54 protein-coding genes and 2 pseudogenes (2 of these 56 running past the window's edge) are annotated in these 56,102 nt (G+C 68.0%); 34 read left to right on the forward strand and 22 right to left on the reverse strand.

Annotated elements, in window-relative coordinates; all coding sequences use genetic code 11:
• The 5 genes in view from ACN9M6_RS03495 to ACN9M6_RS03515 are tightly spaced (at most 42 nt apart) and all read left to right on the forward strand, a layout consistent with a single transcriptional unit that may run on beyond the window.
• Positions 1–656: the 3' portion of a tetratricopeptide repeat protein gene (locus tag ACN9M6_RS03495; protein WP_419161597.1), read on the forward strand. 73 nt of this gene lie to the left of the window's left edge; the window shows 656 of its 729 coding nt (coding positions 74–729); the start codon falls outside the window, past its left edge; its stop codon occupies positions 654–656.
• On the forward strand, positions 656–2,512 hold the full coding sequence (locus tag ACN9M6_RS03500; protein ID WP_419161519.1) for a BatD family protein: 1,857 nt from the start codon (positions 656–658) through the stop codon (positions 2,510–2,512). The genes ACN9M6_RS03495 and ACN9M6_RS03500 overlap by 1 nt, the downstream gene beginning before the upstream one ends.
• Positions 2,509–3,312, forward strand: coding sequence for a tetratricopeptide repeat protein (locus ACN9M6_RS03505; protein WP_419161520.1), 804 nt, complete (start codon positions 2,509–2,511; stop codon positions 3,310–3,312). The genes ACN9M6_RS03500 and ACN9M6_RS03505 overlap by 4 nt, the downstream gene beginning before the upstream one ends.
• A gap of 6 nt (positions 3,313–3,318) precedes the next feature.
• A complete protein-coding gene (locus ACN9M6_RS03510) occupies positions 3,319–3,588 on the forward strand; it encodes a phosphotransferase (RefSeq protein ID WP_419161521.1) in 270 nt (89 codons plus the stop codon).
• A gap of 42 nt (positions 3,589–3,630) precedes the next feature.
• Positions 3,631–4,905, forward strand: coding sequence for an FAD-dependent oxidoreductase (locus ACN9M6_RS03515; protein ID WP_419161522.1), 1,275 nt, complete (start codon positions 3,631–3,633; stop codon positions 4,903–4,905).
• On the opposite strand, the gene ACN9M6_RS03520 is transcribed toward ACN9M6_RS03515, so the two are convergent.
• Complete coding sequence (locus ACN9M6_RS03520) at positions 4,887–5,654, reverse strand: MerR family transcriptional regulator (RefSeq protein ID WP_419161523.1); 768 nt, start codon at positions 5,652–5,654, stop codon at positions 4,887–4,889. The genes ACN9M6_RS03515 and ACN9M6_RS03520 overlap by 19 nt on opposite strands.
• Positions 5,655–5,750: 96 nt before the next feature.
• Here ACN9M6_RS03520 and ACN9M6_RS03525 point away from each other — a divergent pair, with 96 nt between their 5' ends.
• A complete protein-coding gene (locus ACN9M6_RS03525; RefSeq protein WP_419161524.1) occupies positions 5,751–6,782 on the forward strand; it encodes an ARPP-1 family domain-containing protein in 1,032 nt (343 codons plus the stop codon).
• A 22-nt stretch (positions 6,783–6,804) separates the two neighbouring features.
• Here ACN9M6_RS03525 and ACN9M6_RS03530 read toward each other — a convergent pair whose 3' ends face one another.
• The 3 genes from ACN9M6_RS03530 to ACN9M6_RS03540 form a co-directional block, all read right to left on the reverse strand.
• The gene (locus tag ACN9M6_RS03530) at positions 6,805–7,233 is read right to left on the reverse strand and encodes a type II toxin-antitoxin system VapC family toxin (RefSeq protein WP_419161525.1); all 429 of its coding nucleotides are present in this window, start codon (positions 7,231–7,233) and stop codon (positions 6,805–6,807) included.
• Complete coding sequence (locus ACN9M6_RS03535; RefSeq protein WP_419161526.1) at positions 7,230–7,472, reverse strand: FitA-like ribbon-helix-helix domain-containing protein; 243 nt, start codon at positions 7,470–7,472, stop codon at positions 7,230–7,232. Before ACN9M6_RS03535 ends, ACN9M6_RS03530 begins: the two co-directional genes overlap by 4 nt.
• Positions 7,473–7,806: 334 nt before the next feature.
• Positions 7,807–8,373, reverse strand: coding sequence for a plasmid pRiA4b ORF-3 family protein (locus tag ACN9M6_RS03540; protein WP_419161527.1), 567 nt, complete (start codon positions 8,371–8,373; stop codon positions 7,807–7,809).
• Positions 8,374–8,513: 140 nt separating this feature from the next.
• On the opposite strand from ACN9M6_RS03540, the gene ACN9M6_RS03545 reads away from it, so the two are divergent.
• Positions 8,514–8,807, forward strand: coding sequence for a ribbon-helix-helix protein, CopG family (locus ACN9M6_RS03545; RefSeq protein WP_419161598.1), 294 nt, complete (start codon positions 8,514–8,516; stop codon positions 8,805–8,807).
• The gene (locus ACN9M6_RS03550; RefSeq protein ID WP_419161528.1) at positions 8,804–9,178 is read left to right on the forward strand and encodes a type II toxin-antitoxin system VapC family toxin; all 375 of its coding nucleotides are present in this window, start codon (positions 8,804–8,806) and stop codon (positions 9,176–9,178) included. The genes ACN9M6_RS03545 and ACN9M6_RS03550 overlap by 4 nt, the downstream gene beginning before the upstream one ends.
• 3 nt (positions 9,179–9,181) lie before the next feature.
• Here the strand turns inward: ACN9M6_RS03550 and ACN9M6_RS03555 are convergent, their stop codons facing one another.
• The 3 genes from ACN9M6_RS03555 to ACN9M6_RS03565 are packed head-to-tail and all read right to left on the reverse strand — an operon-like array spanning position 9,182 to position 13,606.
• Positions 9,182–11,347, reverse strand: coding sequence for a prolyl oligopeptidase family serine peptidase (locus ACN9M6_RS03555; RefSeq protein ID WP_419161529.1), 2,166 nt, complete (start codon positions 11,345–11,347; stop codon positions 9,182–9,184).
• A gap of 31 nt (positions 11,348–11,378) precedes the next feature.
• Positions 11,379–12,227 carry a hypothetical protein gene (locus ACN9M6_RS03560; RefSeq protein WP_419161530.1) on the reverse strand — a complete coding sequence of 283 codons (849 nt, stop codon included), beginning with the start codon at positions 12,225–12,227 and terminating at the stop codon, positions 11,379–11,381.
• Between the two features lie 8 nt (positions 12,228–12,235).
• Positions 12,236–13,606, reverse strand: a complete 1,371-nt coding sequence (locus ACN9M6_RS03565; RefSeq protein ID WP_419161531.1) for a c-type cytochrome — start codon at positions 13,604–13,606, stop codon at positions 12,236–12,238.
• A gap of 199 nt (positions 13,607–13,805) precedes the next feature.
• Between ACN9M6_RS03565 and ACN9M6_RS03570 the strand changes: the two genes are divergently transcribed.
• From ACN9M6_RS03570 to ACN9M6_RS03595, 6 genes are all read left to right on the forward strand, one after another.
• Entirely contained in the window at positions 13,806–15,878 is a 2,073-nt protein-coding gene (locus ACN9M6_RS03570; protein ID WP_419161532.1) for a PQQ-binding-like beta-propeller repeat protein, read from the forward strand.
• 64 nt (positions 15,879–15,942) lie between these two features.
• The gene (locus ACN9M6_RS03575; protein ID WP_419161599.1) at positions 15,943–16,578 is read left to right on the forward strand and encodes an Ig-like domain-containing protein; all 636 of its coding nucleotides are present in this window, start codon (positions 15,943–15,945) and stop codon (positions 16,576–16,578) included.
• 111 nt (positions 16,579–16,689) lie between these two features.
• A complete protein-coding gene (locus ACN9M6_RS03580) occupies positions 16,690–17,436 on the forward strand; it encodes a hypothetical protein (RefSeq protein WP_419161533.1) in 747 nt (248 codons plus the stop codon).
• Between the two features lie 18 nt (positions 17,437–17,454).
• Positions 17,455–18,624 carry a hypothetical protein gene (locus tag ACN9M6_RS03585; RefSeq protein ID WP_419161534.1) on the forward strand — a complete coding sequence of 390 codons (1,170 nt, stop codon included), beginning with the start codon at positions 17,455–17,457 and terminating at the stop codon, positions 18,622–18,624.
• Between the two features lie 138 nt (positions 18,625–18,762).
• Positions 18,763–19,827: a hypothetical protein gene (locus ACN9M6_RS03590; protein WP_419161535.1), complete on the forward strand. Its 1,065-nt coding sequence runs from the start codon at positions 18,763–18,765 to the stop codon at positions 19,825–19,827.
• A 173-nt stretch (positions 19,828–20,000) separates the two neighbouring features.
• Positions 20,001–20,981, forward strand: a complete 981-nt coding sequence (locus tag ACN9M6_RS03595; protein ID WP_419161536.1) for a D-2-hydroxyacid dehydrogenase — start codon at positions 20,001–20,003, stop codon at positions 20,979–20,981.
• Between the two features lie 27 nt (positions 20,982–21,008).
• Here the strand turns inward: ACN9M6_RS03595 and ACN9M6_RS03600 are convergent, their stop codons facing one another.
• Positions 21,009–21,872, reverse strand: a complete 864-nt coding sequence (locus ACN9M6_RS03600) for a DUF4198 domain-containing protein (protein WP_419161537.1) — start codon at positions 21,870–21,872, stop codon at positions 21,009–21,011.
• Between the two features lie 182 nt (positions 21,873–22,054).
• Between ACN9M6_RS03600 and ACN9M6_RS03605 the strand changes: the two genes are divergently transcribed.
• The 6 genes from ACN9M6_RS03605 to ACN9M6_RS03630 all read left to right on the forward strand — a co-directional run bounded on the left by ACN9M6_RS03605 (position 22,055) and on the right by ACN9M6_RS03630 (position 28,416).
• Entirely contained in the window at positions 22,055–22,672 is a 618-nt protein-coding gene (locus ACN9M6_RS03605; protein ID WP_419161538.1) for a hypothetical protein, read from the forward strand.
• Positions 22,669–22,998 carry a winged helix-turn-helix domain-containing protein gene (locus ACN9M6_RS03610; protein WP_419161539.1) on the forward strand — a complete coding sequence of 110 codons (330 nt, stop codon included), beginning with the start codon at positions 22,669–22,671 and terminating at the stop codon, positions 22,996–22,998. The genes ACN9M6_RS03605 and ACN9M6_RS03610 overlap by 4 nt, the downstream gene beginning before the upstream one ends.
• Before the next feature lie 4 nt (positions 22,999–23,002).
• Positions 23,003–25,207, forward strand: coding sequence for a TonB-dependent receptor (locus tag ACN9M6_RS03615; RefSeq protein ID WP_419161540.1), 2,205 nt, complete (start codon positions 23,003–23,005; stop codon positions 25,205–25,207).
• A gap of 39 nt (positions 25,208–25,246) precedes the next feature.
• Positions 25,247–26,026 carry a tetratricopeptide repeat protein gene (locus tag ACN9M6_RS03620; protein WP_419161541.1) on the forward strand — a complete coding sequence of 260 codons (780 nt, stop codon included), beginning with the start codon at positions 25,247–25,249 and terminating at the stop codon, positions 26,024–26,026.
• Positions 26,027–26,084: 58 nt separating this feature from the next.
• The gene (locus tag ACN9M6_RS03625; RefSeq protein ID WP_419161542.1) at positions 26,085–26,750 is read left to right on the forward strand and encodes a peroxiredoxin; all 666 of its coding nucleotides are present in this window, start codon (positions 26,085–26,087) and stop codon (positions 26,748–26,750) included.
• A 211-nt stretch (positions 26,751–26,961) separates the two neighbouring features.
• Positions 26,962–28,416, forward strand: a complete 1,455-nt coding sequence (locus ACN9M6_RS03630) for an amidohydrolase family protein (RefSeq protein WP_419161543.1) — start codon at positions 26,962–26,964, stop codon at positions 28,414–28,416.
• Here the strand turns inward: ACN9M6_RS03630 and ACN9M6_RS03635 are convergent.
• On the reverse strand, positions 28,413–29,033 hold the full coding sequence (locus tag ACN9M6_RS03635; protein WP_419161544.1) for a thiamine pyrophosphate-dependent enzyme: 621 nt from the start codon (positions 29,031–29,033) through the stop codon (positions 28,413–28,415). The two genes, ACN9M6_RS03630 and ACN9M6_RS03635, sit on opposite strands and share 4 nt — an antisense overlap.
• Positions 29,033–29,566 (reverse strand): thiamine pyrophosphate-binding protein, encoded by a 534-nt coding sequence (locus tag ACN9M6_RS03640; protein WP_419161545.1) that lies wholly within the window; start codon positions 29,564–29,566, stop codon positions 29,033–29,035. Before ACN9M6_RS03640 ends, ACN9M6_RS03635 begins: the two co-directional genes overlap by 1 nt.
• 239 nt (positions 29,567–29,805) lie before the next feature.
• On the opposite strand from ACN9M6_RS03640, the gene nthA reads away from it, so the two are divergent.
• The 6 genes from nthA to ACN9M6_RS03670 all read left to right on the forward strand — a co-directional run bounded on the left by nthA (position 29,806) and on the right by ACN9M6_RS03670 (position 35,772).
• Complete coding sequence (gene nthA / locus ACN9M6_RS03645; protein WP_419161600.1) at positions 29,806–30,471, forward strand: nitrile hydratase subunit alpha; 666 nt, start codon at positions 29,806–29,808, stop codon at positions 30,469–30,471.
• On the forward strand, positions 30,468–31,124 hold the full coding sequence (gene nthB, locus ACN9M6_RS03650) for a nitrile hydratase subunit beta (RefSeq protein ID WP_419161546.1): 657 nt from the start codon (positions 30,468–30,470) through the stop codon (positions 31,122–31,124). Before nthA ends, nthB begins: the two co-directional genes overlap by 4 nt.
• Positions 31,121–31,501, forward strand: a complete 381-nt coding sequence (locus tag ACN9M6_RS03655) for a nitrile hydratase accessory protein (protein ID WP_419161547.1) — start codon at positions 31,121–31,123, stop codon at positions 31,499–31,501. Before nthB ends, ACN9M6_RS03655 begins: the two co-directional genes overlap by 4 nt.
• 96 nt (positions 31,502–31,597) lie before the next feature.
• A complete protein-coding gene (locus ACN9M6_RS03660) occupies positions 31,598–31,879 on the forward strand; it encodes a type II toxin-antitoxin system Phd/YefM family antitoxin (protein WP_419161548.1) in 282 nt (93 codons plus the stop codon).
• A 56-nt stretch (positions 31,880–31,935) separates the two neighbouring features.
• Positions 31,936–32,307: a type II toxin-antitoxin system VapC family toxin gene (locus ACN9M6_RS03665; RefSeq protein ID WP_419161549.1), complete on the forward strand. Its 372-nt coding sequence runs from the start codon at positions 31,936–31,938 to the stop codon at positions 32,305–32,307.
• 132 nt (positions 32,308–32,439) lie between these two features.
• Complete coding sequence (locus tag ACN9M6_RS03670; protein ID WP_419161550.1) at positions 32,440–35,772, forward strand: VPS10 domain-containing protein; 3,333 nt, start codon at positions 32,440–32,442, stop codon at positions 35,770–35,772.
• A gap of 24 nt (positions 35,773–35,796) precedes the next feature.
• On the opposite strand, the gene ACN9M6_RS03675 is transcribed toward ACN9M6_RS03670, so the two are convergent.
• Positions 35,797–37,194 carry a CapA family protein gene (locus ACN9M6_RS03675; protein WP_419161551.1) on the reverse strand — a complete coding sequence of 466 codons (1,398 nt, stop codon included), beginning with the start codon at positions 37,192–37,194 and terminating at the stop codon, positions 35,797–35,799.
• A 353-nt stretch (positions 37,195–37,547) separates the two neighbouring features.
• Between ACN9M6_RS03675 and ACN9M6_RS03680 the strand changes: the two genes are divergently transcribed.
• Positions 37,548–37,877, forward strand: a complete 330-nt coding sequence (locus ACN9M6_RS03680; protein WP_419161552.1) for a helix-turn-helix domain-containing protein — start codon at positions 37,548–37,550, stop codon at positions 37,875–37,877.
• The gene (locus ACN9M6_RS03685) at positions 37,874–39,199 is read left to right on the forward strand and encodes a type II toxin-antitoxin system HipA family toxin (protein WP_419161553.1); all 1,326 of its coding nucleotides are present in this window, start codon (positions 37,874–37,876) and stop codon (positions 39,197–39,199) included. Before ACN9M6_RS03680 ends, ACN9M6_RS03685 begins: the two co-directional genes overlap by 4 nt.
• 266 nt (positions 39,200–39,465) lie before the next feature.
• Here ACN9M6_RS03685 and ACN9M6_RS03690 read toward each other — a convergent pair.
• From ACN9M6_RS03690 to ACN9M6_RS03700, 3 genes and pseudogenes are all read right to left on the reverse strand, one after another.
• A pseudogene (locus ACN9M6_RS03690) lies at positions 39,466–41,379 on the reverse strand (CehA/McbA family metallohydrolase); the annotation flags it as partial.
• Complete coding sequence (locus tag ACN9M6_RS03695; protein WP_419161554.1) at positions 41,316–42,989, reverse strand: amidohydrolase; 1,674 nt, start codon at positions 42,987–42,989, stop codon at positions 41,316–41,318. The pseudogene ACN9M6_RS03690 and the gene ACN9M6_RS03695, both read right to left, overlap by 64 nt.
• A complete protein-coding gene (locus ACN9M6_RS03700) occupies positions 42,986–43,297 on the reverse strand; it encodes a hypothetical protein (protein WP_419161555.1) in 312 nt (103 codons plus the stop codon). The genes ACN9M6_RS03695 and ACN9M6_RS03700 overlap by 4 nt, the downstream gene beginning before the upstream one ends.
• Positions 43,298–43,689: 392 nt before the next feature.
• On the opposite strand from ACN9M6_RS03700, the gene ACN9M6_RS03705 reads away from it, so the two are divergent.
• The 4 genes and pseudogenes from ACN9M6_RS03705 to ACN9M6_RS03720 all read left to right on the forward strand — a co-directional run bounded on the left by ACN9M6_RS03705 (position 43,690) and on the right by ACN9M6_RS03720 (position 47,573).
• Positions 43,690–45,060 (forward strand): Ig-like domain-containing protein, encoded by a 1,371-nt coding sequence (locus ACN9M6_RS03705; RefSeq protein WP_419161556.1) that lies wholly within the window; start codon positions 43,690–43,692, stop codon positions 45,058–45,060.
• The gene (locus ACN9M6_RS03710) at positions 45,012–45,290 is read left to right on the forward strand and encodes a hypothetical protein (RefSeq protein WP_419161557.1); all 279 of its coding nucleotides are present in this window, start codon (positions 45,012–45,014) and stop codon (positions 45,288–45,290) included. Before ACN9M6_RS03705 ends, ACN9M6_RS03710 begins: the two co-directional genes overlap by 49 nt.
• Before the next feature lie 127 nt (positions 45,291–45,417).
• Positions 45,418–45,519 (forward strand): annotated as a pseudogene (locus tag ACN9M6_RS03715) (hypothetical protein); the annotation flags it as partial.
• Positions 45,520–45,545: 26 nt separating this feature from the next.
• A complete protein-coding gene (locus tag ACN9M6_RS03720; RefSeq protein ID WP_419161558.1) occupies positions 45,546–47,573 on the forward strand; it encodes a hypothetical protein in 2,028 nt (675 codons plus the stop codon).
• Positions 47,574–48,535: 962 nt separating this feature from the next.
• Here ACN9M6_RS03720 and ACN9M6_RS03725 read toward each other — a convergent pair.
• From ACN9M6_RS03725 to ACN9M6_RS03735, 3 genes are read right to left on the reverse strand one after another with little or no spacing between them, the layout of a single operon-like run.
• A complete protein-coding gene (locus tag ACN9M6_RS03725; protein WP_419161559.1) occupies positions 48,536–50,224 on the reverse strand; it encodes an N-acyl-D-amino-acid deacylase family protein in 1,689 nt (562 codons plus the stop codon).
• A complete protein-coding gene (locus ACN9M6_RS03730) occupies positions 50,221–50,655 on the reverse strand; it encodes a type II toxin-antitoxin system VapC family toxin (RefSeq protein WP_419161560.1) in 435 nt (144 codons plus the stop codon). Before ACN9M6_RS03730 ends, ACN9M6_RS03725 begins: the two co-directional genes overlap by 4 nt.
• Positions 50,652–50,891, reverse strand: coding sequence for a type II toxin-antitoxin system Phd/YefM family antitoxin (locus ACN9M6_RS03735; RefSeq protein WP_419161561.1), 240 nt, complete (start codon positions 50,889–50,891; stop codon positions 50,652–50,654). The genes ACN9M6_RS03730 and ACN9M6_RS03735 overlap by 4 nt, the downstream gene beginning before the upstream one ends.
• Before the next feature lie 194 nt (positions 50,892–51,085).
• Between ACN9M6_RS03735 and ACN9M6_RS03740 the strand changes: the two genes are divergently transcribed.
• A complete protein-coding gene (locus ACN9M6_RS03740; protein WP_419161562.1) occupies positions 51,086–52,189 on the forward strand; it encodes a hypothetical protein in 1,104 nt (367 codons plus the stop codon).
• Complete coding sequence (locus ACN9M6_RS03745) at positions 52,080–53,669, forward strand: CehA/McbA family metallohydrolase (protein ID WP_419161563.1); 1,590 nt, start codon at positions 52,080–52,082, stop codon at positions 53,667–53,669. Before ACN9M6_RS03740 ends, ACN9M6_RS03745 begins: the two co-directional genes overlap by 110 nt.
• 3 nt (positions 53,670–53,672) lie before the next feature.
• On the opposite strand, the gene ACN9M6_RS03750 is transcribed toward ACN9M6_RS03745, so the two are convergent.
• The 5 genes in view from ACN9M6_RS03750 to ACN9M6_RS03770 are tightly spaced (at most 10 nt apart) and all read right to left on the reverse strand, a layout consistent with a single transcriptional unit that may run on beyond the window.
• Positions 53,673–54,458, reverse strand: a complete 786-nt coding sequence (locus ACN9M6_RS03750; RefSeq protein ID WP_419161564.1) for an enoyl-CoA hydratase-related protein — start codon at positions 54,456–54,458, stop codon at positions 53,673–53,675.
• A 2-nt stretch (positions 54,459–54,460) separates the two neighbouring features.
• Positions 54,461–55,336 carry a deoxyribonuclease IV gene (locus tag ACN9M6_RS03755; RefSeq protein ID WP_419161565.1) on the reverse strand — a complete coding sequence of 292 codons (876 nt, stop codon included), beginning with the start codon at positions 55,334–55,336 and terminating at the stop codon, positions 54,461–54,463.
• A complete protein-coding gene (locus tag ACN9M6_RS03760; RefSeq protein ID WP_419161566.1) occupies positions 55,333–55,644 on the reverse strand; it encodes an SDR family NAD(P)-dependent oxidoreductase in 312 nt (103 codons plus the stop codon). Before ACN9M6_RS03760 ends, ACN9M6_RS03755 begins: the two co-directional genes overlap by 4 nt.
• A 10-nt stretch (positions 55,645–55,654) precedes the next feature.
• On the reverse strand, positions 55,655–56,056 hold the full coding sequence (locus tag ACN9M6_RS03765; RefSeq protein ID WP_419161567.1) for an SDR family NAD(P)-dependent oxidoreductase: 402 nt from the start codon (positions 56,054–56,056) through the stop codon (positions 55,655–55,657).
• A protein-coding gene (locus tag ACN9M6_RS03770; RefSeq protein ID WP_419161568.1) for a DUF5916 domain-containing protein crosses the window boundary here: on the reverse strand, positions 56,053–56,102 show its 3' end. 2,623 nt of this gene lie beyond the right edge of the window; the window shows 50 of its 2,673 coding nt (coding positions 2,624–2,673); its start codon lies beyond the right edge, outside the window; its stop codon occupies positions 56,053–56,055. Before ACN9M6_RS03770 ends, ACN9M6_RS03765 begins: the two co-directional genes overlap by 4 nt.

Genomic DNA, 56,102 nt, shown 5'->3' on the forward strand with positions numbered 1-56,102 from the left:
CCGTCGAGGGACAGGCGGGTCGGGCCGGGACGCGCGAGGGAAATCGTCTCTACGAGGAAGGGCGGTTCGCCGAGGCGCACGAGAAATACCTCGAGGCACTGCTCGAAGCTCCGGCTTCACCCATCATCCGGTTCAACGACGGGAACGCGCTGTACCAGGGAGAGAACTACGAATCCGCGCTGGAGTCCTTCCGCTCCGCGGTCGAGAGTGGAGACCCGCAGTTGGCCGCCGCCGCGTGGTACAACCTCGGGAACACGCTCTACCGCCAGGACGCCCTGCCGGAGAGTCTCGAAGCGTTCAAGCAGGCGCTGCGCGCGGCCCCGGGAGACCTCGACGCCAAACACAATCTCGAGCGTGTGCTCGAACAGATGCAGGAGCAGGAGCAACAGCAACAACAACAGGGTGACGGCGAGGACGACCCGCAGGACCAGGAGTCGGACCCAGAGCAGCCCGAGCAGGATCCGGGCCGGAATCCGCAGGATCAGCCGAACCCGGAAGATTCGGAGCAGCCACCCGAGACGGACACCCCGCCGCCGGGTCAGATGACGAGGGAGGAGGCGGAGCGTCTGCTGAGCGCGATCCAGGAGGATCAGGACGAGGTGAACCGGAAGCCCCGGACGCCGGTACGCGGCACCCGGCCGCGCCGAGACTGGTGATGAGGATGCTCCCCTTCCGGCTGTCGAACGCCCCCGCCGCGGCGCTGTGGCTGGTGGCCTGCGCGCTGACTCCGACCTCGCTGGCGGGGCAGGACGTCACGGCCTCGGCACACCTCGACCGCGGGGAAGTCGGCGTCGGACAGGCGTTCACGCTCAACGTAGTGCTCGAGGGAGTTCAACGGTTCGACCAGGATCCGCAGCTCCCGGATATGAGCCCGTTCGCCGCCTACCTGAGCAGCGGGACGCAGTCCTCGGTCCGGATCGTGAACGGGCGGACGACCGTCTCTCTTACCGTGCAGTACCGCTTTCAGGCCACGGCGGAGGGGACGTTCGAGATCGGACCGGTGACGGTGGAGGTGGGGGGAAGGACGCTCACGACCGACCCTCTCAGTCTCCGGGTGTCCGCGGCCGCACAGCCTCAGCCTCGGGCGGGGGGCGTCGTGCCACGACCGTCCGATCCCGGGACGGTCGGCCCCGATGACCTCTTCATCGTCGCCGAACCCAACAAGCGGCAGGTGCGCGAGAACGAGCCCGTCATCGTCGAGTACAGGCTCTATACGCGCGTCAATGTGAGTTCGTACGGCGTGACGCGGCTCCCGGCCACGGCGGGTTTCTGGGTGGAGGAATTCGAACTGCCGCAGCAGCCGCAGGTTGAACAGGTGGTCCGGGACGGCGAGGCGTACGCCACCGCGATCGTCCGCAAGGTGGCGCTGTACCCGACCGGACCCGGCCCGAAGACGCTCGAGCCACTGGCGATCGAGGCGCAGGTCCGGGTGCGGCGCCCTTCGCGCGACAGCTTCGACGACATCTTCGGCAACTTCTTCAACCGGGGGTCCCTGTTCGGCGATGTCGTATCGGCGGGGGCCGCTTCCTCTCCGGTGGAGATCGAAGTGCTTCCACTCCCGGCCGATGGCCGACCCGCCGGGTTCACCGGACTCGTGGGCGACCTCGCGGTCGAGAGTGCGGTCGACCGCGACAGTCTGGCCGCGAACGAGGCCGTGACTCTGCGCGTGGAAGTGTCGGGCGCCGGCAACCTCAAGGCGCTGCCGCCGCCGGAACTCGCCTTTCCGCCCACGGTCGAGGCCTTTCCGCCCGAGGTGACGGACCGGTTGCGCACGTCGGACGCGGGCGTATCGGGCACCCGGACGTGGGAGTACGTCCTGATCCCGCGCGCGCCGGGGACGCTGACGATTCCGGGCGTCGACCTGGGCTACTTCGACGCCGCAGCAGGCCGATACGAGACCGCTTCGGCGTCGCCGCTCGACCTGAGGGTCACCGGCCGGGCCATCGAGGACGCGCTCCCGGGGGCTCGCGCGCGAGGCTCGGTCGAGGCCCTGCGCTCTGACATCCGCTTCATCCGGATCGACACGCCGCAGTTCCGCCGCCGCGGCGAGACGCTGTTCGACCAGGCGTGGTTCTGGATCGTCGCGCTGGCGCCGGTCGGCATGATCGGGGGCGCGGCCGGGCTGCGCCGCCGGCGCGACCGGCTCTCCGGCGACCAGGCCTACGCGCGGGACCGCCGGGCCGCTCGCGTGGCGAAGAAGCGGCTCGCCCGGGCGGCCGGTCTGGCGGGCGGAGACGACGCCCGGGCCTTTTACGCCGAGGCGGCGCTGGCGCTGGAGGGGTTCGCAGCCGACAAGCTCGACACCTCGGCGGCCGGGATCATCCGCGATGACCTGCGCGACGACCTGGCTTGCCGGGGCGCGGCGAGCGCGACCGTCGACGAGTACTTCGCGGTGCTCGAAGCCTGCGACCGTCAGCGCTTCGCTCCGACCGGCACCGAGATCGAGGAGCGAAGAGCCTTCCTCGCCCGGGCAGAAGCGGTGCTTTCCGCGCTGGGCCGGGAGCTCCGATGAGAGCGCGCCGAACCGCCCGCCACCGACCCGGGCTCCTGGCCGCCGCGGTCCCGCTGGCCCTCGCGACCGGCTTGGCCGCGCTGCAGGATGCCCCTTCGGCCATGGCCCCCGCCGACCGATTCCAGGCGGGGAATCAGCTATATCAGGCGGGAGACTACCAGGGCGCCCTCGACGCCTATCTCGGGCTGTTCGACGACGGGCTGGAGAGCGGCGAACTCCATTACAACATCGGCAACGCCTACTTCAAGCTCGGAGAGCTGGGTCGAGCGATCCTCTTCTACGAGCGGGCGCGCATCGCACTTCCCCGCGACGAGAACGTGCGCGTGAATCTGGAACTCGCGCGATCGCTCACCGCCGACCAGATTACGCCGCTCCCCGGTTTCTGGGTGCCGCGGGTCGTCAGTTGGGCGGTGCGACTCGTGCCTCGGGCCTGGCTGATCGCGATCGTGGCGCTGGCGTACCTCGTGCTGGTCTCCACGCTGCTGTACAGACTGGTCTCCGCCGCCGGGCCGCGGCCGTGGACGGCGCGGGTCGCAATTGCGGCCGCCGTACTCACCGTCGTGTCGGGCGCCAACCTCGCCATCCGCGAGTTCGGCATCGGACGGGCCGGGCGCGGCGTGATCCTCCGGACCGAGGCCGCGGTTCAGAGTGCGCCTTCCGACGATCCGTCGCTGCAGTTGTTCACGATCCACGAAGGCACCGTCGTCCGCATCGACCGGCGCTCCAGCGAGTGGCTCGAGATCGTGCTCGAGGACGGGAAGGTCGGGTGGGTGCGCGCCGGAGACCTGGAAACGATGTAGCAGTCCGTGATCCTCGTCCGCAACGGAGTTCTCTCGGGGGTCATCGACTGGGGCGACCTGGGCGCGGGCGATGTGGCGACCGACCTCGGCTCCGTCTGGATGCTGTTCGACGACGGCACCGCGCGCACCGCCTGCCTCGAATCCTACGGTGCGTCGGAGGCCCTCGTCGTACGAGCAATCGGCTGGGCCATCACCTTCGGCACCGTACTCGCGGACGACGAGCGGCTCGACACCGTCGCCTCCGCCACGCTCCGCCGCCTCGCCGAAGACCTGTAGCGACATCTGGCCGATTCGGGTGGTTCGCGCCAGTTTCGGCGAGTGAACCGTCGAACGCTGATCCGAACCGTGGGGACGGCCGCTCTGGGCGCGGGAGTCAGCGGCTGCAGCGGTGCCTGGCGCCGCTACCCGCCGGGTGCGGGCGCTCCGAGCCTCCCCCTCCTCCGCGTCTCCCCGGACCGCGTCATCCGAACCACCGTGGGGCTGAGACCCTTCCGCCCGGCGGGCTTCCGCGTGGCGAGCGAGCGGCTGGACGAGAAGACGGTGATCCACAATTACGGCCACGGCGGGGCGGGCATCTCTCTGTCATGGGGAACGGGCCTGCTCGTCGCCGAACTGGCCGAGCGTCATCCGTCCCGGCAGGCGGCCGTCATCGGAGCTGGCGCCGTCGGCCTCGCCACCGCGCGACAGCTTCAGCGGCGCGGATTCGACGTGACGATCTACGCGCGCGCCCTCCCGCCCGACACGACGTCCAACATGGCCTACGCGGGATTTTCTCCGCTCTCCAACCTTGTGTCGGCCCCGGAACGGACCCCGGCCTTCGACGCGCAGTTCGACCGCGCCGTCCGTGCCTCGTACCGGCAGCTCCAGTTGCTCGCCGGGGCGGGACGCGGGGTATCGTGGATGACGACCTACACGTGGAGGAACCGCCTGTCGGGTCCCGAACGAGAAGAATCGGGCCTGGCGGAGGTCGAGAGCGGCCTCGACCCCGGGCTCGACGTGGGTGCGACCGTGCTGCAGCCGGGAGAACACCCCTTCCCCGGCACCTACGCGCTCCGCCGACCGACCCTGCGCATCGAGCCCTCGATCTACCTCGACCGACTGATGGAGGAGTTCCTCCTGTTCGGCGGCCGCGTGCGGATCCGCGACTTCGGCACGCCCCGCGACCTCACGTCGCTCGACGAAGCGCTCATCGCCAACTGTACGGGCCTCGGCTCCCGTGCCCTGTTCGGCGACGAGACGATGACGCCCATCAAGGGCCAGCTCACCTTCCTCGCCCCCCAACCCGAACTCGACTACAGCCTCGAGGGCAGCCCGCCGGGCGGCGGCCGGATCGGGATCCTCCCCCGCTCGGACGGCATCGCCCTCGGGCACGTGATGGAGCGAGACGACTGGAGTCTCGAACCGATCGAGGAGGAGATCACCGAACGCCTCGACCGTGCGACCCGGCTCGTCGCGGCCATGGCAGACCGCAGCGCCGGTCTTCGCCGGGTCGCCGCCGCCCCGTGGCGTCCGGCGCCGGGCGACCGGCTCGCATCCGATCCCGTCCCCGCGACGCCGCCGCCGGTCGAGAGCTTCTACGACATCGAGTCCTGAGCGCGCCGGACCAGTCGGCGGAGCTTCCGTCCCAGAGTCTCGAGCAACTCCTCGTCCCCCTCCGCGAGCCCGCGGACCGAGAGCGCGATGTCCGGAGTGATCTCGATCCGGGACCAGGTGTCCACCGAAGACAGCGAAATCTCGCCGCGTGAACCCGCCAGGTCCTCCAGCTCCGCGAGCAGTTCCGAGAGCTCGCGATCGTCGCCGCGGTCCGCCTCGCGCAGGGGACTGTACGCGCGCGGTTCGCCCTCACCAAACGCGTCCGAGCGGGGCGCGGACTGGGGCACGGGCTCCGCGCCGTACCGCTGGAGTCCCTGCCGAATCGATTCACGCACGTAGGCCTCCGGCTCCCTGACCTCCAGACGATCCTTCAGCGCGGCGAGACGGCGCCACGGAGAGGACAGGCCGGAGTGGCGCAGGAAAAAGATCTCCCCGGTCACAGCGATCCGTCCGTCCGCGACGCCGGAAATCAGCCCCGGTGACACGCGCTCGAACGCTTCGCGGATGTCGCTGAGAGAGACGGGCGGCAGCTCCCCGGCTTCCTGCGCCTCCCGCACCCGGCGGATGAAGCGCAGACGGTCCAGGACCTGCTCGGGATAGCGCGTCTTCGGCCCCAGCCGGCCAACTCTGGGCAGCAGCCCCAGCTGCACATAGTAGGCGATGGTCCTGCGGCTGAACCCCGTGTCCCGCTCCAGTTCTCCGACCGTGTAGCCGCCCATGGTGTCGGTCCCCTCGCTGTCGCGTGACATTTCATGTCGTGTACAGGTGACTACTGTTGACTTCCTTGAAGAGCCGCGCTACTGTCAACAGAGTATCAACACTGACAACATACGAGGAGTCGACAGATGGACCAAGTGAGGACCGCAATTTCGAGTCTCGGCATCGGAGAGCCGACCTTCCACGGGGGACTGACCGTCTTCCCCCTCACCGCGGAGGATCGCCCTTCCCTGAGCTACCTCATGCTCGCGGAGGGACTGGAGAAGGGGCTCGTGTCTGTGACCGAGGTCTCCGAGGGCGGGAGCGTGCCCGACCTCGCGGTCGAGAACCGCGCGGACCGTCCGCTGCTCATCGTCGACGGCGAGGAGCTTGTGGGCGCCAAGCAGAACCGGGTCGCCAACCTCACGCTGCTGGCTGCGGCAGGGAAGACGACGATCATCCCCGTCTCGTGCGTGGAAGCCGGCCGCTGGTCCTACGACCGCCCCGACTTCGAGGTGTCCGAGCGCATGCACTACGCGAGCGGGCGGGCGGAGCGATACCGGAGCGTACAGGAGTCGATGCGCACGACGGGTACGCGGCATTCCGATCAGGGCCGGGTCTGGAGTTCCATCGATGAGACGGCCGACGCCATGGCCGCGCCCTCCGAGACCGGAGCGATGAGCGCGATCTTCGACCGCCACGAGAAGACGCTGGACGACTATGTGCGGGGTGTGGCCCCCGCCCCGGAGCAGGTCGGCGCCATCTTCGCCGTGGGTGAGCGGCGCTACGGCCTGGACGTGTTCGACCGGCCGGGGACGCTCGCCGCCTTCCTCCCCAGGCTGGTGCGCAGCTACGCCGTCGACGCGCTGGCACGGCGGGCCGAGGCCGTCAAAGCGGCACCTCTCTCCGGAGCCCGCGGCTTCCTCGACCGACTGCGAGAGGGCTCGTTCGACGACTACCCGGCCGTCGGCCTCGGCCGCGACGTGGGGATCGTCGCCGACGGTGCGATCGGGGGCGCCCTTGTGGCGGATGACGTCACCGTGCACCTGACGGGGTTCTCCGACCCTCGCGACGACCGTGGCGGCCGTGACGAACGGCCGGACCACGCGAACTACCGACAGAGGCGCGACTCTCTCCGCCGCCGGCACGGGCGTCCAGAGTCGGCGGAGACTGGGCCGTGACCACCGGATCTGCGGTAGTTGCCTACCCTCCGGGGGATGTGTCGTCCCGTGAACCTGCCAGCCGTGACAAGAGAACGGCCACATCGGGTGCGCCCCGCAGGATCTTCCGGTCCAGAGACGCAAGACGGACACCGAGCCTCCGCGCTACGGCCACGAACTCGGCGTCGTAGGCGGTGAGGCCGCACTCGAGGGCAACGTCGATGACCTGTGTGCCCGACACGGTGGCCAGGCGGTCGCCCAGAACCGAGGACGCATCGTCCAACATCGCCTTGCTCTGCTCGGGGGTCATGGCGCCTTCCCGCACGAAGCCGACAAGGACGTTTCTCAGCTCACTCATCAGGAGGGCCGGCGCCGCCCATTCCGGGTCCCTCCGGAGGAGCCTGACCGCGTCCGTGCCGTCCGTCCCGCCAACAACCAGATGCACCATGACGTTGGTGTCGACGACGATCATTGCCGCCCGGCGTTCCGGAGCCGTTGAAGCTTGTCTTCGCTCAGGTCGAGAGTCCCAAGCATCTCATGTCGGAGTTGTATTCGATGAAGGAGGGCTTTGACATCGACCGGCGCGGGGCGCACCGAGGCGCTCAGCCGCGCCACGATTTCCCCGTTGAGGCTGCGGTGGTTGCGGATCGCTGCCTCCTTGAGCTCTCGATGCAGGTCTGCGGGAATCCCTCGCAGCGCCAGGTTCGGCATGGGTCGATTCTCTCGCGATGAATGATATCGATCAGATATCATCAAGATATCAAACGAGAACGATCCGGGCCACGTTGCGGCTGAACGTGCGGCCCCCCGCGTGGCCGGCCCGCGGGTCGTAGTCGAGGATCTCTGTAGTGATCAGGGTGTCCGCCGGGCTGGCATCGGAGCGTCCGGTGGCGCGCCATCGCCACCGGGTCGTTTGGCGCGAACGGCCCGGCGAGCCGGGAGCAGCTGGATCCCAGCACAGGGCACAAGGATGGCTGCGGCCCTCAGCGCGTCCCTTCCGCCCCGAGGTCTGGCAGGCTTCTGCCACGGCCTGCTAGTTGCCCGACTACTTCCAGCGGGCGCGCAGTTGGGCGTTGACGTCGTCGATGCTGAAATCGTCGGGGTCGAAGCTGCCGATCCAGTCCACCATGTCCTCGTGCCGTTCATGACCGGGGGCACCCAGCGCCTCCAGCATCTCGTAATAGCCCCACAGTCCGCCGCAGTCCTCCGGCGGGCAACTCCGCTTGCCCGCGATGCACACTGGGAGGCGGACCGCCGGGTCGTAAGGCAGGATCTTTTGCAGCGTGACCCGGTGCCTCCAGCTGTCGCCGAAGTCGTACAGGTACGCGATCCAGTCCTTCGGCTTACCCAAAAGCTGGCCAAGGCGGATCTTCCGCGCGTCCAGGCCCAGCGTCCCGAAATCGTCATCGAAGGGACTCGGCACGACGTAGCGCCGCTCTCCCTTCCGGAACATATGCAGGTGGCTGTTCTCCCAGCCCATGACGACCTGCAGCGCCTCGTGCAGTTCGGACAACGCCACCGTCGGCGACACGAGAAAACGGCGCCAAATAGGTGGCTTGGCACCGCTGAGCGCAACTCTGAGTTGGTAGGTCCTGCGCCGGGCTGTGGCCATCAGGGTTCCCTTGCCGAAGTCTCGGAGGATGATCGAAGGGGATCGCGTGTGACGAGAAGGATGCGCCTTCCTCGGCTCAAGCGGAACTCAGGCTTTGAAGCGGCTTGACGCATGGAGAGTATGGCCATATCCTCGGCGTTATGGCCACTACAACCATCAAATCAACGTACTCGCTCGATGTGGAAACCGTGCGGATGCTCGAAGAGCTGGCGTCGCGCTGGAACACTTCCAAGTCGGAAGTGGTGCGCCGCGCGATCAGAGCGGCCGCCGCAAGGGATGAGAGCGTCGCCGATGGGCCGCTGGCGGCGCTTCGGCAGCTTCAGGACAGCGTTCGGAGCCGGGGAGTGGATCTTGACCAGTGGGTGCGAGAGGTCCGGGCGGAACGCCGGGCCTGGACGATGTCCCCTCCGGCGCACGAGGCGCGCGGCGAATGATCCATCTCGATACTGGTTTCTTGATCCGGGCGCTGAGTGCCGGATCATCAGAGGATCACGCCTTGTCGGCTTGGGTTGCCGCGAATCAAAATGTCGGCATGAGCGCGGTCGCGTGGGCGGAGTTCCTGTGCGGCCCGCTCACCGCATCCGAGCAGCGAGTGGCCGATGGTATCGTGGGTCCCCGTATCGATTTCACCGGGAGCGATGCCGCCGTAGCCGCACGTCTCTTCAACGAGTCCGGGCGGCGGCGTGGATCTCTGCCCGACTGCATGATTGCGGCGGCGGCGCTTGGCCGGAGGGCGCGGCTGGCCACGACCGACGAGGGAGATTTCCGCCGCTTCGAGGCCCGCGGCCTGAAACTCGCTCGATAAGGCTCAGCTTCCGGAAGCGTCCAGCTGCTGTAGCAGGAAAGCGAGCTCCATCGCCGTGTTCCGCACGTTGCGGCTGAACGTGCGGCCCCCCGCGTGGCCGGCCCGCGGGTCGTAGTCGAGGATGACCGGCAGCCCCGAGGTGGAGGCCGCCTGCAGTCGCGCCGCCATCTTCCGGGCCTGGAGCGGGGGCACCCGCGTGTCGAGATCTCCCTGCGTGAGCATGACCGCGGGGTAGTCGACGCCGTCCCGCACGTTCTGGTAGGGCGAGAACGTGCGCAGCACCCCGAACTCCTCGGCGACCGCCGCATTCCCGTATTCCAGCAGGGCCGGCATGTTGTTCGCGTGCGTGAACTGGTAGAAGCGCACCATGTCCAGGTCGGGGAAGCCGCAGAAGACGGCGCGGAACAGATCCGGCCGCTTCGTGAGCGCGCTGCCGACCAGCAGCCCCCCGTTGCTGCCGCCCCGGATCGCGAGCCGCTCCGGGTCGGTGTAGCCGTTGTCGATGAGCCACTCCGCCGCCGCGATGAAGTCTGCGAACACGTTGGGCTTGTTCTCCAACATTCCGTCCCGGTGCCACTCCTCGCCGAACTCGCCGCCTCCGCGCAGGGTCGCGATCGCGTACACGCCGCCTCGCTCCATCCACACCGCGGCCCGGGCGTCGAAACGGGGCAGCAGGTTCACGTTGAAGCCGCCGTACCCGTACAGGAGCGTGGGCGTTTCTCCGTCCGGTTCCACATCTTTCCTGTGGGCGACGTACATCGGCGCCCGGGTTCCATCCTCCGAGGTATACCAGACCTGATTCAGCTCATAGTCTGAGCCCTCGAAGGGAACCTCCGAGGGCAGCCACGGCTCGTCCCCCACCATCTCGAACGTCTCGAGATCGATCTCGACGATGGTGGACGGCGTGACCAGAGAGTTGAGGGTCAGGAGCGCGCGTCCTTCACCCCACGGGCGCAGGGTCGCGACGTGATGCTCCGGCACGGGGATTTCGCCCGTCCGCGTCCCGTCCATGTCGTAGCGGACGATCCGACTGCTCACGTTGTGCAGATAGTCGGCGTAGATCTGCTCGTCGATGATCCGGTACCCGGTCAGGAGGTCCTCCCCCTCGGGCAGAACCTCGCGCCAGGTGGCCGGGTCCGGGGCGGGATCGTCGAGGTCCAGCGCGACAAGCCGGTTGTTCGGCGCGTCCAGATTCGTGAGCAGGAAGAGTTCGTCCTCGACGAAGCGGGCGCTGAAGCGGGCCGGAGCGCCGACGATCAGCGGCGTGGGCGCCGTCCCGGAGCGAAGATCGTGCAGGTAGACGTCCGTGCGCGCCCAGCCGTGCTGGACGGTGTACACGAGCCACCGGCCATCGCCGCCCTGCGAGAAGTTGACGAACCGCTCCGGCCCGTGCCCCTCCCCGAACAACACCTCGTCCTCCTCCATGTCGGTCCCCAGCCGGTGATATCGGATCCGGGCGCCCGTCTCACGCGACCGGCGACTGTAGTAGAAGCCGGTGCCATCGGAGTCGAAGGCGATGCTCCCGTACAGATAGTTGGGCAGGCGGTCCGGAAGGTCCTCACCGGTGGCGAGGTCCCGGACGCGGATTTCTCTCTCGTCCTGTCCGCCGTCGCGGATGGCGTAGATCATGAGGCCGCCATCGGACGACAGATCCTGAATGCTCACGCTGGTAGTGCCGTCATCCCGAATTTCCAGCGGGTCGATGACGACCTCGAACTCTCCCTCGGGGTCCAGCGGACCGCCCCGGTCCCCATCTTCCGCGGGGCTCGCCGGTCGCCGGTAGATGGCCCCCACCTCGCGACCCGGCTTTCGGAACGAGAAGTACTCATGGTCACCCGCACGCCGCGGGAAGATCGCCCCGGGCACGTCCATCAGCTCGCGCAGCCGCCCCTCCAGCTCCGTCCGCAGGCGTGTGTCCCCGACGATCTGTTCCGCGTAGGCGTTCTGCTCCGCGATCCACGCGCGCGTCTCGGGGCTATCCTGGTCTTCGAGCCACCGGTAGTCGTCGGTGAACGTGACCCCGTGCAGCGTGTCGGCCACGGGGGCCCGGGCGGTCTCGGGCGGAGGAGGATACGGACTGCCGCACGCCACAGATAAGACGGCGAGTGCGACGAGCGGCCACAGCCGGCTGACGGGCGCTGCGATGGCGCGGCGAGTCGGGTCCGCCATGACGCCTCCTTGTGGCGGCAGGGACGCGGGGTCAGGTGGTGACGGTCACCCGAACGTAGGCGTTCGTCCAGCAGCACTGATCGCCGCCCGTGCTGTCGTTCGCGTTCCAGTTGTCGACGCGCGCCCGCAGCACGTATTCGCCCGGCTCGCTGAACACGGCGGCCGTTGTCGCCTCGCCGGTCCCGCCCGCGATCGTGATCTGCCACGGTTCGAACGACACCTCGGCGGCCGGACCCAGATGCTTGAACCAGCTCACCTCGACGTCGACTTCCTGGTTCACGAGGTCTTCGGGATCCCGGTCGGAGACCTCGTCGGTCCACAGCTGGAGGGTCAGCGGCTCCCCGACCTTCGCCGTGCGGGGCTCCCCCCAGACGCCCTGTACGTGCTGGCCTGCGGGCCCCTCCGGGTCGAAGCGCACCATCGGCGGCACGGACCCCATGGCCCGCGGCCCGTAGTCCAGCTGCAGCGCGGACACCCCCACGCGCCCCGGCACGGAATAGGTCACGCCGTTCGCCGTGATCGTCCACACGAGCCGCTGCTCCCCGTCCCCGTAGTGAGCCGGCACCGTGACCGAGAACACGCCCCGGTCCCGTCGCGGGCGCACCGGGAAGTGCGTCGGCTGCATCCCATCGAACTCGCCCGGCTCGATGAAGTTGTCCGGGCCGAGCGGGATCTCGAGGATCTGCTCGGTGTTCAGGTTGAAGAAGCCGAACGAGAGCGTGAAGGTGCCGTCGTCGTTCCGATACCAACCCTCGAAGAAGGGTGCGACCGGCTCGCCCTTCGGCGGGATGGGCGCGAGCGGCAGCCGCTGAACCTGCTGCGCGCTCAGCGGCGCGACGTGGGCGGCGAGCAGGAGGGCCGCGATATGTCCTGTGCGCATAGTGCGGATCAGTTGTCGTCGCTGGTGAGCTTCGTCTCCCGCTCCTCCACCAGCCGCTCGAAACCGTCTTCCGAAAGGTGCGTCACGGCGAGCCACGCGTGGGACATCTCGTCGCCCGTCCGGCTGCCGCGCGCGTACCAGATCTCCGGGTCCGGCGTCAGCTCGTTCTCCTCCGTGTTGTCGTACCAGCCCGTCATGACGAGTACCGTCCCGGTCGGGAGCAGCGGCGCCGCATCGTCTTCATAGATGTAGCTGTGGTGCCAGCGCGCGTCGAAATCCGTGACCATGCTGACGAGTTCGACCTTGCCGTCGGGATAAATCGCCTGGATCGACATCGCGTGCAGGTGCACATGCCCGTGCGGCTGGAAGCTGTCGAGTCTCACCGGATGGTCCCAGCGGTGGAACCCCTGCGTCATGGCTGTACCTCCCGGCGCCAGCGCGATGTCGCCGCGGAGGGGATACAGGCTCAGATCCTGCTGGAACTCCGGCTCGAACCCTTCCCGGTGAAACCAGATCCCGAGTTCGACCTGATCGTCGTCGACTTCATATCCCATGGGATAGTAGTGGGCGTCCCACTCGATCATGTCGTTCGCCTTCAACAGCCGTCCGGCGTCGGTCGGCACGATCTCCCCGATCTTTCCCATCGCGTATTCCGACAGGCTCTGGATGCGCTGGTACTCGCCCTCTTCGTCGAGCCGGAGCAGGCGGGGGATGGCGTGATGGACGACCTGGCGCCCGGCCGGGAACGAAGGCCGCGTCTCGAAGGCCATGATCCAGCGGTCCTCGTCGAGGCCGGTCGGGACCCGCGGGCGCCACCAGGTGTCGCCGCCCTCGGCGGGCACGTCGAAGGGCTTCGACTTGATGACATGATCCGGGGGGCCGAGCACGTCCTCGAGCTGCCACTTCTGCTCGTTGGGCCAGTCGACCGGGGCCGGCATGTCGGCCGGATCGCCCTCGGGGGCCCCGGCGTCCGCCCACGCGACCACCGTTTCGATCTCTTCCTCGCTCAGCCGCCAGTCACCCTTGATGTCCTGGATGCCGACACCCGTGTCGAGGTGGTACGGGGGCATGAGCCGCTGGGAGACCAGTTCCTTCATTCGGGAGGCCCAGCGTCGCGTGTCGCGGTAGGTGAGGAGCGGCATGGGCCCGACGGAGCCCGGCCGGTGGCAGATCTGGCAGTTTGCCTGGAGAATCGGGGCCACGTCCCGGGCGAAGGTGACGTCTACCGCCGCGCCGTTCGTGCCCCCCGCGCCGTTGGCGGCCGGCCCCTGCGCCGCGAGCGCGCCGACCGCGAGACCCAAGGTCAGCGGAACGATGAAGACTGCCCGGGCCGCCGCACGCGACCAGGCCTGGCTCGAACGATCACGCGATCCACGCATGAGACATCCTCCTCCGGAGCACCGGGATCCAACCCCTTGTTTCTCTAGATAGAGTGCGAAGAAACCGCCTCTGAGTGCAAGCAGCCGTTGCGCCCCGGGAAACGTGCGTGAACGATGGAGTGTTGACCTGGAGTGTTCACTCGGAGTGTTCACTGGCCGGCCCCCCTTGGCGGTGGAAGACCACAGCGAGAGCGTACGCATGATGAAGAACGATTGGAGTTCGCGGTTCCGGAGCCCGTCCGCCCTTCTTCTCCTCCTCCTCCCGGGGATGGTCCCGGGCAGTCCGCTCGCGGCCCAGGGCCCGGGCACCGAGGGGGCCGGGTGGACCTACATGGGCGGCGATGTCTGGCACACCCGCTACACTCCGGCGACCCAGATCGACGCCTCGAATTTCGAGAGCCTCGAGGTCGCCTGGCGGTGGGACGCCTCGAGCTTCGGACCCAGCACCCCGAGGGCCACTCCTTCATACGTGGACGGGAGGATGATCACGGTCACGGGGGAAAACCGGCACGTGGTCGCGCTCGACCCCTCCGCGGGCAGGCTCCTCTGGAGCTTCGCCGAACCGATGACCTGGCGGCACGAGTACTCGATGCGGAAGGCGTACGGAAAGGGCGTCGCCTACGCCGAAATCGATGGACGCGGCGTCATCTACATCATCAGTCCCGGGTTTTTCCTGTACGCGCTCGACGCGGACTCCGGGCAGCCGCTCGAGAACTGGGGTGAGCCCGTGGCGCTGGAGGGTTTCCCGTCCTCCGGCACGGTCGATCTCGTCGCGGACCTCGTCGAAGGCTGGGGCCCCTGGGAGAACCTGAACCAGGAATACGACCCGGATCAGGGGATGCCGCTCGAAATCGGCTACATCACCGCCTCTTCCCCGCCGATCGTCGTCAACGGGGTGGTCGTCATCGGGAACTCCGCGCAGCAGGGCTACAACCAGACGCGGAAGGAGATGGTCCCGGGCGATATCCTCGGCTACGACGCGCGCACGGGCGAGTTCAAGTGGAAGTTCCACATCATCCCGCGCCCCGGCGAGTTCGGGCACGAGACATGGGAGAACGACGCCTGGCAGTGGACCGGAGATGTGTCGGCATGGGCGCCGCTCTCCGCAGACCCGGAACTGGGCCTCGTGTACGTGGTGACGAACGGCGCCACGATCGACTACTACGGCGGCTTCCATCCCGGCGACAATCTGTTCAGCACGAGCATCGTCGCGCTCGACGCGGAGACGGGGGAGCGCCGGTGGCACTACCAGTTCGTGCATCACGACATCTGGAACTACGACACGCCGACCGCCCCCATCCTCATGGACGTCGTCGTGGATGGCCGACCGGTCAAGGGGGTCTTCCAGGCCACCAAGCAGTCCTGGCTCTACGCCCTCGACCGCGAGACGGGCGAACCGATCTGGCCCATCGAGGAGCGGCCGGTCCCGGCCTCGAAGGTGCCCGGCGAGAAGCTTTCTCCGACGCAGCCTCACCCGACATTGCCGGCGCCGTACGATCTGCAGGGTCGCACCGAGGCCGATCTCATCGACTACACGCCGGAACTGCGCGAGATGGCGCTGCAGTACGCGCGCGAGAACGACCTCTTCGCGCCGCTCTTCAACCCGCCCACACACCTCGGGAACCCCGACGGCGAGGGCCCGGCGCTCATCTGCCCGGGCGGCGGGGGCGGCGCCAACATCACGGGTCCGCCCGTGGCCGATCCCGTGGACGGTGTCGTTTTCGTCACCTCCACCAGCGGGTGCTCGCCGGTGATGGTGGCGCCCGGCATCGATTCGGAGCTGGATGGCCCCGACCAGACGGGAGTCACCCACTCGGAGTTCTCGCGCGCGACTGGGGTCGTGACCGAGAACACGGCCGACCAGGCAACCGTGGAGGGTCTCCGGATCTGGAAGGGGCCGGTCGGCCGCATCACGGCCATCGACGTGAACACGGGGGAACACCTGTGGATGATTCCGCACGGCGACGCGCCGGAGCGGCAGCAGGCAGCGATCCGCGACCATCCGCTGTTGCAGGGGGTGGACGTGAACCCGAATCAGGGCCGCCGAGGCCACTCCGCCATGGTGGCGACACCCACGCTCCTGCTCGCTTCGGGGCAGACGGGCGACGGGACGCCGCACCTGTTCGCGATCGACAAGCGGACCGGAGAGCGCGTGGGACAGGTGGAGCTTCCGGGCAACACCCGCTACGGCATGTCCAGCTGGGTTCACGAGGGAAGGCAGTACGTCATCATCCAGCTGACCGACGGACTCGCGGCGCTGGCCCTCCCCTAAAACAGGAAAAAAGGGAAAGAGAATGGTTCAAGGAAACCTGACTGGTCGAGGACTATTGGTTGGCGTGGCGGCGGGGTTCTCCCTCCTGTTCATCGCCGGATGCATCGAGAGCGAAGACGACGGAATGATGGAGCCCGGGTTGCCGAACGAGGGGCCGGTGGCCGTGGGGCTCGTGCCGCCGGTGACTGTTGCCGCCGGCGATCACATCACGATCGACGTCTCCGGCTTCTTCCAGGATCCTGACGGCGACCCGCTCACCTACGGCGCCGGGACATCGAACGCGCTCGTGGCCGGGGCCTCGGTGTCGGGTAGCATCATGACGGTGGTCGGCGTGGGCACCGGCAGGGCGGCCGGATTGATCTTCGCCCGGGACAGCACGGGGGGCGAGGCCGTGCAGAACTTTCTGGTGACCGTGCCGAACCAGCCTCCCCTTTCCGTCCGTTCGCTCCCGGCCTTGAGCCTCGCGGCCGGCCAGGCCGAGAGGATCGACCTCAACGACTACTTCAGCGATCCCGAGGGTGACACGCTGATATTCGGAGCGACGACCGCGAACGCACTGGTGGCTGGCGTCTCGGTCTCGGGCAGCACCCTGACGGTGGGCGCCGTGGCCGCGGGCCGCACGACCATCACGGTCACCGCGCGGGATTCGGGCGGTGGCGAAGTCCAGCAGGAAGCCCCGGTGGTCGTTCGGAGCCCGTAGCCTGGCGGTCCTCATCCCGGGATGTGACGCGGTGGCCCGTTGCCTCGTGTTAGGGGTGAGAGATCGAAAAACCAGGCGTGGCGCCTCCGGGCGCGGACAGGAGGGGGCAGGGTGAAGCACATGGTCCAACGGTTCTCGATGGCGGTCGTTCTCGCGGTGCTCGCGGGAGCGGCCGCCGCCGATATCGTTCTTGCGCAGGATTTCCTTTTCCGCCGTCCGAGCGTGACGATCGGGGTCCGGTTCGGGTATTCGATGCCGCGGGCGGAGGGAGAGATCTTCGACTTCACGAGCGATGAACTCACGGTCGAGAAGGGCGACTTCAACTCGGCCGCCTTCGCCGGCGATCTGGGGATTCGACTCGGCGACCGCATCGACTTTTCCCTGGGCTTCGGCTACGAGTACAGTGAGATCGACTCTGAGTCCCGGGATTTCATCGGCGATGACGACCTCCCGATTCTGCAGACGACGGGCTTCCAGCGAACGCCGGTGACAGTCGGATTGAAGGCCTACCTGACGGACCGGGGACGCCGGATCAGCGATCTCGCCTGGGTTCCCACCAAGTGGGCCCCGTTCGTGGGCGCCGGCGTCGGGTGGGTGTGGTACGAATTCGAGCAGGATGGCGAGTTCGTCGACTACGAGACGCTCGACATCTTCGTAGACCGCTTCACGTCGCGCGACGGTTCCGCGCTCGCTTATGCGACGGCCGGAGTCGACTACTCACTCGGGTTGAGGTGGATTTTGACCGCTGAAGCCCGCTATTCTTGGGCCAGTGCGAATATGGGCGATGACTTCGTCGGGTTCGATCCGATCGACCTGACCGGTCTCCGCGCCGCACTCGGCTTCTCGCTACGGCTGTAAACCGTGAGGTCACGTCTCATGACTCAACAGAAAACTGCCGGAATCGGCTCCGCCCTTTTCGTCGCCGCGGTCGCGATGCTTGTTACCGGGCCGCTGGCGAATGTGGCGGCACAGGAGATGGACGACCGCTGGCTCGCCTGGATGGGTTGCTGGCAGCCCGTCCGTACGTCGACGAGCACCGACGCGCCCGAGTCGCTGCTGTGCTTCCAGCCGAGCGCCGGTGAGGCCGGCGTCGAAATGATCTCCGTGGAGGATGGGGAGATCGTGTCCCGCGAGGTCGTGCGGGCCGACGGGCAACCCCGCGAGTCGAGCCTCGAGGGATGTAATGGCTCGCGTCGCGCGGCGTTCGCTTCCCGCCCCGGCCGCGTGTTCATGGAAGTGGATCACATGTGCGACGGCGGCGTGGAGCGGGGGTCGAGCGGGATGTTCGCGATGATCTCGCCCAATGCCTGGATCGACGCGCGCGTTGTCACGGTGGGAGACCAGAAACTGACCTGGGTAACCCGATACCGGCTGGCCACGCAGAGCGAGGCGGAGGCCGTCGGACTGGGCGAGATCGCGGCCGACCGGAGTCTGGCGGTGCGCTCGATGCGGCTCGCGGCTTCCGGTCGCTACTCGGTCGAAGACGTGATCGAGGCTGCGGAGTACGTTGATTCGGAGGCCATCGAGGCGTGGATCGTCGAGCACGAGAGCCCGATCGAGGTCGACGCCGACCGCCTGATCCAGCTCGCCGATGGCGGCGTATCGGGGGAGGTCATCGACATGATGATCGCGCGGAGCTTCCCCGACCGGTTCGCCCTGTCGAATGAGGTAAACGACGAAAACCGGCCAGGGCTCGGTTATGGCGGGTACTACGATCCGTTCTTCGGTGGCTATTCTCGCTGGGGGTACCCGTACTCCCGCTACGGCTTCGGCTACTCGCCCCTCTACGGGTACGGCGGGTATGGGTACGGCGGGTATGGGTACGGCTACGGCTATGGATACGGCCCCGTGATCATCCGGACGGATAACGACAGTGGCGGGCGGGTGATCAGCGGCCGAGGCTACAGCAGCGGCCGCCGCTCCGGCGGCGTGAGCGGATCGATCGGGTCTTCGAGAGGCACGTCATCGATCGGCCGCTCCAGCGGTTCCTCGGGCGGTCGCTCTACCGGCCGGACCGCGCGGAGGCGCGGAGGCGGAGGCGTCTGAGCCCACGCTGTCCTGACATTGCCTGATCGAAAAGGGCCCGGGTGACCGGGCCCTTTCGCGTGCCACGTCTCGCGCCAGTGAGTCACGGAGGACAGATTGGACGTGTGGCGAACTCCACGCCGGCACGAAGGAGGAAGGATGAACAGGTACGTCGCGCTCGGGTTGCTCACCCTCGGGGTTGGAGGAGCGCTGCTCCTGCCCGACATGGCGCGAACGCAGACCGCCTCGGACGACTGGGAGCCCCCGCTTACGCCCCACGGACACCCGGACCTTCAGGGGAACTGGACCAATCAGACGCTGACTCCATTCGAGCGCCCGGAAGGCCGCGGACCGGTGCTGACCCGGGAAGAAGTCGCCGCGATCGAAGGAGGGCAGGCCGAGACGGTCGCCGAGCGCACGGCCCCGGTCGACCCGGACCGGGCGCTGCCGCCGGGGGGCGATCATCGTGTGTGCATCGACGGGGCGACCACGTGCTATGACGAGTTCTACCGCGAGCCGGGCGATCGCGTGGCGATCGTGAACGGCGAACCTCGAAGTTCTCTCGTCACGCATCCGCCGGACGGTCGCGTTCCCGACCTCACGCCCGGGGCCCGCCGACGCCTCGAGGAGGCTGCGGAGACGCGCAGCCGGTTCGGCGAGTTCGATCACCCCGAACTTCGTCCGCTCTCGGAGCGGTGCATCGTGTCGTTTGGTTCGAGCGCCGGCCCTCCGATGCTCCCCAACTACTGGTACAACAACAGCTATACGATCGCCCAGAACGAGGACTTCGTGGTGATCATGGCGGAGATGGTCCACGACGCGCGGATCATTCCGCTCCGCGACCCGACGCAGCAGCCCGGCGAGCCTGAGCTCCCGCGGCAGAGCGACGTCGGCCCCTGGTTCGGGGACTCATGGGGTTACTGGGAAAACGGAACGCTCATCGTCGAGACCACGAATCTCAACCCCGAGCACGCATTCCGGGGCGTACCGCCGTCGAAGGATCGGAAGGTCATCGAACGCTTCACACGCGTGGATGAAGAGACGATCCTGTACGAGTTCACGATCGACGACCCCGGGACGTACACGGGCAGCTGGGGCGGACAGGTCCCCTTCAAGCGCTTCGACCACCTGCTCTACGAGTACGCCTGCCACGAAGGCAATTACGCGATGTCGAACGTGCTGAGCGGCGCGCGCTACCAGGAGCGGATGCGGGGGGATCGGTAGCACAGCTCGGGCGTCGAGCCGCCTGCGCGGCGCTGGCCGGGCTGGCGGTCGCGGGTTGCGGGACGGATCGGCCGCCGGAGACCTCGGCGGACGCCGCGAGCACACCGGGCGGGGTGCTCGGCCTGCGCCCGGGCCCCTCACCGGATCGATCCTCTCCTGACTGGGAAGCTCCCGTGAAAATCGTTGTCGCCGATCTCTGGCCCGGGCGCACGGCCGAACTCGCGGAGGTCGCGCCGGGCGTGAACCTCGTCGTCGTCGAGAACGCCCGGGCCGCAGCAGCCGAGGCGCACGACGCCGACGCCGTTCTCGGCGCGCTGAACGCGGACATCCTCGCGGCCGGCGACCGGCTGCGCTGGGTGCAACTGGCTTCGGCCGGGGTCGAGCGCTATCTGGCGATTCCCGGCTTCGCCGAGGCCGAAGATCTGATCCTCACCAACGCGCAGCGCATCTTCGCGCCCGGCGGGGCGGAGCACGCGCTCGGGATGGCGCTCGTGCTCAGCCGACGGTTCCACATCGCGCTCGACCTGCAGCGCGACAAGCGCTGGGACATTACGCCGCTCACCGGGCCCTCTCCCTACGTCGGCGAAGGGAGCGAACTGCTCGAACTCCGGGGCCGCACGATGCTCGTCATCGGCCTGGGCGGCATCGGCACGGAAACGGCCCGCATTGCGCACGGGATCGGCATGCGCGTGATCGCAACCCGCAACAGCAGCCGCGAGGGACCCGACTTCGTGGAACGCGTCGGGCTGGCCTCGGAGCTGCCGGAGCTGGTGCCGGAGGCGGACGTGATCGTCAATGCTCTGCCCCTCACGCCGGAGACCGATGGGCTCATCGACGAGGCGTTCTTCCGGCTTACTCGCCCGAGCGCCTTCTACATCACGCTGGGACGCGGGCGGACGACGGACACCCATGCGCTCGTCGCGGCGCTGCAAGAGGGGCGGATCGCCGGGGCGGGCCTGGACGTGGTCGATCCTGAACCGCTCCCGCCGGACCACCCCCTGTGGTCGATGCCGAACGTGATCATCACGCCGCATCTCGGCGGTGACTCCGACGGGCACATGGAGCGGATGTGGATCCTCTTCCGCGAGAACCTGCGGCGCTTCGTGGCCGGCGAGCCGCTTCTGGCCGTGGTCGACCGGGAGCGCGGCTACTAGCAGCCCGGGCTCCCGTCGGCCCTCCGGCTAGCGGATCTGGAACGTGAGCGTGGCCCAGTTCGACTCGTAGTCGACCTCCGGCTCCGCCGTCGTCTCGACCATGTGGATCGCCCGGATGTACCACCGCCCGCCGCCGACAAGCGAGATGGTGGCGACGCCGTTCCCGTCCGTGCGGGTCGTGACGGCGTCGACGTGGCCCCCCGTGTCGTCGTGCTCGTGATTGAACTCGTGGTTCGCGTACACGACCTGGTTCGCCACCGGCTCGCCGGCGCGAAGGAACCGCACCTCGAGTTCGTCGCCGACATCGAGGTCGTACGGGTTCTGCAGGGGGATGAACTCCACCGGGTAGCCGAGTTCCTCGGCCCACTCCCCGCTCTGCGCCTCCCCGACCTGGACGATCGCCTTCACATGCTTGCTGTAGCGTTCGGTAGCTTCGTCGTTCGTCGTGCCCGCCGCCTCCCGCTCCGCAATCACGTCGACGACACCGTCGTGGGCCAGATAGTCGTTGAACTCCTGCGCCGTGAGCGTGAACACGCGGGCCGCGGTCGAGACTCCGATCGTATAGGTGCCGGCGGAGCCCGTCTCGAAGGTGAGCAGCGCCGTGTCGACGCTGTCGGCGTGCCAGTGGAACATCGCCGTGTCGCGCCACGCCGAGGTCGGCAGCTGTACGACACCATCCGGACCTACGATCCGCACGTCCAGCATGCGGTCGCGCGTGATCGTGTTCTCGCTGTTGTCGAAGTCCCCGTTCAGCAGGGCGACGACATTCGTCGAGTGCGGCTCCAGAAAGAAGCTCTCGAGCTTCAGGAACATCGTGTGTGCCTGCGCCGTCGCGACGATGGCGACGGTGAGCAGGGCGGTGGTCAGCAGGACGCGGCGTCCGTTCGTCATTTCTGAACTCCCAGTGGCAACCTTCCGGGTTTCCGGCGTGTCGATGAACATGAAAGGGTCACCGCCGGTTCGGCCATAGTAGTCGCGTCCGACCTCGTATCTCACCGCTCGCCCGACAGTTTACGTGGGCCAGTCAGAACCTTAGACTCTGATATACAGAGTACTCTGCATGAGAGGGTTCCGTGGACGAATCGAACTCGAGACAGCAGGTGGGAGAAGACTTGGCGATCATCCGTCGCCTGATGGAGGACGCGCGGGAAACTGTCTCCGACAACGGCTGGCACCTCGTGTTGTGGGGCGGCGTGCTCGCGGCCGCCGAGGCCATTGGCCACTGGGCGGACAGCGGTGTCCTTCCCGTTTCGTCCCGTCTTGTGTGGGGCGCGGCGCTCGGGCTCGGCTGGGGGATCTCCATACCTCTGCGGCGTTGGAGACGAAAGCACGCGGCGGTCGACTCGTTGGCCAACAGGATTCTCGCGGCGATCTGGATTGGCTGCGGCCTCGGGTTGATGCTGCTCGGATTCTGCGGGGCCCAAACCGGAACGCTACCGGGCCCGGTCGCCCCCGGTGTGATGGCCATCGTGATCGGGACCGCGTTCTTCGCCTCCTCTTCCTTATGCGATCGCGTGTTGTTCCGGGTGTTGGCTGTCTCCTGGTGGGCCATGGGCGGTGCCATGCTGATCTGGCCGGGCCCCGCCAACAATCTGGTGATGTCCGCCGGGCTGATCCTGCTCATGGCGGGACCGGGGCTCCTCTTGACCCGCCGCCCCCGCAAACCCGCCCGAATGGAGCTTATCGCATGACGCCCTATGACTATCGCGATCTCGATCCGCTGATTCATTCGAGGATCCGGCTCTCGGTCCTCGCCATCCTTGCGGGTGTCGAGGACGCGGAGTTCACGTACCTCCGGGACCAGGTCAAGACCACCGACGGTAACCTTGGAGCGCACCTTCGCAAGCTCGAGGACGCGGGGTATGTGCGCGTGAGCAGGAGCTTCGTCGGCCGGAGACCGATCACGCGCTACCGGACGACCGAGACGGGGCGCGGGGCCTTTCGGGACTACGTCAACCGTCTCGAGCGGATACTGCATTCGCTGCCGATGGACACGGACCATCGCGAGGCGGGGTGAAGCCGTGAAGACGAGCCGCGCGGCCATCGCCACGGCCTGGATCTGGGCCCTTGTCCTCGTACCGGCCGGCCTCGCCGGGCAGGAGGCGTCCCGGGTGCTGGGAAGTGTACGCGAGCCGGCGGGGGGAGCGCTTGGCGGGGCCAATGTCTTCCTGCTCGAGACGCTGGAGGGCGCGCTCACGGATTCGGCGGGCATCTTCAGCTTCGAGTCCGCGGCCAGGGGTCCGGTGACGCTGGTGGTGCAGCGCTTCGGATACCTGGAGGTGAGACGGGCGATACAACTCCCGCTCGCAGTTCCCGTCCCGATCGTCATGGAGCCGGCCCCGGTTGCGCTGGAGCCGATTCGGATCGAAGCCGGCACCTATCGGTTGGGCAGTCTGCCCGACGTGATTCTCAGCGATCTCGATGTGGTACGTACCCCCGGAGCGGCGGCCGACCCCTTCCGGGCGATTCAGACGTTTCCGGGACTCCAGAGCGTCGGAGAGGGGGCGGGGCTCTTCGTGCGCGGCGGCGACCTGTCCGAAACGCGAGTGATGCTCGACGGAGCGACGGTCATCTCTCCATTCCGGCTCGACAGCGACCGAACCGTCTCGTTCGGACGCTTCGACCCTTTTCAGCTGCAAGGCACGCACTTCTCGGCGGGCGGCTTCGGCGTGGAATACGGCGACGCCCTCTCCGCCGTGGCCGATCTCCGCAGCGTGGGCAAGCCGACGCGGAGCGAACTCGACCTGGGCGCTTCCGTGGCTGGAGTGTCGGGACGCGTGACCCTCGACGTGTCGGAGTCGTTCGGCGTGCGCGCCACCGCGTCACGCTCGGACACCGGCTTGCTCATGCGCCTCAATGGGCGCAGGTCGGAGTTCGACCAGGTACCGCAGTCCACCGACTTGAGCGGGGGCGCCGAATGGTCCTACCGCAAGGGCGGCAGCGTGAAGGCATTCGGCCTCTATCAGAGCGATCGCGTCGGGGTTCTGGTCGATGATCCCGGGTACTCGGGCACCTTCCGTTCGGACGCACGTGCCGACCTCCTCGCCATCTCGGGCTTTGATGCGTTCGGGGCGCTCGGCCTCGCGTGGGGGGTGGCGAGCAGCGGGTCGCGGAAGGACGAGGATTTCGGCGCTTTCCGTCTCGAGCGCGATGATCGCCTCACACAGGCGCGCGCGAAGATCGACGTACACGTGAGCCCGGGAATCGAGCTGGCTGCGGGGGCCGAACTCGAGAACCGGAGGGCGGATCTCGCAGGGGCGGTGCCGACGGGCTCTCATGACAGCGCGCCCGGTGCCCCGACGACCGTCTTCGCCAGCCGCGAGGTCGGATCGCGGTTGGGGGGCTTCGGGGAGGTCGACATACAGCCATGGAATGCGCTGCGGCTCGTGCTGGGAGTGCGCGCGGATCACTCTTCGTTCACGGAACGCGTGACGGCCGATCCCCGGGTCTCGGTGTCCTGGCGACCCACCGCGTACCTGACGCTGACGGGGGCCTGGGGCGTATTTCATCAGATCCCGGACCCCCTGCTGTTCGAGCCCACGCTGGGGGACCCCGGCCTGCCGGCGATGTCGGCACGCCATCTGATCGGGGGCGTGACCTATGACGACGGAGATCAGCTCATCCGCGTCGAGGCGTATCGCAAGCAGTACGATTCGCTGGTGTCGCAGAATCGGGACCACAGCGTTCGTGGCGGGGGGACCGGCGAGGCGACGGGAATCGACGTCTTTCTCAAGGGAGAACTGGGGGTTCTCGGCTTGACGGGAAGGGCGGCGTACAGCTTCATCGACTCCGAGCGAACCGATCCAAACAGCGGAGAGCTGGCCTCGTCTCCGTTCGACGTCACACACACGTTGAATGTCGTCCTTACCCGGAACCTCACCGAGTGGATGGAGGTCGGGGCCGCATGGCGAGCCGCCACGGGTATCCCGTTCACGCCCGTCGAGAACGCGGCTTTGGACCCTGACCGCGATGTGTGGGCACCCGTGTACGGGGCACCCATGTCGGAGAGACTCCCGAATTACTCGCGGTTCGACCTCTCCGCGAGCGTCCTCCAGAGCTTTTGGCGTGACAATCTCACTGTCTTCTATGTCTCGGTGATGAACGTATTCGACCGCCGGAATACCTCGGAATATCGCTACAACAACGACTATTCCGGTCGCATCCCTTTGCGAAGCCCGTTCAACAGAACGATCTATTTCGGCGCGACGACCACAGTGCCGTTCTAGCGGTCGTTCGAGCGCGAGCGGGGAAGGAGAGAGAACCACATGACTTGCCTGACCAACCTGCCGAGCCGACTTGCGGTGCTGGCGTCCCTGGCTTCTCTGCCGGTCCCGAACGCGGGTTACGCCGCCCAGAACCTGGACTCCGGCGAAGTAGCGGAACGGCTGCTCGTGGGAGTTGCGCAGGCGGTAATCGCGCGGGATGAGGATGACCTGAACCGGATGGCCACGCTCGCACGGCGGGCTGTGACCGCCTTCCCCGAAGATGGGCTCCTGCATCACTACCTGGGCTACGCGCTCTACCGACTCGCCATGGTGCGCTTCGATACGGATCCGGACGGGGCTCGTGTGACGCTGGCCGAGTCGGAATCGGCCCTGCTCCGGTCGATCGAACTCGAACCGATCCCCGAATCACACGCGCTCATGAGTTCGGTACTCGGGAGACAGATCGTAAGCGACGAAACCGCCATGAGTCTCTCGATGCGGGCGCGCTCCCAGATGGATCGCGCCGTGTCGCTGGGGCCCCGCAATCCGCGCGTGAAGGTGCTGGAAGGGATCGGGGCCTTCCATACGCCGTCCATGTTCGGTGGCGGCTTCGACATCGCACTCGACCGTTTCCTCGTAGCAGCGGCACTGTTCGAGGAGGACGCGCCGGAGCCTCCGCTCCCCGCCTGGGGCCATGCCGAAGCCTACGCCTGGCTGGGGCAGACCTACGTCGAGTTGAACAGGCCGGAGGAAGCACGCGCCGCGTATGAACAGGCCCTGGAGATCGAGCCGGGCTATGCCTGGGTCCGCGACATCCTCCTGCCGGCGTTGTCCCCGTAGCAAGAAGCGCCGATCATCCCCCCTGAGGATGACCGTGAAAGTTCAACCGGGGGAACCGATGACGCTTCGCATCAACGACACCGCGCCGGATTTTACCGCGCAGACGACCCAGGGGACGATCAACTTCCACGAGTGGATCGGGGACGGCTGGACTCTTTTCTTCTCGCATCCCAAGGACTTCACGCCGGTGTGCACGACCGAACTGGGCGCCGTCGCCGCGCTCCAGGGCGCGTTCGCGGCGCGCAACTGCAAGATCATCGGCGTGAGCGTCGACGGCGTGAGCGACCATGAGGCCTGGTCCAGGGACATCGAGGCCTCGCAGGGCCACGCCGTCGGCTACCCTCTGATCGGCGACCCCAGGCTCGAGATCGTCAAGGCGTACGACATGCTGCCCGCCAACGCAGGCGATACATCCGAGGGCCGGACGCCGATGGACAATGCGACCGCGCGCTCGGTCTTCATCATCGGCCCCGACAAGAAGATCAAGGCGACGCTCACCTACCCGATGAGCACGGGGAGGAACTTCGCCGAGATCCTTCGGCTCCTCGATTCGTGCCAGCTCACGGCGGAGAAGCAGCTCGCCACCCCCGCGAACTGGGAGCAGGGCGATGACGTGATCATCGCGCCGGCAGTCACCGACGCCGAAGCGCGGGAACGGTTCCCCGATGGCTGGGAGCAGCCCCTCCCGTACATCCGAATCGTCCCGCAACCGCGGGACGGCTAGCGATCCATGGGGATCACCTGACGTAGGCATTGTGGGCCGATGAACCGTTGTACCGCGATAAGGACAAGCTGGAAGTCGACATCGTCGTCGAGACGCTATCGGGTCGATGCTTTGCGGTCGAGGTCAAGGCGGCTGCGGGGCTGGCCGCCAAATAACGATCAGACGCAGTTTCCATCGGAGCGCTGTGGGCGGGGGCGGGCGGGTCCCGACGGTGAACGGAGCCAAGGTTATGGGGCGGGCGGGCGCGTCACTCCTCGCCTGCGTTCTGCTGGCGGCGTGCTCGGCAGGCCCGGAAGAGGCGACGCGTGACGGCCGGCTCCTCATCGACGGGGGTACGGTCGTCGTCATGGACGAGGCCGGCGCCGTCCTCGAGGGGGGCGCCGTGCTCGTGGAAGGGGACGCGATCGCCCGTCTGCTGGACGAAGCTGACCCCCGGCCGTCTGGCATCCCGGTCCTCGACGCGACCGGCCACCTGGTGATCCCCGGCCTCGTCAACACCCACGGCCATGCCGCGATGTCGCTCTTCCGGGGACTCGCCGACGACATGCCCCTGATGACATGGCTGGACGATCACATCTTCCCGGCCGAGGCCGAACTGGTCGATCCCGAGTTCGTCTACTGGGGCACGCTCCTCTCATCGATCGAGATGCTGAAGAGCGGGACGACGACCTTCGCGGACATGTACTATTTCCGGGATGACGCGGCGCGGGCGGTGATCGATGCGGGCATCCGTGCCGTCCTCGGCCCGCACGTTATCGGCTTCCCGGCCCCGGACTTCGGGTCACCGGAGGCGACCCTCCGGGATGCGGCGCAGTTCCTTGAGAGGTATCGCGACCATCCCACACTGGTTCCGGGGATGGCCGCCCATTCGCTCTACACAACCTCCCTCGACGATGTCCGCGAGACGGCCCGGCTGGCCATCGACTTCGGTGCTCCGTTTCAGATCCATGCCGCCGAAGACGCGAGCGAGTTCGCGATCGCCAGCGGGCTGACCGGGATGGGCGTGGTTGAGGCGCTCGAGTCGATCGGCGCCCTGCGTCCGGGCACGGTGCTCGCGCACGCCATCTACCTCTCCGAGGAGGACATCGCGCGGATCGCGGCCGGGGGCGCCGGGATCTCGCACAACCCCGGGAGCAACCTCAAGCTGGGGATTCAGCGGGCAGCGCCGGTCGTGGAGGCGCTGGCGGCCGGGATCCCGGTGGGACTCGGCACGGACGGCGCGGCGAGCAACAACGACCTCGATCTCTTTGACGAGATGGACACCGCCGCCAAGCTCCACAAGTTCACGAACGCGGACCCGACCGCGCTTCCGGCCGAGACCGTGTTCCGGATGGCGACCATGGGCGGCGCCCGCGTACTCGACCTGCACGACCGCGTCGGCTCGCTCGAACCGGGCAAACGGGCGGACATCGTGCTGCTCGACACCCGGCGGGCGGGGCTTACGCCGCTCTACGACGTCTACTCGCACCTCGTCTACGCCGCCCGCGGGAGCGATGTCTCCACCGTGCTCGTGAACGGGCGCGTCGTCGTGCGAGAGGGTCAGGTGCTGACGGTGGACGAGGCGGAGGCGATGGATCGCGCCCGCGTCTTCGGAGAACGAGTCCGGGCGGTGGTGGAGCGGGTGGCGGCCGAAGCTGAGCTGTCGGTGGGGGACTCTCCCCCTTAAGCGGCGCCCATGTGCCCCGGCATGGGGGGCGGGGTCCAGCCCGTCGCGGCACGCCGCTCCTGCACGCAGCGCCTGAAGCGGAACGCGTTCTCCGGCAGCGCGAAGTCCATGCCGTAGTTGTCGGGGCCCACCGCATCCACCCGGGCCACGATGACGCTCAGGTCTTCGCGCTCCATCGCTTCGACGAACGCTTCCCCGAACGCCATGGGCGAATCGACGGAGACCGCGTGCTCGATGCCGGCCCCGCGCGCGATGGCGGCGAGGTCGGTGATCCCTGACGTGGTGTGCGACTCGAACCCGCCCGTCGAGAGCAGACTCCCGTTGTCGAAGATGATGTGGAGCAGGTTCCGGGGCCGGTAGCGGGCGAGCGTGGTGAATGTGCCCAGGTTCATGAGCGCGGAGCCGTCCCCGTCGAGCACGATGACCTTCTCGTGCGGCAGGTGGCTCGCGAGGCCGAGCCCGATCGACGAGGCGAGTCCCATCGCGTGCTGCAGGTAGAAGAAGTTCTCGCGGTGGCCGAGGTCGTACAGCTCCTGCGCGCAGGCGCCCATGATCGTGACGACGAGCTTGTCCTCGATCTCGGAGTAGATCAGCTCCAGGCAATGCACCCGTTCCATCAGACCTCCATGAGATCGCGGGTGAGGAGCAGCGCGACGGGTGAGAGGGAACTCTGCGACAGCGTGTAGGCTTCGGCGATCTCCTTCGCGACGAGGGCGGGATCCCGCGCGTGGTGATAGGGGATGTTGAGCGCCTGCAGCAGGCCTTCGGTGACGATGCCGCCGCGCGTGTGCCACGGATACGGTTCGCCCCAGTGGCCCCGGACCGCGATCAGCATGCACAGCGGCACGGAATAGAGTTGGGCTAGGGAGATGATCCCGTTCATCGCTCCGAAGAAGCCGTGGTTCTGCATGAGCAGGATGTGGGGTTCCCCGGCGAAATAGGCCCCGGCCGCCACCCCGATCGCCTCCTCCTCCTTGGCCACCTGGATGAGATCGACCTCCGGATCGTCCTCCGCGCGCTGCAGGAGGAGCCCGAGCCAGGTCTCCGGGAGTGCCGAGATACTCCGGATCCCCGCAGCCTTGATCCCGTCAAAGACGGCCTTCGAGTTCTCGTAGGAGACGGTCATGCGCGAAGGGTGCGGGGGCGGCACGGGCGGCGCAATCCCGCTCCCGCCGCGACCTGCCGCGCCGAAGCGACAGGTCGGGCGCTGGCGGTCAGCGTACGGCGACACGGCGGTTGCGCCGCCCGGCACCCTGTGGTCACGATGGACGCAACAGGAGGAGCCGAATGGCTGAAACGGACGAATCGGGAGGGCCGCCGGTCGACCGGCGCGCGTTCATCAAGGATGCGGCGGTCGGAGCGGCCGCGTTCGCCGCCCCGGGGAAACTCATGGCCGAAGAGACGGACTCTCACGCCCACGAGGGCTCCGGGCACGGTCACGATCACGACCACGATCATCAGGACGTGCCGCCCGATATCGCCCTCCGGGTGCGGGCGCTGGAGTCCGTGCTCGTCGAGAAGGGGATGGTCGATTCGGCGGCGCTGGACGAGATCGTCGACACGTACGAGAACCGGGTCGGGCCCCGGAACGGAGCCGAGGTCGTCGCGCGGGCCTGGGCCGACCCCGCGTACCGCGAGCGGCTACTGGCCGACGGGACGACTGCGATCGGAGAATTCGGCCATCTCGGCGGCCAGGGCGAGCACATGAAGGTGGTCGAGAATACGCCCGAGGTGCACAATCTCGTCGTCTGCACCCTCTGTTCGTGCTACCCGTGGCCGACGCTGGGTCTCCCCCCTGTGTGGTACAAGTCCGCCCCCTATCGGGCGCGGGCGGTCATCGAGCCGCGCGAGGTCCTGCGCGAATTCGGCCTGGACGTGCGCGAGGATGTCGAGATCCGCGTCTGGGACAGCACCGCCGAGATCCGCTATCTCGTGCTCCCCGAGCGGCCCGCCGGCACCGAAGACATGACCGAGCAGGAGCTGGCCGGGATCGTCACCCGCGACTCGATGATCGGCGTGGCCAGGGTCGAGGCGCCGTCCGGAGGCGAGCAGTGAACACGATCCACGACATGGGCGGCATGGACGGCTTCGGCCCGATCCAGCCCGAAGAGAACGAACCCGTCTTCCACCAACGCTGGGAGGGGCGTGTCTACGCCTTGACGAGGGCCGTCGGCCCATGGGGACGGGGCCGCGAGTGGCCCTCCTTCCGCTTCACTCTCGAGAGCATTCCGCCTGTCGAATACCTGAGCCTGTCCTACTACGAGCGCTGGTTCCGGATGATGACGACGCGGCTGCGCGTGAGCGGCCTCATCTCCGAGACCGAACTGGAGACGGGCTATCCGGATCCCGGCGCGCCGCGGCCGGAGTTGCTCCCGCCTTCGAGCACCCCTTCGCCGGGGGCGGGACTCCTCGACATGGACATCCCGGCCCGCTTCGGGCCGAACGACCGGGTGCGCGCGCGCAACCTCCACCCACGCGGCCATACCCGTCAGCCGCGGTACGTCCGCGGACGGAGCGGCACGGTGGTCGAGGACCACGGCGTGTACGCGCTGCAGGACACCGACGCGGACGGGCGGCGTCCCCCCGACCGCCGTCCCCAGCACGTTTATTCGGTTCGCTTCGAAGCCTGGGAGCTTTGGGGCGAGCGGGCTTCCGCAGGCGACTCGGTGTACGTCGACCTGTGGGAAGACTACCTGGAGCCGGCGTGACGGCCGGGGCCGGACGGATCGACGCCGAACGCCTCGCGGCACTCCCTCCCCTGCCCGCCGATGACGAGGGTCCGGTGTTCGAGGCGCCGTGGCAGGCGCAGGCCTTCGCCCTCGCCGTGAAGCTCTCCGAAGAGGGACACTTCACCTGGAAGGAGTGGGCCCGGACGCTCGCCGACGAACTCGCGGCGGCCGAGGCGCGGGGCGAACCGGACGACGGCACCCGGTACTACGACCACTGGGTGACCGCACTCGAACGGCTCGTCATCGACCGCCGCCTGAGCACGTCCGCGGCTCTGCACGACTGCAAGGAGGCGTGGGCGGACGCCTACCGCCACACCCCCCACGGCCAGCCGGTGGAGCTGCGCCGGGCCGACTGAGGTACGACCCATCGGTCGCTCGACGCCGCGGACGACTTACGGCCTTCGCACGATTTGTGACTTGATTGGTCTTTTTGCCGAGACTAGATTGGTCTTATGGCTACCGTGTCGATTTCCGCCCTCAAGGCCAATCTCTCTCGTTACCTTCGCCACGTCCGGCGGGGCGGCGAGGTTCAGATCCTCGATCGCGGCGTGCCGGTCGCCAGGTTGATGGCGCCCAAACCGGGCGGCGACGACGCCGTCCGCGACCGGCTGATTGGCGATGGTCTTCTCCGGCCCCGCGCGGGATCGGCCACATCGATTCTCGACAACCCTCCCGTTGAGCTGCCGACGAGCATTTCGCAGGCCTTGGCGGAGGACCGGATCGACCGGCTGTGAGGTATTGGGATGCGTCGGCCCTTGTCCCGCTAATCGTCTCGGAGCCCGGTAGCGGGTTGGCTCGAACGTGGCTTCTGGAAGACGGTCACATCGTCACATGGGCCTGGACGAGGACGGAGATCACGAGCGCGATTGAGAGGCGCACGCGCGAAGGGGCGCTGACCCGGGGGCAGCGGCGGACGGTTCTCGGCCGCCTTCGTGGTTTCGCCGCCGGCTGGGACGAAGTGATTGATGTGCTTTCCGTGCGCGCCCGGGCGAACGCGGTGCTGGCGCGGCACCCGCTCCGGGCCGCCGATGCCGGCCAACTTGGCGCCGCCCTGCTGGTGAGCGAGCAGCTCTCGCACCCGCTGGTGTTTCTTTGCCTCGATCAGCGCCTTAGCGACGCCGCCGAGCGGGAAGGCCTCGGCGTGGCCGACACCGGCGATTGACGGCGCTGTGCCCGGACCGGCGGCTAGCGCCGCCAGACCCCGACGCCGTTCTCGTAGACGATCTGCGCCGCACCGACTGAACACATCCTACGCGTTCCCGCGGGAACGTCTTCTCGAAGCTGGGAGCCGACGATGCGCCACCACGATCACTCACCGTTGCTGGGGAGCGTTTTCTCGATCATCCTCGTTTCCGCCCTCGCCTGTGCGGGTCCGGAAGACGTGCCGGACCGGGACGCGGCCGCCGGGCTGGCGGGCGGTTCGGCCGATGCAGCCGTGCTCGAGGTGCTGGAGTGGCGACCGATCGGACCGTGGCGCGGCGGCAAGTCCATCGCCGGGGCCGGGCATCCGACGGAGCCCGGCGTGTTCTACATGGGCAGCACGAACGGGGGCGGCGTCTGGAAGACGGACGACGCCGGGGTAAGCTGGCACAACCTATCGGACGGGTACTTCGGGACAACGACCGTATCGTCGCTCGCGATCGCCCAGTCCGATCCCGACATCCTTTTCGTCGGGACCGGGGACGTCTCCTTCCGCACGAACATCTCGCGTGGCGACGGGCTCTATCGCTCGGACGACGCCGGACGCACGTGGCGGAACATGGGACTCGCCGACACCCGGAACCTGTCGGCGATCGAGGTCCACCCGCGCGACCCGGATCTCGTCTACGCCGCCTCGCACGGACACGGGTTCATCCCGGACGAGAACCGCGGCGTGTACCGCTCCCGCGACGGAGGCGAGACGTGGGAGCGCATCCTCTACATCGACGACGAAACCGGCGTGATCGATCTCGTCATGGATCGGAGCGCGCCCGGAACCCTGTACGCCGCGTCCTGGAACGGGCGCCGCTTCCCGTGGACGATTCGCGACGCGGGCCCCGGAAACGGGATCTGGAAGTCGACGGACGGGGGTGACAGCTGGGAGGATATCTCGGCGGCCGCGGGGCTTCCGGCGGGACTCAAGGGACGTATCTCGCTCGACGTGTCCCAGTCGCGGCCGAGCCGGGTGTGGGCGTTGATGACGGCGGAAGGGGACGGCACAGGGGGGCTCTACACAGCCGACGCCCCCGGCCAGGCGGACTGGGAGCCGTGCCGCGACTACTACTGCTCCGGCAACGGCCTCTACCGCTCGGACGATGGCGGCCGAAGCTGGGAGCGCGTCGCCGACAATCCCAACTTCTTCCAGCGCCCGTGGTACTACACGCACGTCGTGGCCGACCCCACCGACCCGGACGTCGTGTACGTCCTCAACACCTCGATCTGGAAGTCGACGGACGGCGGCGAGAGCTTCACCGCGCTCACGACGCTTCCCCACGGCGACCACCACGCGCTCTGGATCGACCCCGCGGAACCGCGCCGCATGCTGGGCGGGGGAGACGGCGGCGCCACGGTCACCCTCAACGGCGGCCGTACGTGGTCGTCGGTCGAGAACCAGCCCACGGGCCAGATGTACAACGCCTCGGTCGACGACGACTTCCCGTACAACGTGTGCGCCCCCCAGCAGGACAACACGAGCATCTGCGTGCCCAGCCGCTCCGACGAGGGGGCGATCTTCGATTACCAGCGCTGGACGACCGCGGCGGCCGAGAACGGCGGGATCGCGGTCCACCCCGACCGGCTCGACGTGAGCTACGGGGGCGACCACCACTGGATCTCGCGTGTCGACCGATCGACCGGTGAGCGCCGCTGGATCTCGGTCTGGGGGGAGAACTACTACGGCACCGGAGAGGACCAACTCCGCTACCGCCAGGTGTGGGACGTCAAGCTCTTCCTCTCACGCCACGACCCGGACGTGCTGTACACGGCGACCCAGTTCGTACACCGCTCGACGGACGAGGGCGAGAGTTGGGAGGACATCTCCCCCGACCTGACGCGCGCCGACGAGACCCGCTTCGAAGCGACGCCCCCCTCCGATCGTGGCGAGTTCTGGGGTCTTACGCGGGAGAACGTGGGAATCGAGTGGTACGCCGCGATCGCGAGCATCGCCGAGTCGCCCCTGCGGGAAGGCGTCCTGTGGACAGGGTCGAACGACGGCCTCGTGTACCTCTCACGCGATGGCGGCGGGAACTGGGAGGACGTGACACCTCCCGACATGGAGGCCGACACCTGGGTGAGCGTGGTCGAGCCTTCGCGCCACGATCCGGCGGCGGCCTACGTTTCCGCCAACCGGCACATGATGGGGGACGACGCTCCGTCCGTGTGGGCGACGGACGATTTCGGGGCCACGTGGCGCCGCATCGACGCGGGGTTCCCGGGGGACGATTTCGTGTGGGTCGTGCGCGAGGACGCGGAGCAGCCCGGGCTGCTGTACGCAGGGGCGGAGTGGAGCGGCGTGTGGGTGAGCCTCGACGACGGGGAGAACTGGCACTCGCTGCGCCTCAACCTGCCGGTCACGCCGGTTCGCGACCTCAAACTGAAGGACGGCGACGTGGTGGCGGCCACGCATGGGCGTTCGCACTGGATCCTGGATGACATTTCGCCGCTGCGGCAGCTCGCGGCCGCGGGTGCATCGCTCCGCGCCGACGGTGGCGGACCGAGAGTCGAGGACGGAGTTCGCCTGTTCACGCCGCGACCCACGATCCGGTTCCGGGAGATGGTGACCCAGGCGACCTTCGGCGGCCTCTCGATGCCGAACCCGCCGAGCGGCGTCCTGCTGCGCTATTACCTGCCGGCTGCGCCCGAGACTGAAGTCCAGCTGTCTATCCACGATGCGGAGGGCGAGGAGATCCGCACCTTCTCCAGCCAGGGGCGCGCTCCACAGCCCGGACCGGACCCGCTGGATCCCAAGGACCTCATCGAACCGGGACTCCCGGCGGAGGCCGGCGCCAACGTGTTCGAGTGGGACATGCGCTATCCGGAGCCGGTCGACTGGGTCCCGAAGACGCTCTACCGGCACCGGGACCCGTACGGGCCCCTGGCACCGCCGGGTCGCTACGAGGCGCGGCTGATGGTGGACGGCGAAACGTTCTCGGTCCCGTTCGAGATCGTGCCGGATCCGCGCGTGTCCACGCCGCAGGCCGAGTTCGACGAGCAGTTCGGGTTCCTGATCGCGATCCGGGAGAAGATCGGCGAGAACCACCGCGCGGTGGCGCGCATCCACAGCCTGCGGCAGAGGATCGTGGAGGCGACCGAGGCCGCCGCGGGGACCGAGGGCGCCGCCGACGTCGCCCGCGCCGGGGCCGAACTGGACGCCCGGCTGTGGGAGATCGAGGACCAGTTGCGCCAGTTCCGGCCCTCCCGCGAGCACCGCGCCAAGCAGGAACTCATCAACTGGCCGGTCCGCCTCGACGACAAGTTCGCGAAGCTGCTCGAACACGCCGAAGCGTCGGACGCCGCGCCGACATCGCGCGACCGGATGCTGTTCGACGACCTGTCGGAACGTCAGGAGGAACAGATCGAAGCCCTGGGGTTCATTGAAGAAGGACAGGCCGCCCGCTTCTTCGACCAGGCCGAGCGGGGCGGCCCGTGAACCGCCCCGTCCCACCTGCGGGAGCTAGCGCCGCCAGATCCCGACGCCGTTCTCGTAGCGGATCTCGGTGCCGTAGGGACGTGACAGCTCGGCGAGGTGCTCGATGATCTTGCGGTCCAGCTCCTCCGGCGCGATGCGCGGGGTGCCTCGCCGGCCCCGAGGCGCCTTCCATTCGAGTTCGATGGGGTAGAACACGATCTCGACCACCTCGTCGCCCTCGAAGGTCGCCACCGGAACCACGCTCTCGTACCACTCGGCCCCGGTGGGAAATCCCGTCGTGGGGTTCCCGTCCTCGTCCACCTGGAAGCGCGTGTCGTAGATCTCCGACGCGAGCCGGTCGAGCGGGATCCCGTAGCGGTCGCGCTGGTCGGACGGCATGGGGTCGATCGTCTCGTTCTGGAAGATGAAGTTGGCCAGGGAGTAGAAGATCGGCCGGCCCTTGTAGATCTCGACCCCGCGCAGCTGGTGCGGTCCGTGGATGATGAACGTATTCGCGCCCGCATCGATCGTCTGCCGCGCGAACTCCTCCATCCACGGCGGCGCCGTCATGAAGGCGTTGCCGGGCTCGTGCGAGTGGCTGTTGACGACGACGTAGTCGGCCTGGTCGGTCGCGTTGCGCACTTCGTGGAGGACCCGTTCACGGTCCACGTCGTTCAGGGACACGACGGAACGGTCCTGGTCGCCCGGGAACACGGTGGAGCCGAACACGCGCACCGGCGCGCCCTCGTTTGCCGACACGTTCGCGCCCTGCCTGCGGGCCACGTCCCGCAGCGCGGCCATGGTCTCCGGCGATCCCTCGTAGCGGGTACTCAGCCGCAGCGGGTTCAGCCCCGGGCGTCCCTGCACGGTGGGCCCGGTCCTCCCCGCGCGCGACATCGGCGTGTGGGTAGACGCCATCCCGATCAGCGCGATCCGCCCCTTGGCCGTCTCCAGATACCCGGGACGGCTGGCCCAGCCCAGGTTCTCGCCCGTGCCCGAGTGGATGAGTCCCCACTCGTCCATCAGCCGGTTGGTGAGCCGCATGCCTTCGACGCCGTAGTCCGTCGTGTGGTTGTTGGCCCGGTTGAAGAGATTGAACCCCATGTCGACGAGGTCCTTCAGCGTCTCGGGCGAGCCCACCTCGTAGTTGCCGCCGTTCTCGGCCGCGGGCCAGCCGGTGAACTCCTGCAGACGGAAGACCGACTGCTCGAGGTTCAGGAAGGCGGCATCGGTCGCGCGGATGATGTTGGCGAGTTCGTGGAAGCCCGGATCGCCGGGGTGATCGAACGGCGCCGTGCGGCGGTTCATGATCACGTCGCCCACCGCGGCCAGCGTCCAGCGGGTGTCGGAATCGATGGGCGAACGGGTCTGCGCCTGCGCCTCGCTCCAGACGGTCGGCGCGAGGACGGCGAGGCAGAGTGCGAGGAGAGCGGGGCGGCGCATGCGGTCCTCCTTCTGACGGGCTGGGTCATCCTTGCCTGTCGCCAAGGTATGCCGAGGACCGGGATGAGCGCATGGCGGCTGACTGAGCGCCGTGGCGGACGCGTCCCACCATGGTGGTGGCGCACCACTCCTCGACTCGGGTGTCTCCGGTTCAGTGTGTGAGGACATGCGACCACTTGCCCACTTGTTGTCAACACGCCGGTTAAGGCGCGTAACTGCTTGGAAACGTGATTTCGCGCCATATATGGCGGTCTGGACATGACCATCTCTCGTACCTACGTTCCATTCGTTCGGGCAGGCTCCGCAGGTTGCGCAGGCCCAGCTTCGAGGGAACTGGACGGGAGAACCGGGACATGGGAACGATCGTCCCCACGAGCCGGACGCCGGACGTGTTGCGGGAACTGGGCGCACGGCTGAAGACGCTGAGACTACGGCAGAACCTCCGCGTGAAGGATCTCGCCGCCCGCGCCGGGGTGGGTGCGCGCACCATCGACCGGGTGGAGGCCGGGCATAGCGTGGGCACCGACACGCTGGTGCGGGTCATGCGCGGTCTGGGCCGGCTCCAGGCGTTCGAGGCCTTGATCCCTCCTCCCGAACCTTCTCCCTATGAGATCGAGCAGCTGAGAGGAAAGCCGCGCCAACGCGCGTCGAGACGGACCCCGCCCCCGGAGCGGCTGCCGTGAACGGATACACGACGGTCCGCGTGCGGCTGTGGGGACGCGACGTGGGTCTTCTCCTCGAGTCGGAGGGCGGGCGGATCACGTTCGAGTACGACCGCGGGTTCCGGGACTCGGGACTTGAGATCTCGCCGATCCACCTGCCGCTGGCGCGTCCCGGACCGGTTTCCTTCCCGGAACTCGCCCGCAAGCCCGCCTTCCTCGGACTACCCGGCGTGTTCGCCGACGCGCTGCCGGACCGGTTCGGCAACGCCGTGATCCGCCGCTATTTCGAAGAGCGGGGGCGCCCCCGGGACGCGCGGTCGCCGCTCCAGCGGCTGCTCTACATCGGAGATCGCGCGATGGGTGCCCTCGAGTTCCTTCCCCCGCACGACCGCGGCCCCGGGACGGAAGAGGCTCTCGAAGTCCGGGCGCTCGTCGAGCAGGCGCGGCGCGTCATCGAGGGCGATGTCTCTGTTGCGGTGCCGGAGATGATGCAGGTGGGAGGAAGCGCGGGGGGCGCCCGGCCCAAGGCGCTGATTCTCTGGGATCGCGCGACGCGACGTGTGCGCTCGGGGTTCGCCCACCCACGGCCCGGGGAGGAGTTGTGGCTCATCAAGTTCGATGGCGCCAGCCGCGACGCGTCGGGGTTGGGCATGCGCGCCGCCCGCCGCTCCGGTCCGTGGGGCCGCATCGAATTCGCGTATTCCCGTCTGGCGCGGGATGCCGGCATCGATATGGCGGAGACCCACCTGCTCCGCGACGGCGATCTGGCTCACTTCATGACGCGACGCTTCGACCGCGCCTCCACGCCGGCCGCGGATGTGGGCGGAGGTACAGTCTTCGAGCGACTCCACCTGCACAGTCTCGGGGGTCTCCAGCACATCGATTTCAACGACCAGTTCGTGTTCAGCTACGAGGGCTGGTTCGACGCGATCCGGGCCCTCGGGCTGGGGCAGCCCTCGGTGAACGAGGCGTTCCGCCGCCTGGTGTTCAGCGTGGCGACCGTCAACTTCGACGACCACGTCAAGAACTTCGCGTTCCTCATGGATCGCGAAGGCCGCTGGCGTCTCGCGCCCGCCTACGACGTGACCTACGCGGAGAGCGACGCGTGGACGCGGCAGCACCAGCTCTCGGTGAACGGCCGCTTCTACGACATCACGCGGGCGGATCTGCTGCAGGTCGGACGAATGTTCGACGTGCCCGCGGCCGGAAGACGCATCATCGAGCAGGTGCTGGAGGCGCTGGGCGACTGGCCTGCCCACGCCGAAGCGGCGGGCGTCCGGGAGGGCATGGCGGCGTTCCTCGAGGACCGCTTCGAGCGGGAGATCGGCGTCAGCCGCTCATGACGAGGTCGCCGCCCTTGCGGCGCGGGCGCGGTCGAGCAGAGCGCGCGGTAGAGGGCGTCCGCCTCCCGCACGCGCGGTTCGAGGCGGAGGCGCTGCTGCTCCCATTCCTGCTCGAGAAGCCGGGTCGTCTCCCAGTATTCGAGGTCGCCGGCAGGCTGAATCGGCTCCGTGAGGAGTTCCTGCAGCTTTGCCCGGTGACGGGCGACGAGTTCGGGCACGGCTTCGAGGTTCCACCACGGCTCGTCCTCGACGACGACGAACACCGGGGCGCTGTGGGCGACGGTCATGTCGCGCTCTCCGTCGCGGTCGCCGAAGGCTCGGACGGCGACCCACAGGCTCTCGCCGGCCTCGATCCGGGTCTCGAGTCGTATGCGGTCGCTGCCGGCCGCGGCTTCCGTCGCGACGACCTCGCCGTGGACGACGAGTTCCAGCCGGTTCAGGCGATCGATATCGGGATTGAGGGAAGCTTCTGCCACGATCTCCAGGCTCGCCCCTCGCCCGACGCGAAGCTCTGAACCCATCTCGCGGCCGTTCACGCGGAACTCGAGGAATGGTCCGTTGCTCACGTACGTGTGGCCGCGGCGGTAGGCGTTGTACCACTCGTTCGGGGCGAACGGCCCGTCCAGCTTCACGTAGGTGCGTTCGACGCCCGGGAGCGTGGGTCCGAAGTACGGGTAATCCGCGCCGGCGATGGGGCGGACGTTGAAGCCCAGATTGAGGAAGCTGTACCAGATGTCGTCGTACAGGCGCCCGCCCTGCAGCACCTCGATGAAGTCGACGAGGTCGAAGGGCACGTCCAGCGCCAGCCCCCGCTCCCCGTTGAACAGCTGGCCCATGTGCGCGTAGCCGGAGATCCCGCCCTGCGCGCGCGATTCCTCGAACACCCGGTGATAGAGGAAGTAGGACTCCGGATCCTGGCGGATGGGACGCTGCAGGTTGTGATGGATCGTGTGCCCCCGCTGCACGGTGCGCGGGTCCTCCTGCCCGGACACGAGCGCGTGGCCTTCGCGCACGTACTGTCCCGCCTCGCCCCAGGCCGGCTGCTTGAAGTGGGTGACGGCGATGTTCCCCATCTCCAGCAGGTTCGCGACGTGGATGTCCTCGGCGGCGATCTGCGCCCATACGGCGTCATCCTCCGTATGGTCACGCGCGATGTGGACGTGGGAGTCGCCGGAATACCAGCCCTCCGCGGGCAGGTCCGCGTAGCGCTCGAGGGAGACGGTGAGATCCGTCGTCTCGTCCGCGCGGACCTCGACGGTACGCTGGTAGCCGCGGTATTCGGGGCCCCGCGTCGCGACGAACTCGTAGCTCCCGACCGGCAGCCGGGCCTCGTAGTCCCCGTCCACGTAGAAGGCGAGGCGGTGTTCGGACGGCCACCAGGTGCGCGGGTTCACCCACAGGAGTCGGACCTCGTCCGCGAACCGGTGCACGAGGACGGAGCGCTCGGACGGGAGCGGGGCCCGGCCGGTCGCGTCGTAGAGGCCGAGGCGGGCGGGGACTGCGCGCCCGGTCGCCGCGTCTTCCACCGTTAGACGCAGCGTACCGAATCCCGCGGGGACCGGGGTGGCGTGGCTGCGCACGACTTCGATGTCGCAGAGAGCGATGCCGTCGGATCCGCCGAGGGCGAGATCCGTGTCGCGGATCCCGTGCGCGGCGAAGCGGGCGCGGTCGAGCGTGACCCGGGCGGTGGCGAGCGTCGCGTCCGACTCCGGCTCGATCGGTTCCGACGCACCGATGCCGTCCCCGCCGTTGTCGTTGAATCCCACGTTGAACGTACCGGTGAACTCCGGCGCGTAGGTGATCACGAGATCGACCGGCTCATCGATGTCGAACGCGAACTCGTCCTCGATGTCCAGCGCGAACAGGGGGCCGACGACGCAGCTATGGCCGCCGATGTCGCGGGTCTGGAATGGGTTCCCGCGGCCGTACATGAGCAGTTCCGACCGCGCGACCCCGAGCGTGCGCGCGATGTGTTCGCGCGGCCACTCGAGTTCCACGACGTAGCGGGCGTCGCTGCCGTGCACCGCTCCCACCGGCCGTCCCGGAGCGGGGCCGGCCGCGCCGGCGACGAAGACTCCGGCCACCGCGAGCAGAGACGCCCGCCGGACGCGGCCCCTCACCGCTCGTACACGATCCGGCCGCTCACGACGGTGAGATCGACCTCCATGGACTCGAGGCATGGGTCCTCACACTCCAGAAAATGGTCCGACGTCACCACGAGATCGGCGGCCATCCCGACCTCGAGGGTCCCCTTCTCCGCCTCCTCGAAGGTCAGGTACGCGTACCCGTACGTCGCGGCGCGCAGCGCCTCCTCGCGGGTGATGCCCTGGGACTCGTCCAGCACGCCGGCGCTGATCGTGCCACGCGTCGTGAAGTGGTGGAGCATCCACCACGGGTCCCATGGGACGACGGGGGAATCGGTCCCCAGCGAGACCGGGATCCCGGCGTCGAGGTAGGCGCGCACCGGCGTGGTCCAGGCGGCGCGATCCTCGCCCCAGTACTTCACGAGGCTCGGCGCGGCGACGTAGAGGTGGTTCTGCGCCGTCACGGAGAGCCCGAGCGCCCGCATGCGCGGGAAGTGGTCCTCGCGCGGGATGAACCCGTGCTCGATCACCCAGCGCAGGCCGTCGATCGGCTCGTCGGCGTTCGCGGCCTCGTAGCCGTCGAGGACGAGGTCGATGGCGGCGTCCCCCACCGCGTGCGTCGCCACCCGCCACCCCTGCCGGTGGAGCTCGCGGACGGTCTCGATGTAGCGGTCGGTCGGGACGGTCTGGAGGCCGTGGAAGGTGCCGCCCTCGCCCCACGGTTCCTCGTACGGTTCGCGCATGAGGCCGCCCTCGAACCCGCCGTCCACGCCGAGCTTCACGCCGCCTACACGGAGCCAGCCGTCGCCCTCGCTCACGGCGGGCCACGACGCGAGCGCGTCGGAGAGGGGCTGGGCGCCGGCGCCGCGCGGGGCGCGGAGCACGTAGTTCACTCGGAGCGTGAGCCGGCCCTGGTCCTTGAGCCGTTCGATGGCCCGGTACTGGCTGGGGGGGCCGCCCGGGTACCGGATGCTGGTCAGACCCCGGGCGTTGAGCGCGGCGTACTCCTCGGCCAATTCGTCGAGCACGCCTCCGGAGTCGGGCGGCGCGGCTTCCGGCAGCGACACGAGATCCTTGGCCCGGTCGACGAGTTCGCCGTTCAGCCGCCCGTCCGGATAGCGGCCGATCCGGCCGCCCGGCACCTCCGCCGTCGACTCGTCGATGCCCCAGCGGGCGAGCGCCGCGCTGTTCAGCACGTATTCGTGACCGCCGCGGACGACGACGATCGGCTGCCCCGGGGCCGCCCGGTCCAGATCGTCGCGGTACGGCAACCGGTGCTCCGCGAGTTGCCCCTCGTGCCAGTCGCGGTTGGTCACGATCAGCTCCCCGGGGCCCGTTTCCAGCGCGAAAGCGGCGATCGCGTCGACCACGTCGGCGATGGAGCGCGCACCCGTGAGATCGACGCCGGGACCACCCCCGATGCCGTGATAGTGGTTGTCGGTGAGCCCCGGGATCACCGTACGGCCGCCGAGTTCGACGACGCGCGTATCCGGCCCGGCCAGCGCGCGGATCTCCTCCGAGGTCCCCGCCGCGAGCACGCGACCGCCGCCGACCGCCAGCGCCTCCACGACGCCCGGCGATCCCAGCGTCAGGATCTCCCCGTCGACGAGGACGAGATCCGCCATCTCGCCCGGGGGCGCGGCGCAGGCCGCGAGGTACAGCGCCGCCAGCGCGACGCCCACGCAGGTAGGCCTGAGTTTGGTCATCGTGGGGCCCTCCCGTCTCCCGGCGCAGGAGCCTGGCGGCGGCTTCGGCTGGCTGTGGCCCTGACCTGTCGGCGTTGACCCGGTCGGCCGAGCAGCTCCCATAGCTCGGCCAACTGCTCCAAACCGTCGATGTTGGTCGTCCTCAGGTGCCGCGAGTGCGGCTCGGGGAAGGCTACCATCCGCCCCCAGTCGTCCTCGAGCACGGCCGCGGCGTTCGGCCGCGTATCCCCGTAGCGGTTCCCGAACGCCTTGCGCGCGGCCAGCGCCTCGGCCCGCGACGGCGCGTACGCCACCGCCCGCAGCAACATCCTAGCTTCGGCCTGCTCTCTCTGGACAACTTGCGGTCCCAGCACCGCTGCTCGGCCTCCTCCGGACACACCTCCCGCGCCGCGCCCCAGATCCCGAGGTTCCCGGCGGCCAGCAACAGCTTCGGGGTTCCCAGCCCCCGCGCCTTCAGATCCTTCAGCATCGCCGCCCACGACGCCACCGACTCGTTGGCCCACCGTACCTCCCCGGCGTATCGTTGCCTATGAGGCGACGTCCTTTCTCCGGTCTCCGGGTCTTCCCCGGATGCGCTGATACTGGTCAGCTGAAAGGTACGTTGCCTTCCCTTTTTTTTGCACACCTCTTGGACCGACCTAACGGTTCCGTGGACAAGTTGTACGGAAGCCTCGCTTCCGGTGCGGTGGGGGATGGGTACATGAACGGCTATCGACTCCCCATCTTTGTGGCGGCGACGCTGTCGGCCACCCTTTGGGCGTACGCCTGCGGCGACGCGACCACGGAACCTCCGACCCCGACCCCCGATCCCCCGCGGCCGACGACCGTCACGGTCACGCCCGCGACCCACCCGCTCACCGCCTTGGACGCCACCGTGCAGCTCACGGCGGAAGTCCGCGACCAGAACGGGCAGGTGATGGCGGGGGCCGGTGTGACGTGGACAAGCAACGCCACCTCGATCGCGACGGTCGGCGGATCCGGGCTGGTGACGGCGGCGGGCAACGGGACTGCCACCATCACCGCGACGGCGGGGAGCGTGTCGGGGAGCGCAACGGTGACGGTGTCCCAGGAGGTGACGGAGGTCGCCATCTCTCCCTCGGCCGACACGCTGGTGGCGGGCGACACGCTGCGCCTGGCGGCGGAGGCGTTCGACGAGAACGGCCACGCGGTGGCGGGTGCGGCGTTCACCTGGTCGTCGAGCGACACCTCGGTGACGGTCGTGGACCCGACGGGACTGGCGACGGGGGTGGACGCTGGCGAAGCGGAAGTCTCGGCCACCTCGTCGGGGGTGACCGGGCGCGTGGAACTCACCGTGGTGACACCCGCGCCGACGACGGTAGCCATCACTCCGGACACTGTCGTCAAGATGACGGCGTTGGGGGACACGGCGCGGCTTGTGGCCGAGGTGCGCGACCAAGCCGGACGGGTTATGGAGGACGAGGCGGTCGTCTGGGCGAGCGGGGACACCCTAGTGGCAACCGTCGACGCCGCCGGGCTGGTGACGGCAGCGGGCATGGGCGCCACCAGCGTCACAGCGATGGCGGGCGAGGCATCCGGGCGCGCGGCGGTGACGGTCATGCAGTCGGCGGGCTCCGTGACCGTATCGCCGGCCGCGGACACGGTCGCGCTGGGCGACACGCTTCGGCTCGTCGCGGAAGCGTTCGACGAGAACGGGCACTTGGTCGAAGGTGCGGAGTTCACCTGGTCTTCGAGCGATGTGTCGGTGTCGACGGTGGATGCCTCGGGACTGGTCCGGGGCGTAGCTGAGGGGACGGCGACGATCACGGCGACGGCTTCAGACGCCCGGGGGATAGCTGAAATCACCGTCGAGAACCCGGATCGGGCGGCGCTGGTGGCGGTCTACCAAGACCACCTGACGGATCCGAACTGGACGCGAGCAACGATAACTGGTTCACGGACGCAGCCGCTAGACGCAGTGGTACGGAGTGGAGGTGGACAACGTTCGGCGCGTCGTCGTCAGCTGAGGCTTGCCCTCCGGAACGAAACGATTCGAAGGGCCCGATGCTCACCCGAACTCGGCGAGCCTTGCCAACCTCGAACGTCCCTGTAGCCTTGACGGGAACGAGTTGTCCGGTTCAATCCTCGCCGGAAATCAGCCGCCTCGCCAACCTTGGGACACTGGTGCTTGGCAATAACAACCTGACCGGCCCCATCCCGACCGAACTCGGCAACCTCTCCAACCTTGGGACACTGGTGCTTGGCAATAACAACCTGACCGGTTCGATCCCGACCGAACTCGGCAACCTCTCCAACCTTGGGACACTCCTGGCTTCCCGATAACAACGCTGACTGGCCCGATCCCGACCGAACTCGGCAACCTCTCCAACCTGACCGTACCTGGCCCTTTCGTCCAACCAACTCACCGGCTCCATCCCGGCCGAACTCGGCAGCCTCGCCAACCTGACGATACCTGTATCTCAGGCACAACGAACTCACCGGTTCGATCCCGCCAGAACTCGGCAACCTCTACCAACCTGAACGGCCTGTACCTCTGATGATAATGAACTGATCGGGCCCGATCCCCGTCGGAGCTGGGTGACCTTGGTAACCCTGAAGTGGCTGAACCTCGCCGAGAACGAGCTATCGGGGTCGATCCCCGCGGAGTTCGGCCGCCTTGCCAACCTTGAGTTTCTGTTCCTCGGCAAGAATGAGCTGACGGGCCCGATTCCGTCGGAGCTGGGTGAACTGGTATCCCTGGAACGGCTGAACCTCGCCGAGAACAATTTGTCGGGTTCGATCCCGTCGGAGCTAGGGAATCTCGCCAGCTTGGCACACCTGGAACTCTCGTCGAACGATCTTTCGGGCGCGAGCCCGCCCGAACTCGGCAGCCTTACCAACCTGAACACCCTGTACCTCAACGACAACGAACTGACGGGCCCCATCCCAGTCGAATTCGGCAGTCTCGCAGATCTGGTGGAACTCGTTCTGGCCTCAAACGCTGCCATGTCCGGACCTCTCCCGGCCAGCCTGACGAATCTGCGGTCGCTGGAGACATTCTCCACGGGAGGCACCATGCTGTGCGCGCCTTCCGACCCCGACTTTATCGAGTGGATGCAGAGCATACAGAATCGGTATGTGGCTCTTTGCGAAGGCGAAACGGCATACCTCGTCCAGGCCGTCCAGTCGCGGGAGTTCCCGGTTCCCCTCGTCGCGGGCGAGGAGGCTCTGCTGCGCGTGTTCGTCACCGCGACACGCCCGAACAACTCACCGATCCCGGAGGTCCGCGCCTCGCTATACCTGGACGGCGCGCTGGCGCACGTCGCCGACATCGGTGCCAAGCCGGGCCCCATCCCGACCGACGTTGACGAGGGATCCCTGTCACAATCCGCTAATTACATGATTCCGGGGGAGGTCGTACGACCGGGGTTGGAGATGGTCGTCGAGATCGACCCCGGGGGGACCGTCGACGCCGGGCTGGGCGTGGCGAAGCGCGTCCCGGAGACGGGCCGCATTCCAGTCGACGTCGGGGAGATGCCGCTCTTCGATCTCACTGTCATTCCGTTCCTGTGGAACACGGACCCCGACTCGGTGATTCTGGAACAGACGGCGGGCATGGCGGCCGATCCAGAAGGTCACGATCTGCTGGAGCTTCTTCACATCCTTATGCCGGTCGAAGGTCTCGATGTGACGGCCCACGAACCGGTCCTTAGTTCGAGCAACAACGTGCATACGCTGTTCGCTCAGACATGGGCAATTCGGGCCCTTGAAGGAGGCCGTGGCCACTACAAGGGCATGATGTCCGGGCCAGTTATCGGCGGGGCCGCAGGTCTGGCTGCGCGGCCGGGACGAGTGAGCTTCTCGGTGCCTCGTGCCAGCGTGATCGCACACGAATTGGGTCACAACATGAGCCTCTGGCACGGTACGTGCCCTGGCGCGAGCGGCGTAGACCCGGGGTATCCCTACCGGGGCGGAGCCATCGGCGCCTGGGGGTATGACTTCCGGGGCGGTGGCCGGCTGGTGACGCCGAGTTCGCTCGATGTGATGGCTTGCGGGGGATCGCGCAGCTGGATCAGCGATTACCACTTCACCAAGGCACACCGCTTCCGCCTAGCCGGCGAGGGCGTGTCCGGTCCGGTGTCCCCGGCCACGTCGCTCCTCCTCTGGGGAGGCGTCGATCCCGAGGGGGCGCCGTATCTGGAACCTGCCTTCGTGGTCGACGCCCCGGCCACGTTGCCCGACTCCGGCGGCGAGTACGAGGTCACCGGACGGGCCGAGGGAGGCCGCGAGTTGTTTTCACTCAGCTTCGACATACCGGAAGTGACGGATGGCGACGGGAGTTCGTCTTTTGCCTTCGCGCTGCCTGTGCAGGACGCGTGGGCAGGCGCCCTTGCCAGCATAACGTTTGCCGGGCCGACCGGGTCCGTGACCCTGGACAGGGAAACCAACCGCCCGATGGCCATCCTCCGCGATCCGGGGACCGGGCAGGTGCGCGGCATCCTGCGCGATCTTCCTCCCGTCGCCGTTGCCGCCCAAGCTGCCGCAGCAGCCGCACTGTCACCCGAGCCGGGCCTAGATATTCTGATCAGCAGCGGGATTCCGGATGCGGCCGCCTGGAGTCGCTGACAAAGAGTCCGGCGGAGCGACAGCGCCGGCGAATGGCTCATCGGCAAACTGCAGCGTAGGCGGTGCCGGTTCGGCGCTCAGCCGCAAGGGCGCGAGTGCCCGGGCATGGCACCCGAGGCAAACCCGGGGCTAGCCCTCACCCGCGGCTTAGAGCTCCGGATCGAACCGTGCTTTACGGCGGATCGCCCACCGATTGGCTGGCGTGCGAGCCGAAACGCTTCGGGCGGAGCACGGCGGCAGCACCGAGCATCGGGGAGCGTTCAACGACGCCTCGGCGCTCCGACTTACGGCCGTACCTGAGCGGCGCAAACGACATGGGGGTCCGATGCCTACTTCGGCGCTTCCGCGATGCGCACCGGAACCGGCGCGTATCCGCTGTCGCTGTCGCGTCTTGTGCCGGGGCGGCCAGACCGGCCGGAGCCGCGCGGACGGCACCGACCGAGCCTGCGATCTCTCGACTTCTCGCCAGCTACGTTAGCTTGCCGCTGGCGTTGTGAGCCGAGCTACGATCATGGAGGATGGCGTCCCATCAATCGACAAGCCCGGTTGAAGTGTCTACGTTCCTCGTCTGCATCGGCAGCCGTCAGCAGGTCGTCCACGCGCGCATGCAGACGCTGGAGCGTACGCAATCGCTGCCTTACGTTTCGGATTCGCCGATTCGCCTCGACCTCGTCATCCTGAATGGATATGCGGATCTTCTCCAATTCATCGTTTTGGCCCAGCAACGATGCACCGTGCGAAGACACTGCCTCGGATAGCCACTCCCACTCCTCAGGCGTCAGTCTACCCATTCGTGCGTTCCCTCTCCAAGAAAAACTCGTGCGTCAGTGGTCTCCAGTTCCCTTCGCATGCTCTCCAACTCAACGGGACAGGACCCGCCATCTCGCGCGGGGGCGCAGCACAGGCCGCGAGGTGCAGCGCCGCCAGCACGGCCACGGCCCGCGAAGGCATGATCTTCGGCATTACGGCGTCCCTCCCGTCTCCCGGCGCAGGAGCCTGCCGGGCTGCGCCTCCGTCAGCGCGCCGTCATCGATCACCGCCACGCCGTTCACGAACACATAGTCCATCCCCTCGGCATAGCGCATCGCGTCCCCGAACCGGGCCACGTCCCGCACCTCGTCCGGGTCGAAGAGCACGAGGTCCGCCGCCATCCCTGGCGCGATCAGGCCCCGGTCGGCGAGATCCAGCCGGCGGGCGGCGAGCGACGTCATGCGGCGTACGGCATCCTCCAGACTCAGGATCCCGTCCTCCCGCACGTACTTCGCGATCACCCGCGGGAAGGCTCCGAACGCCCTGGGATGCGCACTCGCGGTCGTGGCCGGATTCGTGGGCGAAGCATCGGTGTCGATCATCACGAACTCCGCCCGGAGCGCCTGCCACTTCTGCTCTTCGTTCATGCTCTGCGGGTTCACGCTCACGCCGCCGGCCTGCACGAGGTCGAAGAACGCGTCCCATGGTTCCGTCCCCAGGACTTCCGCCGCCTCGTGGATCGAGAGGTTGATCACGCGCTCGTCCACTTCGTCGGGGGCGGAGACGATGAGGACCTTGCCCCAGTCCATCCCCACGTGGCGGTACCAGTTCTCCCAGTCCGCCGCGGTCTCCACCTCGCGGCGGAGTTCGGCCCGCACCGCGGGGTCGGAAAGGGTCTCCAGGAAGGGCGCCGTGCCGCCCGCGTAGTGTCGTGGATGGAGGAAGGAGCCGAGGCCGATTCCGTTGCGGATGTAGGGATAGATGTCCGCCGTCACGTCGATCCCGGCCACGCGCGCCGAATCGATGAGGGCGAGGGCTTCGGCCATCAGCGGCCAGTTCTCCTGCCCCGCCGCCTTGAGGTGGTAGATGTGGACGGGGGTCCCCGCGCGGACGCCGATCTCGATCGCTTCGCGGATTGCTTCCAGCACTGAGTGCGACTCGTTCCGCATGTGGGTGAAGTACGTGCCGCCGTACTCGCCGGCGACGCGCGTGAGTTCGACGAGTTCTTCCGTCGTCGCGTACACGGCGGGCGGATAGATGAGCGACGTCGAGGTCCCGACGGCGCCGTCCTCCATCGCCTGCCGCACGAGCGCCTTCATCTCCTCGAGTTGCTCGGGCGTCGGCTGCACGTCCTCCTCGCCCAGAACCACGCGCCGCACCTGCGTGAGTCCGACATCGTGCACGACGTTGATCGAGATGCCGATGCGCTCGATGTGCGCGAAGTACTCGGCGTACGTCCGCCAGCGCAGTTCCTCGCCGTTCACGACCGGGCCCTCGGGCTGGGTGGCGTCGCTCTGGGGCGCGGCCGACCCACCCTCGCCCGAGAGGTAGGTCGTGATTCCCTGGCGCAGCTTGCTCTCGGCGCTCGGAGGATCGGTGACGAGGACGACGCTCGACTGCCCCATCATGTCGATGAAGCCGGGGGTGACTACGCGGTCCGCCGCGTCGATCGTGCGCGCCGCCGAGTGTCCGCCCAGGTCGCCGACCGCCGCGATCCGGTCCCCCCGGAGACCAACGTCGCCCCGCACCCACGGGTTCCCCGCCCCGTCCACGATCCGCGCGCCGGTGATGAGCACGTCGAACGGCTCCGGCCGGCCCGACACATCGCCTGATCCACATCCCATGAGGGCCATGCCGAGCAGAATGACGCCGTAGAACTCCGGCCCTCGTCCGTCGTTCATGGCTTGGTCCGTTCCTTTCGAGGCAGGGTCGGGACACCCCGGCGCCGCGCCGCTCGAGATAACGCGCGATCCAGGGTCGCGAGTGGGATCGCCTTTCTCATCGCGAGTTCGAGATAGGCTGCATCGTACGTCGTCAGGCGCTCCTGCCGAGCCAGTGCCAGGATTTCGCGGAACGCGCGGCTGCCGGTCTCCGGGTCGACAGTGATCGGGAGCTTCTCCAACCGCTCGATCCAGCGCGCGATTCGCGTCGTGTCGGCGCGTTTGGACCGTTCCGCCTGCGCGAGGACATTCCCCAGCTCCAGCCGCCAGAGGCTGGGAACGTAAGCACCGTCCCGCCTCAGGCGACGGAGGAGGGCATCGGTGGCGGGCGCAGCCTCATCTTCGAACAGCCAAGCGGCGGCGACCGAGCAGTCCAGAACGAACGGATTCATCGTCGGCCGGCGTCGCGCAGATCCTTCCAGTTCAAGCCATCCAGTCGCGCCCCCTCACGGAGGGCGATCAATTCCTCAATCGCCCGATCGACTTCGGCTCCCGTGGCTTTGCGGGCCGAGACGATCCGGGCGACGGGTACGCCGCGCCTCGTGATGAGCACTTCTTCCCCGCCGGCCACTCTCTTGAGAAGAGAAGACAGGTGCGTTTTCGCTTCGAAAGTTCCGACTTCAATCATAACCATCTCTCATAACTAGTTATTTCACCTAGTCTAGCTGACGGAATCGACCTGCGTCAAGGTCGGGTCGGCGTCTGGCGGCAATGGTATCCGCCGACCACTGTACGATCCGCTACATGGCCTCGGGTCATGCCCGTACGCGGTCGGCGATCCGAGGCCAACACCGCGAAGCTTGATGACTCGGGAGGCCGAGAATGACACGGATGCTGCGACTCCCAAGACAGTTTGGGTTCCTTCTGCTCGTCGTCGGTGGATTCGCTATCCCGCCGCTCGCGGGGCAGGAGGCGGATCGGTATCCCGGCCCGTTCCCCGGCGGCTATCCATCGATGAGCGGGATCGGCGGGTCGGGGAAGATGTACATGGAGAGCTACTTCCCGCCGCCGGTCACGGCGTCTCCCACCTATCCGGCGTTCTCGCCCGATGGCGGCTCGATCGCCTTCGCCTACCAGGGGCGGATCTGGGCGGTTTCGGCCGAAGGGGGCGTGGCCCGGCAGCTCACGTCCGGGGCCGGGTACCACTCGCAGCCGAGCTGGTCCTCGGACGGCCGCCACATCGCCTACGCGGCCGACGTCGACCTCAATCTCGACATCTTCCTGCTCGACATCGAGAGCGGCGAATCCCGAAGGTTGACGGAAGATCCCGCCATCGACATGCGCCCGCGGTTCTCTCCCGACGGTTCCAGGATCCTGTTCACGACCGGACGGGACGGAACGTTCGACCTCTGGGGGTACGACCTCGGGGCGGGAGCGCTGGAGGCCGTCATCGCCCACCCAAGGGCGCACGACATGGCCGGCGACTGGATCGGCGATACCGGGGACATCGTCTTCGTCTCCAAGCGCGGGGAGGCGGCGCTCGGCTCGGGCTCCCTGTGGCGCTGGAGCGCGGGAACCGGCGAGGCGGAGCTTCTCATCCGCATCGAGACCAACTACCAGGCGTCGCCCGTCGTGGCTCCGCACGGCGGTTCGGTCGCGTACGTCACCGACGCTTCCGGGAACAACGACATCTATCAGGTGCCGACGTACCGGGCGGGCGCCGTCCCAGGATCGCTCCAGCCCGGGGATCCAGCAGGTGCGGCTCACGCACTCCCGCACGGACGAATACTTCCCATCGTGGTCGCCCGACGGGGAGCGCCTCGTATACGCCCGCAACGGCGGCAGCGCGGGGGAGGAGCGGACGACCGACGGCGGCATGGGGTTCGGGCTCTACACGACGGGCCGCGGCGGCGGCGAGCCGGTCCCGGTGCGGATCGAGGACTACGCGTGGTCGGAGCCGATGGGCCAGCGTGCAGGTGCGCGTGAGCGACGGGAACGGGCGGACGGCTCCCGTCCCGGATCTACCTCCAGGGCGTCGGACGGGCGCAGCTACTTCCCCGATGGCAGCTTCCCGCGTGTCCTCAGCGGGCCCGAGGACTACTACTTCCACACGGACGGCAGCTTCTCGGTCACGCTGCCCGTGGGCCCGGCGGAACTCGAGGTGTGGCGCGGCTTCGAGTACGAGCCGGTCACCCGGACCGTCGACGTGCGCGCCGGCGAGTGGAGCAGCGTGGAGGTGCGGCTGGAGCGCTGGATCGACATGGCCGCGGAGGGCTGGTATTCGGGAGACAATCACATTCACCCGAACTATGGCGGCCACTATTTCGTCACCCCGCTGGACCTCGGAAACAAGGCCCTCGCTGAAGACCTGAACGTGGCGAACGGGATGATCGCCAATTACTGGGCGAACAGTCGGGTGGAGGATCTGGAGCATTTCCTCGGCCATCCGCACCCGCATCCGGACCCGCGGACGATCGTCTACTACAACGAGGAGTACCGGCCGAACTTCTTCGCCCACATGTCGCTGCTGAACCTCGTCCAGCTCATCACGCCGTTCTACATCGGCTACGAGGGGACGGCCTACCGCGAACTGTATCCCGACAACGCGGCGGTGCTGCGGCGCGTGCACGAGCAGGGCGGCATCGGCGGCTACGTTCATCCGTTCGGGCTCAGCCACCGCGGGCCGGACCCGGCGCCCGGCGGGGCGCGCGAGCTACCCGTCGACGCGATCCTCGGGCTGGCCGACTTTGTGGACGTCTCCTGCATCTGGAGCGACGAGCTGGGGACGGCCGCAATCTGGTATCGTCTTCTCAACACCGGATCCCGGATCCCGGCTACCGCGGGGACGGATGTGATGACCGACATGTGGCGGCACCCGGCCGTCGGGACGACGCGGTCCTACGTCTACACGGCGGAGGAGGAACTCGACTACGACGAGTGGGCCGACGCGATGGCCGCGGGCCACGCCTTCGTGACGAGCGGACCCATCCTCACGCTCGATGTAGAAGGGATGGGAATGGGCGAGGAACTCGCGGTCTCAGGGGGCGAGAGCGTGACGGTCGCGGTGACGGCGCGCTCGCTGTTCGAGATGGAACGCCTCGACATCATCCGAAACGGCGAGATCATCCACACTGTCGAGGCGACGGGCGACGGCAAGTCGATCGAGGCGGAGATCGACGTGCGCATGGACGGCAGCGGGTGGGTCGCGGCCCGGGTTCTCGGCCCCCCGCAGCACGGGGCCATGGACAGCTACCTGTTCGCGCACACGAACCCGGTGTTCGTGATCGCCGATGGCGAGCCGGTCCGGTCGCAGGAGGACGCGGCGTTTTTCGTGCGCTGGATCGAGCGGACGCTCGAGGACCTCCACTCCATGGACCGCTGGGACGACCCGGCTCACAAAGCCGAAGTTATCGCGACCTTCGAGGAGGGCCTCCGGCTATACCAGGACCAGGCAGTGGGACGTTGACCGCTACCGGCCCTTGAAGTTCGGGTCTCGCTTCTCTGTGAAGGCTCGGGGGCCTTCCTCGTGGTCCTCCGAGACGAGCATGCGTTCGTAGGCCGGGAACCGGCCGTCGTAGATCGCCTGGAAGGCATCGCGGACCGACAGGCCTTCAATCCCGTGGACGACTTCCTTGATGGCTCGCAGGGAGAGGGGGGCACTGCGGGCCAGCTTCTCGGCGACTTCACGGGCCTTCGCGAGCACCTGATCCGGCGGGACGACCCAGTTCACGAGCCCCCAGTCGCGCGCCTCGGCGGCCCCCATCCGGCGCCCTGTCAGTAACATCTCCATCGCGACGTTGTGCGGGATCTTCCGCGGCAGGCGCTGCACCGCTCCCGCGTCGGCCAGGTTTCCAAGGCGGGTCTCGGGGAACCAGAACTCGGCCTTCTCGCTGGCCACGACGAGGTCCGCAGCGAGCATCAGTTCACACCCGCCCCCCACCGCCAGGCCGTTCACCGCGGCGATCACGGGTTTCGTGAGGTCCCACAGTGCCGTGATCCCGCCGAAGCCGCCCGCGCCGTAGTCCATCCGCTCGTGTTCGCCCCCGGCCGCGGCCTTTAGGTCCCAGCCGGCCGAGAAGATGCGCTCGCCGCCCCCGGTGAGGATCGCCACCCAGAGATCGTCGTCGTCCCGAAAGTCGCAGAACACTTCTCCCATGCGGACGCTCGTCGCCACGTCGATCGCGTTCGCCGGCGGCCGGTCGAGGATTACCTCGAGGACGCGGCCTCGGCGTTCGGTCTTCACGGGGTCGGACATGTTCAGCGACTCCTTTCGCGGAAGCTGCGGAGGAGGGTCAGATTCCGGATGTCGGCGTCGGCGCCGTCGTCCCCCTTGGGGGTCTCGAGGATCTTGGGGACGTGACGCAGGCGAGGGTCGAGTATGAGCCGCCGGAACGGGGCCTCGCCGAGGGTTCCCCGCCCGATCTCCTCGTGCCGGTCCTTCCGCGAGGCGAAGGGGTGCTTCGAATCGTTCATGTGGATGAGGCCGAGCAGGTCCAGTCCGAGGACTGCGTCGAACGCGGTCCACACGCCATCGTAGTCGTCCACGAGGTCGTAGCCGGCGGAGAACCCGTGGCAGGTGTCGAAGCAGATGCCCACCCGGTCGCGCTGGGAGACAGGGATCTGATCGATGATGCTGCGGAGGTTCTCGAAGCTCGCCCCCACGGTCGTCCCGGCGCCGGCGGTCAACTCCAGCAGCACGCGGGTGGGGCCGTCGACGGCCTCCAATGATTCGGTCACGCCCCGGGCGTTGCGCCTGAGTCCCTCCTCGATGTCGCCGTCGGTCGCGTTGCCGGGATGCGTGACCAGGAAATCGAGACCGAGGGCCGTGCAGCGCTGAAGCTCGCCCTGGAAGCAGCGTTGCGACATCCGCCACAGGCGCCGGTCCGGGGTCGAGAGGTTGATGAGATAGGAGTCGTGGGCCCCGGCTATCGCCACGCCGTGCTCGGCGCGCGCTTCGCTGAACGCCGCCGCGGTTTCGTCGTCGATCTTCGGCTCGGCCCAACGGTTGGGCTGCTTCGTGAACAGCTGGAAGTTCGCCGCACCGATCTCCGCCGCCCGCCCGGGGGCGTTCTGTACTCCGCCCGCCACCGAGACGTGAGCGCCGAGTTCGTCCCGGCAGGCGTCGGAGCTCACGCGTTCCGCGGCGGTTGCGAAGGCCGGAGTTCGATGCGGCTCACGTGGGCTTCCGGCGGATAGGAGAGGAGCTGCATGACGGCCGCCGCGCAGTCGTCAACGTGCAGCCGCCAGGTCCGCTCCGGCACCTGCTCCCGGCCGTCGAAGTACGTGTCCACGCTCCCCGGCATCACGACGCTGGCGCGCACGCCGTCGTAGCGCACGTCGAGCATCATCGCCTCGGTGAGGCCGAGGAGCCCGTACTTGCTCGCGTTGTACCCGGTTCCTCCCCGGAAGGGGTGCCGGCTGGCCAGAGACGCGATGTTCACTATGAACCCGTCACCGCTCGCGACGAGGTAGTGGGAGCGCCGCCTTCGAGCAGTAGAAGACGCCGCCCAGGTTCACGTCGATCTGGAGCTGCCACTCCTCGACGGTCATCTCCGCCAGCGGTTTGAAGACGCCGAGCCCCGCGTTGTTCACGAGGATGTCGAGCCGCCCGAAGTGAGCCACCGTCCGCTCGACCATGCCCGCGCAGGCGGCGGGGTCGGCCACGTCGCATGCGATCCCGAGCGCCCGGCCGCCGAGTTCGGCCGCAACCGCCTGAACCTCGGATTCGGTCCTCGCGCAGAGGGCGACGGACCCGCCCGCCTCGAGCAGATGCTCCGCGATCGAGCGGCCGATCCCCTTCGTTCCGCCGGTCACCAGCGCGACCCGGTCGGTCAGATCGAGTGCGGGCGTCACAGCGGGAGCCAGTAGGCGATCTTGAGCAGGAAGACGTGCTGGCCAC

The organism is Candidatus Palauibacter sp. (assembly GCF_965197445.1).
Taxonomy (GTDB): domain Bacteria; phylum Gemmatimonadota; class Gemmatimonadetes; order Palauibacterales; family Palauibacteraceae; genus Palauibacter.

What these genes read in the sequence shown, in the direction of transcription:
- ACN9M6_RS03500 (WP_419161519.1), top strand. Translation starts at nt 656, where the DNA reads ATGAGGATGCTCCCCTTCCGGCTGTCGAACGCCCCCGCCGCGGCGCTG.
- ACN9M6_RS03505 (WP_419161520.1), top strand. Translation starts at nt 2,509, where the DNA reads ATGAGAGCGCGCCGAACCGCCCGCCACCGACCCGGGCTCCTGGCCGCC.
- ACN9M6_RS03520 (WP_419161523.1), bottom strand. Translation starts at nt 5,654, where the DNA reads ATGTCACGCGACAGCGAGGGGACCGACACCATGGGCGGCTACACGGTC.
- ACN9M6_RS03525 (WP_419161524.1), top strand. Translation starts at nt 5,751, where the DNA reads ATGGACCAAGTGAGGACCGCAATTTCGAGTCTCGGCATCGGAGAGCCG.
- ACN9M6_RS03530 (WP_419161525.1), bottom strand. Translation starts at nt 7,233, where the DNA reads ATGATCGTCGTCGACACCAACGTCATGGTGCATCTGGTTGTTGGCGGG.
- ACN9M6_RS03535 (WP_419161526.1), bottom strand. Translation starts at nt 7,472, where the DNA reads ATGCCGAACCTGGCGCTGCGAGGGATTCCCGCAGACCTGCATCGAGAG.
- ACN9M6_RS03540 (WP_419161527.1), bottom strand. Translation starts at nt 8,373, where the DNA reads ATGGCCACAGCCCGGCGCAGGACCTACCAACTCAGAGTTGCGCTCAGC.
- ACN9M6_RS03545 (WP_419161598.1), top strand. Translation starts at nt 8,514, where the DNA reads ATGGCCACTACAACCATCAAATCAACGTACTCGCTCGATGTGGAAACC.
- ACN9M6_RS03550 (WP_419161528.1), top strand. Translation starts at nt 8,804, where the DNA reads ATGATCCATCTCGATACTGGTTTCTTGATCCGGGCGCTGAGTGCCGGA.
- ACN9M6_RS03555 (WP_419161529.1), bottom strand. Translation starts at nt 11,347, where the DNA reads ATGGCGGACCCGACTCGCCGCGCCATCGCAGCGCCCGTCAGCCGGCTG.
- ACN9M6_RS03560 (WP_419161530.1), bottom strand. Translation starts at nt 12,227, where the DNA reads ATGCGCACAGGACATATCGCGGCCCTCCTGCTCGCCGCCCACGTCGCG.
- ACN9M6_RS03565 (WP_419161531.1), bottom strand. Translation starts at nt 13,606, where the DNA reads ATGCGTGGATCGCGTGATCGTTCGAGCCAGGCCTGGTCGCGTGCGGCG.
- ACN9M6_RS03570 (WP_419161532.1), top strand. Translation starts at nt 13,806, where the DNA reads ATGATGAAGAACGATTGGAGTTCGCGGTTCCGGAGCCCGTCCGCCCTT.
- ACN9M6_RS03585 (WP_419161534.1), top strand. Translation starts at nt 17,455, where the DNA reads ATGACTCAACAGAAAACTGCCGGAATCGGCTCCGCCCTTTTCGTCGCC.
- ACN9M6_RS03590 (WP_419161535.1), top strand. Translation starts at nt 18,763, where the DNA reads ATGAACAGGTACGTCGCGCTCGGGTTGCTCACCCTCGGGGTTGGAGGA.
- ACN9M6_RS03600 (WP_419161537.1), bottom strand. Translation starts at nt 21,872, where the DNA reads ATGACGAACGGACGCCGCGTCCTGCTGACCACCGCCCTGCTCACCGTC.
- ACN9M6_RS03610 (WP_419161539.1), top strand. Translation starts at nt 22,669, where the DNA reads ATGACGCCCTATGACTATCGCGATCTCGATCCGCTGATTCATTCGAGG.
- ACN9M6_RS03620 (WP_419161541.1), top strand. Translation starts at nt 25,247, where the DNA reads ATGACTTGCCTGACCAACCTGCCGAGCCGACTTGCGGTGCTGGCGTCC.
- ACN9M6_RS03625 (WP_419161542.1), top strand. Translation starts at nt 26,085, where the DNA reads ATGACGCTTCGCATCAACGACACCGCGCCGGATTTTACCGCGCAGACG.
- ACN9M6_RS03635 (WP_419161544.1), bottom strand. Translation starts at nt 29,033, where the DNA reads ATGGAACGGGTGCATTGCCTGGAGCTGATCTACTCCGAGATCGAGGAC.
- nthA (WP_419161600.1), top strand. Translation starts at nt 29,806, where the DNA reads ATGGCCGAAGAGACGGACTCTCACGCCCACGAGGGCTCCGGGCACGGT.
- ACN9M6_RS03660 (WP_419161548.1), top strand. Translation starts at nt 31,598, where the DNA reads ATGGCTACCGTGTCGATTTCCGCCCTCAAGGCCAATCTCTCTCGTTAC.
- ACN9M6_RS03670 (WP_419161550.1), top strand. Translation starts at nt 32,440, where the DNA reads ATGCGCCACCACGATCACTCACCGTTGCTGGGGAGCGTTTTCTCGATC.
- ACN9M6_RS03675 (WP_419161551.1), bottom strand. Translation starts at nt 37,194, where the DNA reads ATGCGCCGCCCCGCTCTCCTCGCACTCTGCCTCGCCGTCCTCGCGCCG.
- ACN9M6_RS03680 (WP_419161552.1), top strand. Translation starts at nt 37,548, where the DNA reads ATGGGAACGATCGTCCCCACGAGCCGGACGCCGGACGTGTTGCGGGAA.
- ACN9M6_RS03695 (WP_419161554.1), bottom strand. Translation starts at nt 42,989, where the DNA reads ATGACCAAACTCAGGCCTACCTGCGTGGGCGTCGCGCTGGCGGCGCTG.
- ACN9M6_RS03700 (WP_419161555.1), bottom strand. Translation starts at nt 43,297, where the DNA reads ATGTTGCTGCGGGCGGTGGCGTACGCGCCGTCGCGGGCCGAGGCGCTG.
- ACN9M6_RS03705 (WP_419161556.1), top strand. Translation starts at nt 43,690, where the DNA reads ATGAACGGCTATCGACTCCCCATCTTTGTGGCGGCGACGCTGTCGGCC.
- ACN9M6_RS03710 (WP_419161557.1), top strand. Translation starts at nt 45,012, where the DNA reads ATGCTCACCCGAACTCGGCGAGCCTTGCCAACCTCGAACGTCCCTGTA.
- ACN9M6_RS03725 (WP_419161559.1), bottom strand. Translation starts at nt 50,224, where the DNA reads ATGAACGACGGACGAGGGCCGGAGTTCTACGGCGTCATTCTGCTCGGC.
- ACN9M6_RS03730 (WP_419161560.1), bottom strand. Translation starts at nt 50,655, where the DNA reads ATGAATCCGTTCGTTCTGGACTGCTCGGTCGCCGCCGCTTGGCTGTTC.
- ACN9M6_RS03735 (WP_419161561.1), bottom strand. Translation starts at nt 50,891, where the DNA reads ATGATTGAAGTCGGAACTTTCGAAGCGAAAACGCACCTGTCTTCTCTT.
- ACN9M6_RS03740 (WP_419161562.1), top strand. Translation starts at nt 51,086, where the DNA reads ATGACACGGATGCTGCGACTCCCAAGACAGTTTGGGTTCCTTCTGCTC.
- ACN9M6_RS03745 (WP_419161563.1), top strand. Translation starts at nt 52,080, where the DNA reads ATGGGGTTCGGGCTCTACACGACGGGCCGCGGCGGCGGCGAGCCGGTC.
- ACN9M6_RS03750 (WP_419161564.1), bottom strand. Translation starts at nt 54,458, where the DNA reads ATGTCCGACCCCGTGAAGACCGAACGCCGAGGCCGCGTCCTCGAGGTA.